This is a genomic window from Methanoculleus sp. (assembly GCF_035363275.1).
GTDB lineage: Archaea > Halobacteriota > Methanomicrobia > Methanomicrobiales > Methanoculleaceae > Methanoculleus.
This window is the reverse complement of record NZ_DAOSET010000008.1, coordinates 1-55,576: the sequence shown is the minus strand read 5'-3', so window position 1 is coordinate 55,576 and position 55,576 is coordinate 1. Positions and strand designations below refer to the sequence as shown.

The 55,576-nt window shown below is 62.9% G+C and carries 54 protein-coding genes and 1 pseudogene (1 of these 55 cut by a window edge); 19 read left to right on the top strand and 36 right to left on the bottom strand.

Annotated elements, in window-relative coordinates; translation table 11 throughout:
- The 7 genes from hemA to PLN84_RS02845 form a co-directional block, all read left to right on the top strand.
- Positions 1-1,071, top strand: the 3' portion of a protein-coding gene (gene hemA, locus PLN84_RS02875; RefSeq protein ID WP_292385322.1) for a glutamyl-tRNA reductase. Its footprint begins 201 nt before the window's first position; only the last 1,071 of its 1,272 coding nucleotides appear in the window; its start codon lies beyond the left edge, outside the window; it ends in the stop codon at positions 1,069-1,071.
- A complete protein-coding gene (hemB, locus tag PLN84_RS02870; protein WP_292385324.1) occupies positions 1,050-2,033 on the top strand; it encodes a porphobilinogen synthase in 984 nt (327 codons plus the stop codon). The genes hemA and hemB overlap by 22 nt, the downstream gene beginning before the upstream one ends.
- Complete coding sequence (hemL, locus tag PLN84_RS02865) at positions 2,020-3,264, top strand: glutamate-1-semialdehyde 2,1-aminomutase (protein ID WP_348531894.1); 1,245 nt, start codon at positions 2,020-2,022, stop codon at positions 3,262-3,264. The genes hemB and hemL overlap by 14 nt, the downstream gene beginning before the upstream one ends.
- The gene (gene hemC / locus PLN84_RS02860; RefSeq protein ID WP_348531893.1) at positions 3,249-4,133 is read left to right on the top strand and encodes a hydroxymethylbilane synthase; all 885 of its coding nucleotides are present in this window, start codon (positions 3,249-3,251) and stop codon (positions 4,131-4,133) included. Before hemL ends, hemC begins: the two co-directional genes overlap by 16 nt.
- Positions 4,130-4,867 carry a uroporphyrinogen-III C-methyltransferase gene (gene cobA, locus PLN84_RS02855; RefSeq protein WP_348531892.1) on the top strand — a complete coding sequence of 246 codons (738 nt, stop codon included), beginning with the start codon at positions 4,130-4,132 and terminating at the stop codon, positions 4,865-4,867. Before hemC ends, cobA begins: the two co-directional genes overlap by 4 nt.
- 496 nt (positions 4,868-5,363) lie before the next feature.
- Positions 5,364-7,007: a dihydroxy-acid dehydratase gene (ilvD, locus tag PLN84_RS02850; RefSeq protein ID WP_292385332.1), complete on the top strand. Its 1,644-nt coding sequence runs from the start codon at positions 5,364-5,366 to the stop codon at positions 7,005-7,007.
- Positions 7,008-7,340: 333 nt separating this feature from the next.
- Complete coding sequence (locus tag PLN84_RS02845; protein ID WP_292385335.1) at positions 7,341-7,922, top strand: carbonic anhydrase; 582 nt, start codon at positions 7,341-7,343, stop codon at positions 7,920-7,922.
- On the opposite strand, the gene PLN84_RS02840 is transcribed toward PLN84_RS02845, so the two are convergent.
- Together PLN84_RS02840 and PLN84_RS02835 are read right to left on the bottom strand one after the other, a co-directional pair.
- Complete coding sequence (locus PLN84_RS02840; RefSeq protein ID WP_292385337.1) at positions 7,919-8,263, bottom strand: hypothetical protein; 345 nt, start codon at positions 8,261-8,263, stop codon at positions 7,919-7,921. The genes PLN84_RS02845 and PLN84_RS02840 overlap by 4 nt on opposite strands.
- A gap of 29 nt (positions 8,264-8,292) precedes the next feature.
- Positions 8,293-9,177 (bottom strand): flavodoxin family protein, encoded by an 885-nt coding sequence (locus PLN84_RS02835; RefSeq protein WP_292385339.1) that lies wholly within the window; start codon positions 9,175-9,177, stop codon positions 8,293-8,295.
- 143 nt (positions 9,178-9,320) lie between these two features.
- Here PLN84_RS02835 and carA point away from each other — a divergent pair, with 143 nt between their 5' ends.
- Positions 9,321-10,373, top strand: coding sequence for a glutamine-hydrolyzing carbamoyl-phosphate synthase small subunit (carA, locus tag PLN84_RS02830; protein ID WP_292385342.1), 1,053 nt, complete (start codon positions 9,321-9,323; stop codon positions 10,371-10,373).
- 2 nt (positions 10,374-10,375) lie between these two features.
- Entirely contained in the window at positions 10,376-13,546 is a 3,171-nt protein-coding gene (carB, locus tag PLN84_RS02825; protein WP_292385344.1) for a carbamoyl-phosphate synthase large subunit, read from the top strand.
- 270 nt (positions 13,547-13,816) lie between these two features.
- Here carB and PLN84_RS02820 read toward each other — a convergent pair whose 3' ends face one another.
- From PLN84_RS02820 to PLN84_RS02810, 3 genes are all read right to left on the bottom strand, one after another.
- On the bottom strand, positions 13,817-14,680 hold the full coding sequence (locus PLN84_RS02820; protein WP_299953020.1) for a glycine betaine ABC transporter substrate-binding protein: 864 nt from the start codon (positions 14,678-14,680) through the stop codon (positions 13,817-13,819).
- Positions 14,681-15,088: 408 nt separating this feature from the next.
- Complete coding sequence (locus PLN84_RS02815) at positions 15,089-15,931, bottom strand: proline/glycine betaine ABC transporter permease (RefSeq protein WP_292385348.1); 843 nt, start codon at positions 15,929-15,931, stop codon at positions 15,089-15,091.
- Positions 15,918-17,102: a glycine betaine/L-proline ABC transporter ATP-binding protein gene (locus PLN84_RS02810; RefSeq protein WP_348531891.1), complete on the bottom strand. Its 1,185-nt coding sequence runs from the start codon at positions 17,100-17,102 to the stop codon at positions 15,918-15,920. The genes PLN84_RS02815 and PLN84_RS02810 overlap by 14 nt, the downstream gene beginning before the upstream one ends.
- A 486-nt stretch (positions 17,103-17,588) precedes the next feature.
- On the opposite strand from PLN84_RS02810, the gene PLN84_RS02805 reads away from it, so the two are divergent.
- Positions 17,589-18,776: an argininosuccinate synthase gene (locus PLN84_RS02805; RefSeq protein WP_292385350.1), complete on the top strand. Its 1,188-nt coding sequence runs from the start codon at positions 17,589-17,591 to the stop codon at positions 18,774-18,776.
- A 7-nt stretch (positions 18,777-18,783) separates the two neighbouring features.
- Here the strand turns inward: PLN84_RS02805 and PLN84_RS02800 are convergent, their stop codons facing one another.
- Entirely contained in the window at positions 18,784-19,188 is a 405-nt protein-coding gene (locus PLN84_RS02800) for a pyridoxamine 5'-phosphate oxidase family protein (protein WP_292385352.1), read from the bottom strand.
- Between the two features lie 315 nt (positions 19,189-19,503).
- On the opposite strand from PLN84_RS02800, the gene PLN84_RS02795 reads away from it, so the two are divergent.
- Both PLN84_RS02795 and PLN84_RS02790 read left to right on the top strand, forming a co-directional pair.
- Positions 19,504-21,000 carry a methanogenesis marker 14 protein gene (locus tag PLN84_RS02795; RefSeq protein ID WP_292385354.1) on the top strand — a complete coding sequence of 499 codons (1,497 nt, stop codon included), beginning with the start codon at positions 19,504-19,506 and terminating at the stop codon, positions 20,998-21,000.
- Between the two features lie 13 nt (positions 21,001-21,013).
- Complete coding sequence (locus PLN84_RS02790; protein ID WP_292385356.1) at positions 21,014-21,247, top strand: hypothetical protein; 234 nt, start codon at positions 21,014-21,016, stop codon at positions 21,245-21,247.
- A gap of 137 nt (positions 21,248-21,384) precedes the next feature.
- Here the strand turns inward: PLN84_RS02790 and argF are convergent, their stop codons facing one another.
- Genes argF through PLN84_RS02770 form a run of 4 tightly spaced genes read right to left on the bottom strand, consistent with a single transcriptional unit; the run spans position 21,385 to position 24,635 of the window.
- On the bottom strand, positions 21,385-22,314 hold the full coding sequence (gene argF, locus PLN84_RS02785) for an ornithine carbamoyltransferase (RefSeq protein ID WP_292385358.1): 930 nt from the start codon (positions 22,312-22,314) through the stop codon (positions 21,385-21,387).
- Complete coding sequence (gene purD, locus PLN84_RS02780; protein ID WP_292385360.1) at positions 22,311-23,603, bottom strand: phosphoribosylamine--glycine ligase; 1,293 nt, start codon at positions 23,601-23,603, stop codon at positions 22,311-22,313. Before purD ends, argF begins: the two co-directional genes overlap by 4 nt.
- A 25-nt stretch (positions 23,604-23,628) precedes the next feature.
- Positions 23,629-24,141 carry an orotate phosphoribosyltransferase gene (pyrE, locus tag PLN84_RS02775; RefSeq protein WP_292385362.1) on the bottom strand — a complete coding sequence of 171 codons (513 nt, stop codon included), beginning with the start codon at positions 24,139-24,141 and terminating at the stop codon, positions 23,629-23,631.
- On the bottom strand, positions 24,135-24,635 hold the full coding sequence (locus PLN84_RS02770; protein ID WP_292385418.1) for a CDP-2,3-bis-(O-geranylgeranyl)-sn-glycerol synthase: 501 nt from the start codon (positions 24,633-24,635) through the stop codon (positions 24,135-24,137). The genes pyrE and PLN84_RS02770 overlap by 7 nt, the downstream gene beginning before the upstream one ends.
- Positions 24,636-24,776: 141 nt before the next feature.
- Between PLN84_RS02770 and tes the strand changes: the two genes are divergently transcribed.
- On the top strand, positions 24,777-26,246 hold the full coding sequence (tes, locus tag PLN84_RS02765; RefSeq protein ID WP_292385365.1) for a tetraether lipid synthase Tes: 1,470 nt from the start codon (positions 24,777-24,779) through the stop codon (positions 26,244-26,246).
- 597 nt (positions 26,247-26,843) lie between these two features.
- On the opposite strand, the gene PLN84_RS02760 is transcribed toward tes, so the two are convergent.
- The 11 genes from PLN84_RS02760 to PLN84_RS02710 all read right to left on the bottom strand — a co-directional run bounded on the left by PLN84_RS02760 (position 26,844) and on the right by PLN84_RS02710 (position 35,085).
- Positions 26,844-27,782, bottom strand: a complete 939-nt coding sequence (locus PLN84_RS02760) for an NAD(P)-binding domain-containing protein (RefSeq protein WP_292385367.1) — start codon at positions 27,780-27,782, stop codon at positions 26,844-26,846.
- Positions 27,783-28,003: 221 nt separating this feature from the next.
- The gene (locus PLN84_RS02755) at positions 28,004-28,675 is read right to left on the bottom strand and encodes a roadblock/LC7 domain-containing protein (protein ID WP_292385369.1); all 672 of its coding nucleotides are present in this window, start codon (positions 28,673-28,675) and stop codon (positions 28,004-28,006) included.
- 4 nt (positions 28,676-28,679) lie between these two features.
- Complete coding sequence (locus tag PLN84_RS02750) at positions 28,680-29,027, bottom strand: roadblock/LC7 domain-containing protein (RefSeq protein ID WP_292385371.1); 348 nt, start codon at positions 29,025-29,027, stop codon at positions 28,680-28,682.
- 10 nt (positions 29,028-29,037) lie between these two features.
- Positions 29,038-30,405: a Ni/Fe hydrogenase subunit alpha gene (locus PLN84_RS02745; RefSeq protein ID WP_292385373.1), complete on the bottom strand. Its 1,368-nt coding sequence runs from the start codon at positions 30,403-30,405 to the stop codon at positions 29,038-29,040.
- Positions 30,402-31,322, bottom strand: a complete 921-nt coding sequence (locus PLN84_RS02740; RefSeq protein ID WP_292558824.1) for a F420-nonreducing hydrogenase — start codon at positions 31,320-31,322, stop codon at positions 30,402-30,404. The genes PLN84_RS02745 and PLN84_RS02740 overlap by 4 nt, the downstream gene beginning before the upstream one ends.
- A 6-nt stretch (positions 31,323-31,328) precedes the next feature.
- Positions 31,329-31,892, bottom strand: coding sequence for a hydrocarbon binding protein (contains V4R domain) (locus PLN84_RS02735; protein ID WP_292385378.1), 564 nt, complete (start codon positions 31,890-31,892; stop codon positions 31,329-31,331).
- On the bottom strand, positions 31,892-32,122 hold the full coding sequence (locus tag PLN84_RS02730) for a 4Fe-4S dicluster domain-containing protein (protein WP_292385380.1): 231 nt from the start codon (positions 32,120-32,122) through the stop codon (positions 31,892-31,894). The genes PLN84_RS02735 and PLN84_RS02730 overlap by 1 nt, the downstream gene beginning before the upstream one ends.
- Positions 32,123-32,514: 392 nt before the next feature.
- The gene (gene minD / locus PLN84_RS02725; RefSeq protein WP_292385382.1) at positions 32,515-33,303 is read right to left on the bottom strand and encodes a cell division ATPase MinD; all 789 of its coding nucleotides are present in this window, start codon (positions 33,301-33,303) and stop codon (positions 32,515-32,517) included.
- Positions 33,304-33,337: 34 nt separating this feature from the next.
- The gene (locus PLN84_RS02720) at positions 33,338-33,853 is read right to left on the bottom strand and encodes a hypothetical protein (protein ID WP_292385384.1); all 516 of its coding nucleotides are present in this window, start codon (positions 33,851-33,853) and stop codon (positions 33,338-33,340) included.
- A 17-nt stretch (positions 33,854-33,870) separates the two neighbouring features.
- Positions 33,871-34,440 (bottom strand): hypothetical protein, encoded by a 570-nt coding sequence (locus PLN84_RS02715; RefSeq protein WP_292385386.1) that lies wholly within the window; start codon positions 34,438-34,440, stop codon positions 33,871-33,873.
- A 159-nt stretch (positions 34,441-34,599) separates the two neighbouring features.
- Positions 34,600-35,085: a hydrogenase maturation protease gene (locus tag PLN84_RS02710; RefSeq protein WP_292385388.1), complete on the bottom strand. Its 486-nt coding sequence runs from the start codon at positions 35,083-35,085 to the stop codon at positions 34,600-34,602.
- A gap of 97 nt (positions 35,086-35,182) precedes the next feature.
- Between PLN84_RS02710 and PLN84_RS02705 the strand changes: the two genes are divergently transcribed.
- Positions 35,183-35,977, top strand: coding sequence for an ATP-grasp domain-containing protein (locus tag PLN84_RS02705; RefSeq protein ID WP_292385390.1), 795 nt, complete (start codon positions 35,183-35,185; stop codon positions 35,975-35,977).
- A gap of 94 nt (positions 35,978-36,071) precedes the next feature.
- Here the strand turns inward: PLN84_RS02705 and PLN84_RS02700 are convergent, their stop codons facing one another.
- The 10 genes from PLN84_RS02700 to PLN84_RS02655 form a co-directional block, all read right to left on the bottom strand.
- Positions 36,072-36,356, bottom strand: a complete 285-nt coding sequence (locus PLN84_RS02700; RefSeq protein WP_292385392.1) for a UPF0058 family protein — start codon at positions 36,354-36,356, stop codon at positions 36,072-36,074.
- Positions 36,357-36,419: 63 nt separating this feature from the next.
- Entirely contained in the window at positions 36,420-37,616 is a 1,197-nt protein-coding gene (dnaG, locus tag PLN84_RS02695) for a DNA primase DnaG (RefSeq protein WP_292385393.1), read from the bottom strand.
- Positions 37,617-37,867: 251 nt separating this feature from the next.
- Positions 37,868-38,185, bottom strand: coding sequence for a DUF167 domain-containing protein (locus tag PLN84_RS02690; protein ID WP_348531890.1), 318 nt, complete (start codon positions 38,183-38,185; stop codon positions 37,868-37,870).
- A 195-nt stretch (positions 38,186-38,380) separates the two neighbouring features.
- Positions 38,381-39,646, bottom strand: a complete 1,266-nt coding sequence (gene pyrC / locus PLN84_RS02685) for a dihydroorotase (protein ID WP_292385397.1) — start codon at positions 39,644-39,646, stop codon at positions 38,381-38,383.
- On the bottom strand, positions 39,643-40,554 hold the full coding sequence (locus tag PLN84_RS02680) for a phosphatidylglycerol lysyltransferase domain-containing protein (RefSeq protein ID WP_292385399.1): 912 nt from the start codon (positions 40,552-40,554) through the stop codon (positions 39,643-39,645). Before PLN84_RS02680 ends, pyrC begins: the two co-directional genes overlap by 4 nt.
- Before the next feature lie 3 nt (positions 40,555-40,557).
- A complete protein-coding gene (locus PLN84_RS02675) occupies positions 40,558-41,007 on the bottom strand; it encodes a GNAT family N-acetyltransferase (RefSeq protein WP_292558827.1) in 450 nt (149 codons plus the stop codon).
- A gap of 82 nt (positions 41,008-41,089) precedes the next feature.
- The gene (gene hypE / locus PLN84_RS02670; RefSeq protein ID WP_292385402.1) at positions 41,090-42,085 is read right to left on the bottom strand and encodes a hydrogenase expression/formation protein HypE; all 996 of its coding nucleotides are present in this window, start codon (positions 42,083-42,085) and stop codon (positions 41,090-41,092) included.
- Positions 42,082-42,423 carry a hydrogenase maturation nickel metallochaperone HypA gene (locus PLN84_RS02665; RefSeq protein WP_292385403.1) on the bottom strand — a complete coding sequence of 114 codons (342 nt, stop codon included), beginning with the start codon at positions 42,421-42,423 and terminating at the stop codon, positions 42,082-42,084. Before PLN84_RS02665 ends, hypE begins: the two co-directional genes overlap by 4 nt.
- Positions 42,423-42,650: a HypC/HybG/HupF family hydrogenase formation chaperone gene (locus PLN84_RS02660; RefSeq protein WP_292385405.1), complete on the bottom strand. Its 228-nt coding sequence runs from the start codon at positions 42,648-42,650 to the stop codon at positions 42,423-42,425. The genes PLN84_RS02665 and PLN84_RS02660 overlap by 1 nt, the downstream gene beginning before the upstream one ends.
- 626 nt (positions 42,651-43,276) lie before the next feature.
- The gene (locus tag PLN84_RS02655) at positions 43,277-43,903 is read right to left on the bottom strand and encodes a class I SAM-dependent methyltransferase (RefSeq protein ID WP_299953043.1); all 627 of its coding nucleotides are present in this window, start codon (positions 43,901-43,903) and stop codon (positions 43,277-43,279) included.
- Between the two features lie 147 nt (positions 43,904-44,050).
- Between PLN84_RS02655 and PLN84_RS02650 the strand changes: the two genes are divergently transcribed.
- Both PLN84_RS02650 and PLN84_RS02645 read left to right on the top strand, forming a co-directional pair.
- On the top strand, positions 44,051-45,199 hold the full coding sequence (locus PLN84_RS02650) for a hypothetical protein (protein WP_299953046.1): 1,149 nt from the start codon (positions 44,051-44,053) through the stop codon (positions 45,197-45,199).
- Between the two features lie 128 nt (positions 45,200-45,327).
- Positions 45,328-46,404, top strand: a complete 1,077-nt coding sequence (locus tag PLN84_RS02645; protein ID WP_300020589.1) for a hypothetical protein — start codon at positions 45,328-45,330, stop codon at positions 46,402-46,404.
- A gap of 25 nt (positions 46,405-46,429) precedes the next feature.
- Here the strand turns inward: PLN84_RS02645 and msrB are convergent, their stop codons facing one another.
- Positions 46,430-46,915, bottom strand: coding sequence for a peptide-methionine (R)-S-oxide reductase MsrB (gene msrB, locus PLN84_RS02640; RefSeq protein WP_299953052.1), 486 nt, complete (start codon positions 46,913-46,915; stop codon positions 46,430-46,432).
- A gap of 173 nt (positions 46,916-47,088) precedes the next feature.
- Between msrB and PLN84_RS02635 the strand changes: the two genes are divergently transcribed.
- Together PLN84_RS02635 and PLN84_RS02630 are read left to right on the top strand one after the other, a co-directional pair.
- Positions 47,089-47,550, top strand: a complete 462-nt coding sequence (locus tag PLN84_RS02635; protein WP_299953055.1) for an FxLYD domain-containing protein — start codon at positions 47,089-47,091, stop codon at positions 47,548-47,550.
- Positions 47,551-47,601: 51 nt separating this feature from the next.
- Positions 47,602-48,270, top strand: a complete 669-nt coding sequence (locus PLN84_RS02630) for an NAD(P)H-dependent oxidoreductase (RefSeq protein ID WP_299953057.1) — start codon at positions 47,602-47,604, stop codon at positions 48,268-48,270.
- Between the two features lie 209 nt (positions 48,271-48,479).
- On the opposite strand, the gene PLN84_RS02625 is transcribed toward PLN84_RS02630, so the two are convergent.
- Positions 48,480-51,896 (bottom strand): HEAT repeat domain-containing protein, encoded by a 3,417-nt coding sequence (locus tag PLN84_RS02625; protein WP_300195521.1) that lies wholly within the window; start codon positions 51,894-51,896, stop codon positions 48,480-48,482.
- Positions 51,897-52,192: 296 nt separating this feature from the next.
- On the opposite strand from PLN84_RS02625, the gene PLN84_RS02620 reads away from it, so the two are divergent.
- A complete protein-coding gene (locus tag PLN84_RS02620; RefSeq protein WP_299953063.1) occupies positions 52,193-53,245 on the top strand; it encodes a hypothetical protein in 1,053 nt (350 codons plus the stop codon).
- Here PLN84_RS02620 and PLN84_RS02615 read toward each other — a convergent pair.
- The 3 genes and pseudogenes from PLN84_RS02615 to PLN84_RS02605 form a co-directional block, all read right to left on the bottom strand.
- A complete protein-coding gene (locus PLN84_RS02615; RefSeq protein WP_299953065.1) occupies positions 53,232-54,401 on the bottom strand; it encodes a glycosyltransferase family 4 protein in 1,170 nt (389 codons plus the stop codon). The genes PLN84_RS02620 and PLN84_RS02615 overlap by 14 nt on opposite strands.
- Positions 54,402-54,655: 254 nt before the next feature.
- On the bottom strand, positions 54,656-55,147 hold the full coding sequence (locus tag PLN84_RS02610; protein ID WP_348531889.1) for a Mut7-C RNAse domain-containing protein: 492 nt from the start codon (positions 55,145-55,147) through the stop codon (positions 54,656-54,658).
- Positions 55,128-55,576 (bottom strand): annotated as a pseudogene (locus PLN84_RS02605) (AmmeMemoRadiSam system radical SAM enzyme); the annotation flags it as partial. The pseudogene PLN84_RS02605 and the gene PLN84_RS02610, both read right to left, overlap by 20 nt.

Genomic DNA, 55,576 nt, shown 5'->3' with positions numbered 1-55,576 from the left:
GGGTTCCTGCAGGAGCGGGGCAGACGCGGTTTTGCGGTCATCGAGGGCGAGGCCGTGGCTCATCACCTCCTGGAACTGGCCGCGGGCATCGACTCCCTCGTCGTCGGCGAGGACCAGATCCTCGGGCAACTCAGGCGAGCGCTCGCGACCGCACAGGAGGCGGGGGCCGCGAGCAGCGTCATCGAACTCTGCATCAACAAGGCGGTGCACGTGGGGGTCAGGGTCCGGCGCCAGACTCAGATCAACCAAGGAGCGGTCTCCGTCGGTTCTGCAGCCGTGACGCTTGCAGAGAACCTCCTCGGCAGCCTCTGCGACCGGCACATCCTGGTCGTCGGGAGCGGGGAGATGGGGCTTCTGGTGACGCAGGCGCTCGCTGTCAAGGGCCTCACGGCCATCTATGTCGCGAACAGGACCTATGAGCACGCGGTGATGCTTGCGGATAAGATCGGGGGGCGGGCGGTCAACTTCAAGGACCTCTACCGCTACATCGCGCTCTCCGACGTCGTCATCTCCTGCACCGCCGCGCCGCACCCGGTCATCCGCGCCGAGGAGGTCGGGAAGGCGATGGAGGAGCGGCTCTGGCCGCTCGACCCGCACCCCCGCCACCTTGTCCTCATCGACATCGCCCAGCCCCGCGACGTCGAGGAGGGGGTGCGTTCGATCGAGGGCGTGCATCTCTTCACGATCGACGACCTCAAAAACATCAACGACGCCGCCATGGACTCCCGGAGGAGCGAAGCGGACCGGGCACGGGGTATCATCGACGAGGAACTCGACCACTTCATCCGGCTCCTCCGGAGGACCGCGGCCGACGAGACGCTCGCCCTCCTCTACACCTGGGCAGAGTCGATCCGGGCGCGTGAACGCGACCGGGCGCTTACCCGCCTGGGGAAGGAGGACGACCGCACGGCGGAGGTCATCGACGACCTGACGCGGGCGCTCACGAAGAAGCTCCTCGCGGATGCGACCGCGTCCATACGCGCGTGCGCAGAATCCGGCGATATAGCAACGGCAGAGGCCCTGATGAGGGCGATTACCCGGGGAGAACCATGTTTCCAGAACGACGAATGAGACGGATACGGCGGCGAATCGTCCAGCCGCTCCTCCGCGAGACAGAACTGCAGAAGACCGACCTGATTGCGCCGGTCTTCGTGGACGAATCGATCAGTACACCATTTCCGATAGCCTCGATGCCGGGGCAGTCCCGGCACCCGGTAGACGGCGTCGCCGATTACTGTGCCCGCCTCCGGGACGCCGGTATCCGGGCGGTGCTCCTCTTCGGGGTTCCGGCCACAAAAGACAGCGAGGCAACCGGCGCCTACGCGGCCGACGGCGTCGTCCAGCGGGCCGCCCGGAAGATCAAGGAGCGGTTGCCGGAGATGGTGGTCATCACCGATGTCTGCGCCTGTGAGTATACCGACCACGGCCACTGCGGGATCGTCGGGGAGACCCCTGATGGCCCGGACCTCTTAAACGACCCCTCGCTTGCCCTGATGGCGCAGATAGCCGTCTCTCACGCGGAGAGCGGCGCCGATATCGTCGCGCCGTCGTGCATGCTCGACGGGATGGTGCAGGCGATCCGGCACGCCCTCGACGCCGCCGGATACCCGGATGTCCTCGTCATGTCCTACTCCTCGAAGTTTGCGAGCGCCCTTTACGGGCCGTTCCGCGACGCGGCGGACTCGGGGTTCTCGTTTGGGGACCGGACGACCTACCAGATCTGCCCGGGCAACGCCCGCGAGGCGGTGATGGAGTCGGAGCTTGACGCGGCCGAAGGGGCGGATATCCTGATGGTCAAGCCGGCCGGGATCTACCTTGACATCCTTGCGGCCGTCACAGCGTTCGGGCTGCCGGTGGCGGCCTATCAGGTCAGCGGTGAGTACGCGATGATCAAGGCTGCAGCAGAACGCGGATGGTTGAACGAGCGGGCCGTCGCCCTCGAGAGCCTCACCGCCATCAAGCGGGCCGGGGCCAACCTGATCATCACTTACTTTGCAGAAGATGCAGCGAGGTGGCTCGATGAAGAGCAGTGATCTCTTCGCACGGGCAAAGACCCTGATGCCGGGCGGCGTCAGCAGCCCCGTCCGGGCGATCAAACCCTACCCGTTCTACGTTGAGCGTGCCGCGGGCTCGCACCTTGCGACCGTCGACGGCGCCGACCTGATCGACTGCTGCCTCGGCTACGGCCCCCTCATCCTTGGCCATGCGCACCCGGTAGTCCGGGAGGCGATCGAACGGCAGCTCGAGAAGGGCTGGCTCTACGGGACGCCGACGCCGCTCGAACTCGACCTTGCGGGGATGATCACCGCCGACCACCCCGCGGTCGATATGGTCCGGTTCGTCTCGTCGGGTTCTGAGGCGACGATGGCCGCGATCCGGCTCGCCCGCGGCTACACGGGGAAACAGGACATCATCAAGGTCGAAGGCGGGTTCCACGGCGCCCACGACGCGGTCCTGGTGAAGGCCGGGTCGGGGGCGACGACCCTCGGGGTTCCCGACTCCGCAGGCGTCCTCGCGGACCTCGTGGCACATACCCGGCAGGTCCCCTACAACGATCCCGAAGCGCTGGAGACGTTGCTCGCCAACGACGACGTCGCCGCGTTCATCCTCGAACCGATCATGGGGAATATCGGCCCGGTCCTCCCTGACGGAGACTACCTCGCCGACGTCAGGGAGATCACCGCCGCTCACGATGTTCTCCTCATCCTCGATGAGGTGATCACCGGCTACCGCGTCGGGATCGGCGGCGCGGAGGTGTTCTACGGGGTGAAGCCGGACCTTGCCACGTTCGGCAAGATCATCGGCGGCGGCCTCCCCATCGGGGCGTTCGGGGGACGGCGCGATATCATGGAACTGGTCGCCCCCGCAGGCCCGGTCTACCAGGCGGGGACGTTCAGCGGCAACCCGGCGAGCCTCGCGGCGGGGTATGCGGCGCTTCGCCACCTCCACGAGCACCCGGAGGTCTACCGGCAGCTCGACGAGGCCACGCGGGCGATCGGGGAGGTCGCCGTGGACGTGGGCAGAGGAACCTTCGTCAGGATAGGCTCGCTCTTCAAGCACTTCTTCCGGGACTCGGCCCCGCGGGACTACCGTGAGGTCAAGGAGTCCGACACGGCAGCGTTCTCGCGGTTCTGGAAGGCGATGCTTGATACCGGGGTCTTCCTCCCGCCGTCGCAGTTCGAGACGAACTTCCTCTCGGCCGCACACACAACGCAGGACATCAAACAGATAGCGGAGGCATACGGATCATGTCTCTTCGCATAGGCACACGGGGAAGCGCGCTTGCGCTTGCACAGACAAACAAGGTGGTCGGCATGCTCGCCGACCGGGGTATCGAGGCGGAAATCATCACGATCACGACGGAGGGCGACACCGCGACCAACGTCCCGCTCCACGCCATCGGGGGACAGGGGGTCTTTGTACGGGCGCTCGACGACGCGATCCTCCGCGGCGAGATCGACGCCGCGGTGCACAGCATGAAGGATATCCCGGCGGCCCGACCGGCAGGGCTTGTCTGCTGCGCGGTGCTCGAGCGGGACTCGCCCGCTGACTTTCTTGCGCACGAGTGCCCCCTCGATGCGGTCCGCATCATCGGGTCGTCGAGCACCCGGCGCCGCGCCCAGCTCCTCCGCGACGCCCCGGCGCTTGAGGTGAAGCAGCTCCGCGGGAACGTCGATACCCGGTTACGGAAGCTCCGCGAGGGACAATACGACGCCATCGTCCTCGCGGAGGCTGGCCTCCAGCGCCTCGGCATCCGGCTTGCCGGGGAACCCCTTCCCACCGACCGGTTCGTCCCGTCCCCAAACCAGGGGACCGTCGCGGTCGTCTGCCGGGACGACCCGGCCGTCGCCGGGGCACTCGCGGCCCTCGACCATGCACCGACCCGCCTCGACGTGGAGATCGAGCGGGCCGTCATGGAGGAGGTCGGCGGCGGGTGCTTCACCCCGCAGGGGATCTTCTGCAGGAACGGGAACCTGATCGCCGAGGTGCTCGCGCTCGACGGCTCCCGGTGGGAGCGTATCGAGCGGCATGTCGCGACCGTCGGCGAAGCCCGGGAGTGCGGGCAGGCCCTGCGCAGGCAGGCGGGCGGCCTTATCCGGGAGGCCTACGCGGCACTGGGGATAACACCATGACTGGAAAAGCATATCTTGTCGGGTCCGGGCCGGGCGGGCTCGGCCTCATGACGATAAGGGCCCGTGAGGTGATCGACACGGCGGACGTGGTCCTCTACGACCAGCTCCCGGGCGAGGAGATCCTCGCGACGCTCCCCGAGGACGCCGAACGGATCGACTGCGGGAAGTACGGCGGCAGCCACACCCTCGAGCAGGACGAGATCGAGGTGCTGATGGTCGAGCGGGTGAAGGCGGGCAAGACCGTCGTGCGCCTGAAGGGGGGCGACCCCTTCCTCTTCGGGCGCGGCGGGGAAGAGATCGAGACGCTCCGGGCGCACGGGATCTCCGTCGAGGTGGTGCCGGGGGTGACGAGCGCCATCGCCGTCCCGGAGATGGTCGGCATCCCGGTCACCCACCGGCGGTACGCGTCGCAGGTCACGTTCATCACCGGCCACGAGGACCCGACGAAGCCCGAGTCCGCCCTGGACTGGGAGGTCCTCGCACGCCTGAAGGGGACCCTCGTCATCCTGATGGGGGTCAAGAACCTCCCGGCCATCGCGGCGTCCCTCACGGCGCACGGGAAAGACCCCGCGACTCCGGTCGCGATCATCGAACGGGGGCTCCGGCCCGACCAGCGCGTGACGGTCGGGACCCTCGCCGATATCGCCGAAAAAGCCCGTGCCGCAGGCGTCCGGCCCCCGGCGGTGATCGTCATCGGCGGCGTGGTGGAGCTGTATGAGGGGTTTGAGGGGTGAGGAACAGGTTTTCTCTTCCCCTGTGTCAGTGCAGTTCCTTTTTTTTGACGCTTGTTATGTCATGTTGCGACGAACTGGACCGTTAAAACAAGGAATAACCAGATACACTGGACCGTGGTGGCTATCGCCCTTGGGGGAGGGGCTGACGGGGAGTGCGAGCGAGAGCGAGCTTGAGCACCGTTAGGTGCGAGGGGGGCTTGCCCCCCTCCCCTGTCTCCACCAATCTGGGAAGTCTATAACCCCCACCCCACCCGGCCTTCGGCCTCCTCCCCCGCCCCCTAGGGGCGGGGGCAGCGCGTGGCGATATCCCCCCGAAATCTGTGTATGGTCCTATTTGGCCGAATGAGATGTGATAACTTAAAGAGTGCGCCAGGTAGCGTTCGCGCACGTGACAAACCACCCGCCTTCGTCACGCAAGGAAATTCCACCTGCACCACAGCCCGCCCAACCGGAACCCTCTTCTCCCCCCGCGCGCTTACCCTCTACAAGGATTACCATGCGGAGTGAGACGGTTAAGAAAGGCTACCAGCGTGCTCCGAACCGGGCGCTGCTCAGGTCGCTCGGCGTGACCGACCGGGAGATGGACCAGCCCTTCATCGGTATAGCGAACGCGTATAACACGATCGTCCCCGGACATATCCACCTCCGGTCGATCTCACAGAAAGTGCAGGAGGGCATCGCGGCCGCGGGCGGGGTGGCGTTCGAGTTCGGGACCATCGGCATCTGCGACGGGATCGCGATGGGCCACGAGGGGATGCGCTACTCGCTCCCCTCGCGGGAGAACATCGCCGACGCCGTCGAGTTGATGGTCGAGGCGCACCGGTTCGACGGCCTGGTCTCTATCGGGACCTGCGACAAGATCGTCCCCGGTATGCTCATGGCGGCGGTGCGGTGCAACATCCCGACGATCGTCGTCACCGGGGGCCCGATGCTCCCCGGCTACGCAGCGGGCCGCGAACTCTCCCTCATCGATATCTTCGAGGGCGTGGGCAGGGTCGCCGCCGGCACGATGAGCGAAGAGGAACTCGGGAGCCTTGAGTGCGCAGCGATGCCCGGCTGCGGGAGCTGCCAGGGACTGTATACCGCAAACACCATGGCGTGCGTGACCGAGGCGCTGGGCCTCTCCCTCCCGGGGTGTGCCGCCATCCCCGCGGTCGACGCAGCAAAACTCCGCATAGCCCGCGAGAGCGGGGAGCGGGCGGTCGACCTTGTCCGGGAAGGAATCCGCCCGCGGGATATCGTCACCCCTACAGGCCTCAAGAACGCCATCCGGGTAGACATGGCGCTTGGCGGGTCGTCGAACACGGTGCTTCACCTGATGGCCGTCGCCCGCGAGGCAGGGATCCCGCTCGACCTTGAGACCTTCAACGCCGTCGCCGAGGCGACTCCCCACATCTGTCACATGCAGCCCGGCGGCCCGCACTCGATGCTCGCCCTCCACCGGGCAGGAGGGATCCCCGCGATATTGAAGATGCTCGAGCGCTACCTCGACGACGCCCCGACGGTCTCGGGCCGCTCAACCCTTGAGATCGCGAAGAGCGCGCAGGTCACCGACCCGGACGTGATCAAGACGGCCGACGCCCCGGTCAACCCGGCGGGCGGCCTGAAGATCGTGCGGGGAACGCTTGCTCCCGACGGCGCGGTCGTCAAGTGCGCTGCCGTACCTGAGGCGATGTGGCGGCACCGGGGCCCGGCGCGGGTTTTTGACGGTGAGGCTGCCGCGATGGAGGCGATCCTTCACCGTGAGATCGCGGAAGGCGACGTCGTCGTGATCCGTTACGAAGGCCCGCGGGGAGGACCGGGGATGCCTGAAATGCTCTCGCCGACCTCGGCGCTGATGGGCCTCGGCTATGCCCGGGTTGCCCTGGTCACCGACGGGCGCTTCTCGGGCGGCACCCGGGGCCCGTGCATCGGGCACGTCGCCCCCGAGGCCGCGGTCGGCGGACCGGTCGGCCTCGTGGAGGACGGCGACGAGATCGTGATCGACCTCTATGCAAAAACCCTCGACCTCATTGTCGAGAGAGCGACCCTTGAGGAGCGCCGCCGGGCCTGGAAGCCTCCGGAGCGCCGGCTTACGGGCGTGCTCGCCCGCTACGTGCAGACCGTCGAGCAGGCGAACCTCGGCGCCGTCCAGAGATAACTCCTCTTTTTTTGGGGAGCGCATACCCCTCGCCGGCGCCGTGGCCCCTGCTGAAGAAAGTTGTTATAAACCATTGGAATTTGTTAACGTACCTTGTAACGGCGTCATGGTGAACCGGGTACCCCGCGCCCCTGATCCGGGCATTGATGTACAGAGGTGTTCCGGCATTCTCGGCTCTATCGCGGCCCGGAATGCCGTTTGTTTCTCCGGCTCCCGGACTGCGCGTTGCCCCGCAACATGCAGGTATATACCTTTTTAACCCTCGAGAGTAACCCCCTCTTCAGAGGCGCACCTATCCGAGACGGTCGCCCACAACGCTTATGGAGTACATAGATGATCGAGAAGTTTCTTGAGGGTAACAAGCGGTTCCTGGAAGAAGATTTCGACAAAGACCCTGAGCATTACGGTCCGCTGGCGTCAGGCCAGCACCCGGTGGTCCTCTGGATCGGGTGCTCGGACTCACGAGTAGATCCCGAGCGCATCACAGGCTCGAAGGCCGGGGAGATCTTCGTACAGCGGAACATCGGCAACATCGTCCCGGTTCACGACTGGAACTTCGCGACCGTGCTCGAGTACGCGGTCAACCACCTCAAGGTCGGAGATATCGCCGTCTGCGGCCACTCGGACTGCGGCGCCATAAAGGGCCTTGACCACGAGAGCACGGACGCCTACATTCCGCTCTGGCTCAACAACGCTATGGAGGCGAAACGCCGTGTCGATGCCAGGATGCAGGTGCCGCAAAGCCCCGAGGAGGAGAAGACCCGGCGGCGGCTCATCGAGATTGAGAACGTCGGCCTGCAGCTTGAGCACCTCCGCACCTACCCGCCGGTCAGGGCTGCGGAAAAAGAAGGGCGGGTCCGGCTCCACGGCCTGTACTTCGACCTCGCGACCGGAGAGTTGAAGAAGATCTTCTAAGACTCTTCAAGAGCATACTCAATCTCTTCTTTTATCAGGTCGAGCGAGACCCTCCCGATAGACGTAAGCCGCCCGTTGACGAGGATGATCGGGATAGGCGGGTGGCGTTCCTCGATGATCGTTCTGATGTGATCGGGCATCGCCTCGTCAAGCAGGGTCGTCTTCACCTCGACCCTATCGCCATACAGGTCGAGGAGTTCGTCGCGCAGGGCGCCGATGGCGTCCATCAGGCTATTCGATGGGTAACAGGTATCGAGGCCGCAGGATCGCGTCTCGTCGCAGGGGAACGGGCCGCATTCGGACTCCATAAACCCGACAATCTCAACAATCACTTCTGCCATGCATCATCGGTGGGGGATTTGAGAATATATTATTCTTCGTCCCGAGGAGCGAGCAGCGCACGCAGTGCCGCCCGGATGTCGCCTTCAGCCCCCTCGATCTTCTCCACATCCCGCACCCTGTCGAGGTCGCCGACCAGCACCGGCCCGGTCGGGCGGATACCCAGGTTCTCCATGAACATGCCGACCACACGTGTTACGCAGACGAACGGTTCGGCTCCCCGCCGACCTGCGACGGCGACGAGCAGGCCCCGGGCATGCACCTCTTTCTCCAATACCTTCTCACGGGCGTGAAGCCACTGGCAACGGTCTATCACCGCTTTGAGGCCCGCCGGGACGGTGCCGGTGTAGACCGGGGTGCAGACGACGAGGACGGAGGCAGACTCGATTGCACGGATGATGGGGGGCATATCGTCGTCAACCGGGCAGTAACCGTTGTTGTAGCAGGTGTAGCAGCCGATGCACGGGCGGATATCCATCTCCTGCAGAAAGAAGATCCGGGAGGAGAGGCCGGATCGGGCGGCCTCGTCGTCGCACCATGACGCAATCGCTGCTGAGTTCCCGAACCGGCGCGGGCTCCCCTGCAGGATGACGACGTCCGTCGTGCCGCCGCCCGGAAGCGGCCGGATGAAGACCCGCGGCCGGGTGTAGATATGGGGGCGGGATGCCACGTCGTGCGCGAGCCGGGCAAAGACGATCTCGGCCGCCACCCGGGTGTCCAGGAGGGAACCCTGGCGTGCGCTCTCGTAGGAGTTGATGGCATAGGTGTAGACCACCTCGGTGCCGCGGATAACCGTGATGGTGTACCTGACCATGCCCGGATAGATGCGCCCGAGATCCTCGCACGTGAGCCTGACGGTAAACGTCCCATCGGGTGTCTCAATCGTTGCGGTCTTCTCCTCCGCGCTCCCGGTCATCAGGTCTCACCCGGCGCTCTGTGAACTTCAATATTTCGGACCGCCGCGCTCTGTAACTACGCATTTCCGGCGGGGGTTCCTGGAAGCGGTTCGATCCGTCACTACCGTTAATAAGGAATCTGCCCCACATGATATGGTAATTCATGAAGGCGGTTCTGGGTCTTGAAGACGGAACATTTGTTGTAGGGGATGGTTTTGGCGTTGAGGGGGTATGTTCCGGTGAACTCGTCTTCTCGACGCAGATGACCGGTTACATGGAGGCATTGACGGACCCCAGTTATGCCGGGCAGGTATTGATGTTTACCTACCCCCTCATCGGAAATTACGGTGTAGATCACCAGAATTTTGAGAGTCCAGAGGTCCACGCGCGGGGCTGCGTCGTGCGGGAGGTCTCCCGCACACCCACAACGCAACCATCGGTTGCAGTATATTTTGAAGAAAACGGCCTTCGGGGTATATCGGGCGTCGATACTCGCAGCCTGACAATAAAGACCCGGACGGTCGGTACGCTCCGGGCAGCCCTCATCGTCGGGAGCGACGACGGAGAAGATGCTGTCCGGCACGCCAGGACTGCCCCTCCTATCAGCGATCTCGATCTGATCGGGAGCGTCTCCTGCCCCGAGCCCTACCGGATCAGCGGCCCCGGAAAAAGGATCGCCGTCATCGACCTCGGTGTAAAGCGGCATATTCTCTCAAGCCTCAGCCACCGCGGCGCCGATATCCGCGTCTTCCCGCACACCGCCACACCTGACGAGGTGATGGCGGCAGAGCCCGACGCACTCTTCGTCAGCAACGGGCCCGGCGACCCGCGACGGGCAACAGGCGCCATTCGATGCGTCCGGGACCTCGCGGGCGAGGTGCCGGTCATCGGCATCTGCATGGGTATCCAGGTAGCCGCCCTTGCGCTCGGTGCCGAGACCTACAAGATGAAGTTCGGACATAGGGGAACGAACCAGCCGGTCCGTTATCGGGACGGGAGCATCTACATCACGACACAGAACCACGGTTTTGCGGTGGACGAAGAGACGCTACCCGAAGGATGCACCGTCTCGTACCGGAACGTGAACGACGGCACGGTCGAGGGGTTCGAGAACGCGGATCTCAATATCACCTGCGTCCAGTTCCATCCGGAGGCGCACGGCGGGCCGCGGGATACGGAGATGCACTTCTTTGACCGCGTCTACGGGGGGATCTAGTCATGCCGAAGAAATCTCACATCAAAAAGGTCCTCATCATCGGCTCCGGCCCAATCCAGATAGGGCAGGCGGCCGAGTTCGACTTCTCGGGATCGCAGGCCTGCCGGGCGCTCCGGGAAGAGGGTGTCGAGGTCGTCCTCGTCAACTCGAACCCCGCGACGATCCAGACCGACCCGGACACGGCCGATGTCATCTACATCGAGCCCCTGAAGGCTGATATCATAGCCAGGATCATTCAGAAAGAGAAGCCGGACGGTATCCTGAGCGGCATGGGCGGCCAGACCGGCCTGAACATGACGGCGGAGCTCGCGGAGATAGGTGCGCTTGAGGGCGTGGAGATCCTGGGGACCCCGCTTGAGGCAATCTACCGGGGAGAAGACCGGGAGCAGTTCCGGGATCTGATGAATGAGATCGGCGAGCCCGTCCCCCGGAGCATGATCCTCGAGAATATGAACCAGATCGACGAGGCCATCCGCGAGGTCGGCCTCCCGGCGATCATCAGGCCGGCGTACACCCTCGGCGGCTCCGGCGGCGGCGTGGCGCACACGCCCGAGGAGATGCGGCGGATCATCGAGATCGGTCTCACCCGCTCCCGCATCCACCAGGTGCTCGTGGAGGAGAGCGTTGCCGGGTGGAAGGAGATCGAGTTCGAGGTGATGCGGGACGCGGCAGACACCTGCATCATCGTCTGCGGTATGGAGAACGTCGACCCGATGGGCATCCATACCGGCGAGAGCGTCGTCGTCGCGCCCATCCTCACGCTACGGGACGACGAGTTCCAGACGCTCCGGACCGCTGCCATCAAGATCATCCGGGCGCTCGATGTCCAGGGCGGGTGCAACATCCAGTTCGCCTACAAAGACGGCGACTATCGGATCATCGAGGTGAACCCCCGGGTCTCGCGGTCGTCCGCACTCGCGTCCAAGGCGACCGGCTACCCGATCGCCCGGGTGGCGGCGAAGATCGCGATCGGGCTGCGGCTCGACGAGATCATGAACCCGGTCACCGGCGTCACCCCGGCATCCTTCGAGCCTGCCGTCGACTACGTGGTGGTGAAGGTGCCGCGGTGGCCGTTTGACAAGTTCAAGTCCGCGGACCGGACGCTCACCACGGCGATGAAGAGCACCGGTGAGGTGATGGCGATCGGGCGGACGGTCGAGGAGGCGTTCAAGAAGGCGCTCCGGTCGCTCGATAACGATATGCAGCGGCACACGAGCCAGAGTGAGATCCGGATGATCCTTACGTCCCCGACGGACGAGCGGTTCGGGTGCCTCTTTGACGCCTTCCGCGAGGGGTTCACGGTCGAGGAGGTTGCCGGTCTCACCGCCATCACGCCGTTCTTTTTAGAGAAGATCAAGAACATTGTGGACCTCGAACGGAAACTCGAGACCGCTTTTGCGCCGGAGGAGATCCGGGTCGCGAGACGTTACGGCTTTTCGGACGAGGACCTGCAGGCGCTGACGGGAAAGACCCCCGATGAGATCGCGGCTATCGCCGGGAGGCCGACCTACAAGATGGTGGACACCTGCGCCGCGGAGTTCCCGGCCACCACACCCTACTTCTACTCCACGTGGGAGGAGGGGTGCGAACTCTCCCGAAACGACGCGAAGAAGGTGCTGATCCTCGGCTCCGGGCCGATCCGGATCGGGCAGGGGATCGAGTTCGACTACTGCACCGTCCACGCGGTGATGGCGCTCCGTGAGGAAGAGGGGATCGAGGTCCACATCGTCAACAACAACCCCGAGACGGTCTCGACCGACGCCGATACATCCGACCGGCTCTTCTTTGAGCCGATGCAGCTTGAAGACGTCGTGAACATCCTCAGGATGGACGACTACTACGGCGTCATGGTCCAGTTCGGCGGCCAGAACTCGGTGAACCTGGCCGTGCCGCTGGAAGCGGAGATCCGGCGCCTCGGCCTTACGACAAGGATCCTCGGCACGTCGCCCGATGCCATGGATGCGGCGGAAGACCGCGACCGGTTCAGCCGGCTTCTCACCCGGCTTGATATCCCGAGCCCGGCGAACTCTTCCGCCTACTCGGAGGACGAGGCGCGAACGATGGCGCGGGCGATCGGCTACCCGGTGCTGGTCCGGCCGTCCTACGTCCTTGGCGGGCGGGCGATGGAACTCGTCCACGACGATGCCGAACTCGAGAGTTACATCACAGAGGCCGTCCGGGTGAGCAAGAAGCACCCGGTGCTGATCGACTCCTTCCTCCAGGGCGCCGTCGAGATCGACGTCGATGCGGTCTCCGACGGGACGGACGTCCTGATCGGCGGGATCATGGAGCATATCGAGTGGGCCGGCGTCCACTCCGGCGACTCGGCCTGCGTCATCCCGCCGCAGTCCCTCTCTCCATCTGTCATCGCGCGGGTGCGCGACTACACGAAGAGGATCGCCCTCGGTCTTGGTGTCGTCGGGCTGATCAACATCCAGTATGCCGTCCAGAACGACGTCGTCTACGTCCTGGAAGCAAACCCGCGTGCGAGCCGGACCGTGCCGTTCGTCGCGAAGGCGACGGGCATCGCGCTCGCGAAGCTCGCCGCGAAGGTGATGGTCGGCAAGAAACTGGCCGATATGAATGTTGCCGAGCCCGAGATCGAGCACGTCGCGGTCAAAGAGGTGCTCCTCCCCTTCAACAAGCTCCCCGGCGTGGACACCGTGCTCGGGCCGGAGATGAAGAGCACCGGCGAGGTGATGGGGATCGACTACGACTTCGGCCGTGCCTACTACAAGGCATGCACCGCCGCAGAGAACACCCTGCCGACGACGGGCAACGTCTTCATATCGGTGACAAACGAGCAGAAGGAGGAGCTCCTCCCGATCGCGCGAAAGCTCCGCGACCTCGGCCTTTCCCTCTACGGTACGAGCGGGACGGTCGATTACCTCACCCAGAACGGCGTCGAGACCAACCTCGTGCGGAAGGTCCAGGAAGGGTCCCCGAACGTCATCGACGTCATGCGCTCCGGGGGAATCCGGCTGATCATCAACACCCCGGCGGACAAGGCGTCGCGGCAGGACCACATCCAGATCATGCGGGCCGCCGTCGATTACGGCATACCCTATATCACAACGCTCCAGGCGGCCCGGGCTGCGGCGATGGCGATCGACGCCATCAAGCGCGAGGAGATCACCCTCGAACCGCTCGGGCACTACATCGGGTCGGCGTGATCTGGGATTTGGTCCCCCTCTCTTTTTGTTCCGGTGTTGCCGTCCACTTCAGCTCACGCGAAGAGCGACGGGTCGAAGGGTGCGACGTTCCAACGAACAGCTGTCCGTAGGGCAGGAGTTCGAGAGGGCCGAAGGTCTTCTCATGCTCACTTCATTCGCACTTCCCTTTGTCCCCACCCCCCTCATGGTGATGTCTCCTCGGAATCCGTGTCTGGGACACAAACGATGACTCTCCCAAGAGAGTTTCAACAAAGCCGAAAAAAGAGGGGGTTATGCTGTCCCGAGCCAGAGATCGACCTTCTCGCTGTTGGCGTCGATCCACTTCTGTGCGGCTTCCTCTTCAGGCATGCCGCCCGCGATATCGGTCATGACCGAGGCGATATCCTCGCCGGTCCACTCGAACCGCTCAAGGATTGCACGGGCCTCCGGGTCGTCGGTCGCGAGATCCTGCCGTGCGAGGGTCACGATATCCTCGGCCCCGCCGTAGACACCCTTCGGGTCCTCGAGGAACTTGAGGTCGTAACGGCCGAACTTCCAGTGCGGCGACCACCCGGTCACCGCGACCCACTCCTCATCGCTGATGGCGGCGCCGAGTTCAGCGGCCATGCCGGCGCTGCTGCTGGTGACGAGGTTGTAATTAAGGCCGTATTCATCGATGGCCTGCTCGGTCCGGGCCACGACGCCCGCGCCGGGCTCGATGCCGACGATCCTGCCGCCGAACTGATCAGCGACACTGTTCATCTCCTCGATCGAGTCGATGGTCACGTAGGTGGGGACGACGAGTCCGATACGTGCCGCTCCGGGAATGTTCGGCCTGACGTAATCGATCTGTTCGCCATACTGCTCCCAGTAACTCTCATGCGTGTGCGGGAGCCATCCGGTCGTCGTGAAGTCGACATCCCCGCCGGCCAGTGCCTGGAAGAGCGGTCCTGCGTCGACTGCGATCAGTTCGACGTCGTATCCTGCTTCTTCAAAGACCAGTTTCATTACGTTGGTGCTCGCAATGGCGCAGTCCCAGGTGACGTAGCCGATGCTGATCTCCTTCTTGGGCTCGGTCGCTTCCGTGCCGGTGCAGCCGGCGGAGAAGAGGCAGAGCACCAGGACGATACCTGCCAGTACGAGTGTGCTTCTCATCGTATGAACCATATAATCACCTTATCGTTTTTGCCGCTTCTGGGCGGCTAAATGGCGTTCAGAATCCGGCTGTGTGGGGTTCCGGGTTCTCACGAACAGTTCGGGCGGCAAGATGCCAATGGCCCGAACATAGAGCAGAGGTGGCGGTATATGCCACTCCTGGCGTGTTTGCACCCCAGGGCAAAAAGGCCAGATTTTGACCGCTTCAACATATGGGTCTAACGTTATTTAGGTTTTTCGGGTTCCGATTGGCGAACGGGCCCATTTTAAAACCCAAATCGGACGGACATACGGCGATAAAACGCTCTTTCCTCTACTGACTATCCACCCTCTCTTCGGTCGATACGAACGTGTTTGCCGGAGGATGAGCCGGCCACTCGTTCCCCTCAAAAATACTATTGGGATGGGTCACTGGCTCTCACGCTGCGGCACAAGGTTCTGCGTGATCCGGTCGAGGATGATCGCGAGGATCACGATGGCAAGCCCCGCTTCAAACCCCATCCCGATATCCACCCGCTGGATGCCCACAAGCACCTGGTAGCCGAGCCCCCCCGCCCCGATCATCGATGCGATGACGGTCATGGAGAGGGCAAGCATGATGCACTGGTTCACCCCTGCCATGATGGTGGGGAGCGCGACGGGGAGCTGCACCTTGAAGAGCTTCTGGCGGGGCGTGGTGCCGAAGGCGTCTGCAACCTCGATCAACTCGCGGGGCACCTGTCGGATCCCGAGATTCGTGAGGCGCAACGCCGGTGGCATCGCAAAGACGACCGTCGCGATGATGCCCGGGACGCTCCCGAGGCCGAAGAAGATCACAGCAGGAATGAGGTAGACGAACGAAGGCATGGTCTGCATGAAGTCAAGGAACGGCCTGAGTGCAGCGTTCAGCGGGTCGCTCCGCGCAGCCGCGATCCCGAGCGGGATCGATATCGCGAGCGCAAGGACTGTCGAGACGAGGACGAGTGCCAGGGTAAGCATGGCGAGATCCCAGAGTTGAAGGTCCCAGATCAGCAGCAGGCCAAGCGCGGTGAGCCCCGCCAGTCTGATATCACGCCGGGTGACGAACCAGACCAGCACGCTCACGAGGAGGATCAGGACGGGTGCCGGTATAAAGATCAGGAGGTCCTGGAACCCGCCGATGAGATACCGCAGCCCTTCACTGATGCCGTCAAGAAGCCAGCCGAAGTAGAGCTCGATCCAGTCAACGAGCCACTCGGCGGCCTCTCCCACGGGGAGTTTAGGCAGTTGCATTGATATCCTCCCCCTTCCGTGCCAGAGCAGCGAGGATGGCGCCGCGTGATATGACTCCTTTGAGCCTGCCCGTATCGTCCGCCACCGCCACAGGGTAGGGGCTCCCAACGATCAGCGAGATGATGTCGGAGAGCGATGCGTCGGGGGCCACGACGGGGATATCGGTGATAAGGATTTCCGCCATCGCTTTGCCCTTCTTGACGGCTTCGACGGCGTCGTCGAGGGTCACCCGCCCACGGAGCAGGCGCTGGCGGGTGACGACGAATATCCCCGGAATGTCGTGCTCCTCCATGAGGTGCAGGGCTACCCTGGGTCCCGCGGTACACTGGGCAACCGGTTCGGGATGGCGCATCACGTCGCTTGCCGAGAGAACTCTTGTCAGGTCCACATCAGCGACGAACTTCTCGACGTAGGCGTTCTCGGGATTCGTCAGGATCTCCTCGGGCGTGCCGATCTGTACGATCGCGCCGTCCTTCATCAGGGCGATGCGGTCGCCGAGTTTTAAGGCCTCGTCGAGGTCGTGGGTGACGAAGACGATCGTCTTACCGAGCCGCTGCTGGATCTCCAGCAGTTCGTCCTGCATGTCCCGGCGGATGAGCGGATCGAGGGCACTGAACGCCTCGTCCATCAGGAGGATGTCCGGGTCGCTGGTGAGCGCCCGGGCGAGCCCGACCCGCTGCTTCATGCCGCCGGAGAGTTCGCCGGGCATGCTCGCCCCGTAGCCGCCGAGCCCCACCATCTGGAGCACCTCTTCGGCTTTTTTATGACGCTCGTCTGCCGGGATGCCCTGGATCTCAAGCCCGAAGGCGACGTTGTCAAGAACCGTCCGATGGGGGAGGAGAGCAAAACTCTGGAAGATCATGCCCAGCTTGCGCCGCCGGGTCGCCTGGAGTTCCTCCCGGTTCATCCTGACGACATCTTCGCCGTCGATCCGTATCTCACCCTCGGTGGGGTCGATAAGCCGGTTGATACAGCGCAGGAGCGTCGATTTCCCGCTCCCGGAAAGCCCCATCAGGACGAACGTCTCGCCCGGCATAACCTCAAATGAGACGTTATCGAGTGCCAGTGTCGAACCGGTCTCTTTGTATATCTCCTGCTTTGAGCGGCCGGAACGATGGAGTTCCAGCGCCTTTCCGGGATCCTGCCCGAATACCTTGGTCAGACCCTTCACACTGATGATTGGTTGTGGTAATGGTATGTTCTCATTTTGGAACTTCTCAAAAATGACGGAACCCTCCCGGCTTCACGATATCTATCTCATCTTTGTTATAATTTCTGTTTTTTTAAAATGTCCGATTTCATGTGGGATTTAGGTTTTTCAGACATTTTGCGGTGTATTCTGAAATTAAGTGCTGTCATGCTCGTTATCCTGTGAATTATAGGCGGTCTGACGATTGTTTGCTGTGTAATGTTCATTTTCCCGGATTTCTATCTGCCAATCCTTTATGCCGGAGGTCCCGGCGCAACGGACCGTCATGGGGCGTGTCCCATGCACTCCACATTCCACCATCTCCGACCCCGGGAATCCCGGTAACGGTTCCGGTTTCTCCCGGTGCGCCCATCCATACCAGTTCATTTATTGGGTGAAAGGTCATAATAATGTAGATTACTCCAGTCTGTCTCTCAGACAGAAACCAGGAACGCGGTGATCAGTACCATGGAAAAGGGAAAAGTCGTCCTAGCATTTTCGGGAGGTCTCGACACCTCCATCTGTATCCCCCTCCTGCGCGAGCACTACGGATTTGACGAGATCGTCACCGTTGCCGTCGACGTGGGCCAGCCCGAAGAGGATATCGCCCGGGCAACAGAGAAGGGCCGGAAACTTGCAGACAAGCACTATACCATCGATGCCAGGGAGAAGTTTGTAGCGGACTGCATCTTCCCCTCGATCAAGGCGAACGGATCCTATGAGGGGTATCCGATGGGTACGGCGCTTGCCCGTCCGCTGATCGCCGAAGAGATCGTGAAGGTTGCAGAGAAGGAAGGCGCGTCAAAGATCGCACACGGGTGTACCGGCAGAGGAAACGACCAGCTCCGGTTCGACTTCATCTTCAGGTCCGCCGGATACGATATCGTCGCACCGATGCGGGAGATGAACCTGACCCGCGAGTGGGAGATCTGCTACGCGCAGGAGCACAACGTCCCGGTGACCGTGGCAAAAGACAAGCCCTACAGCATCGACGAGAACTTCTGGAGCCGGAGCATCGAGGGCGGCAACCTCGAAGACCCGGCCTTCCACCCGCCTGAGGAGATCTATGCCTGGACGGTCTCGCCGAAGGACGCCCCCGACGTCATGGAGGAGGTCCGGATCGAGTTCGAGAAGGGCATCCCGGTCGCTCTCAACGGGAAGAGCCTTCCCGGCATCGCCCTGATCAAAGAGCTGAACCGGATCGCGGGAAGGAACGGCGTTGGCCGCAACGATATGATCGAGGACCGGGTCCTCGGCCTGAAGGCCCGGGAGAACTACGAGCACCCGGCCGCAACCGTCCTTCTTGCCGCGCACCGTGACCTTGAGCACCTCGTCCTGACCCGCTCGGAACTCGCGTTCAAGCATATCGTCGACGACAAGTGGTCCGAGCTCGCCTACATGGGTCTCGTGCACGAACCGCTCTTCTACGCACTGAACGCGTTCATCGACAAGACGCAAGAGCGGGCCAGCGGCACCGTGGACGTCGGCCTGTATAAGGGCGGCCTGAAGGTGCTCGGCCGGAGCTCGGACCTTGCGTTGTACTCCGACGACCTGGTCTCCTTCGACTCGACGACGATCGACCAGAACCACGCCGTCGGGTTCTCGAACTACTTCGGACTGCAGGCGCGCCTCTTCCAGAACCTCAAGAAACGTTAAAGGGTGCTTAGAGCACCTTCTTCCCTGCCTCTTTTCCCGGTGTACATTCGAAGACGTCGGTGATCGTGATGACGATGAGCGATTTCGCCGGATATTTGTGGCTCTTTGTCCTCACCTGATCGCGGAACTTCTCGTAATCGGGGCCGGACGTCTTGATCTCCGTCGAGCCTTTTATCTGGAAGCAGCGCTTGGAGTCCGGGTCGTAGAAGTAGAGAGCCACCACCGGGTTCTCTTTGAGGTTCTCAAGCGTCTTTACCATGTAGTTGTCCATGATCCAGACGGTGTCGTCGCCGACGAGCTGGATCGATGCCATCGGCGCCACGTTCGGGACGCCGCTCTTCGATGCCGTGGCCATCGGCATGACTTTGACTTTGCCGAATACTTCCTTAATCTCACCTGAAAGCGCAACCATATGGTTCACCTCTCCCGGAAGCGGAACGGGCGCTTCGTCGCGCCGGGACCTTTCCGGTAACGAGGATATCCGCGCCGTGCATATATAAGCGCTCTGCCGGGGTCGCGCAACGACAGCGAACTCCTGAGGTTCGAGAGGGGTGGCGGCCTCCAAACCCAGACATCTACCTGAATCAGCAGAACCCTCCCGAAAAATCGGTATACTGCTGCCCGTCACCTGTGCGGGACCCCCTCAATCTTTTGCTCACTCTGCGGGTCCCGGACGCCGTAGGGGAGTATGGAAAAATATAAGCCGCGAGACAGGGAAAAGACTACTATGTGTGCCCGCTTTTTGGAGCGCTTTTTCAAACCTACTCCGCATATCGTCGAAAGCCCGCCTCCGCCATCGCTCTCCCACGGACCGGGCAACGGTGTTCCCGAGTACCGGGTGAAGCCTTATTTTATCGTGGCGTCTGTTGAGATGGGCAATACGACGACAAAGTGCATCCTGACCGGCACGAGCCTGGAGACAGGCAGGTCTTACGTCATCAACAAGACCGTGACCATGAGCCGTGACGTCCGGCCGCCAAAACCGGGCGAGACGGTCTTCGGGGCAACCCTGGACGGCACGGAGCTGACGCGCGAGTCGGTTACGGAACTGGTGCGTGATACCCTGATCCAGTGCCACAACGAGGTTCACCTGAGCATCAAGGACGATCTCGACTTCGTCGTCAGGAGTACCGGTGTTGTGGCGGCGATGGACTCGCCCGACCAGGTCGGGGACTTCATCATCGCCCTTGCAAACGGCTGCCTCGAAGCCGGGGTTCCCCCGCGGAAGATGACGCCGCCGATGTCGATCGACAACCTCCCCCCGAAACTCCGGCAGTTCTCGTTTGCCGACCGGCTGGTCTTCGTTGGCGCGGTAGCCGGCGTCGTGCCGCCGATCGGATGCACCGGCGTGGAGATGGTGGCAAACGAGATGGAAGGGGAACTTGCGATGGCGGGCATCAAGGAGGGTGCCAAATGGACGCCGGTCGACTTTCGCAACCCCTGCATCTCCATCGACTTCGGGACCACGCTTGACGGACGGATCACAAGCGATGTCGCTCCGAATGAGCCCAACCCGTTCGCCCAGACGATCGGGAACTTCTGCGGGCTTGCGGGTGCCATACCGGATGCGATCGTCCGGGGCACCGGGCTCGTGAAGAACCGGACGGGAACGGCCCTCGACCTCTTCGGCGATCACAGCATCAAGGGCGCGTTCGGGGGCAGGAAGCGTTCCGTCGTCGAGGAATACGTCGACCGGTGTCACGAGCACATCGATATCCGGATCGTCCCCCCCGACCGGACGAGGTTCGGGCGGGTCCCGGTCTGCGCCGAGGTGGCCGATAAGTCGGGCGTCGCTCTCATCGGGTGCGACTCGGGCGTCAACGGCAGCGAGATGCCGGCTCTTGAGGAGATCGGGCACGAACTCTACGAGAAATACGGCATGGGTATGCTGACCGAGGTCGTCGACCGGGTCTGCGCGAGGATGGCGCTCCGGCTCATCGATGTCGCCGTCGAGAGAGGGATGGTTCCGCCGAACTCATCGATCGGGTTCACCGGGCGGGCGGCGATCTCGGGGAGAAAGCCCGAGTACATCGTCGAGGGTGTCACCGAACGGAACCTCTACGACACCCCCAACGACCACCTGGTCTTTGTTGACGACGGCCTTGCCCGGGGTGCGGCACTGATGGGGCGGTGCATGAACTCCCTCGGGAAACCCAAGACCCCGCTCGGCGGGGTGCGGGGCGGGCCATGTATTATGTCTCGTCGGATCAAAATAGGAAAGTAGGATATGATCATTGATGACTGACGAAGAATTGTTCGATCTGCTCGTTCCCCCGGGCGTACCCCGCAAGATGATCTACGATGTCGTTGAGAAGTACGACGTGGAAGTGGTGCGGCGGGCGCAGAAGATGACGTTTGCGAACATGGACGGGGACGCACGCGAACTGCTGGCGTTCCGCGGGAAGCGAGCGGTTGTCGAAGAAGTGCAGACATATCTTCTCGCGCGGCTCAATGAGTTCGTCGCGGAATAATACCTTTTTTTTCTTATTCGTGATGCCGGGCGTTCCCGGTTGTGGATGTTTTCGAACAGTATGATCCGGTCCCGGTCGGGGATCATGCCCGGACCGGTCCGGCGGCTATCCCAAAAATGGATGTTCTCTTCTTCTCCTCACTCCGCCGAAGGCATCCCACCGGCGATCAGCCGCAGGAGCAGCGCCTTCTGGGCGTGAAGCCGGTTCTCGGCCTGGTCCCAGACGATGCTCTGCGACCCTTCCATCACCTCGTCGGTGATCTCCTCTCCCCGGTGAGCGGGGAGGCAATGCATCACGAGAGCGTTGGGTGGTGCCCGTGCAAGAAGGCGGGAATCGATCGTGTAACGTTTGAGGGCCCGCAGGCGCTCGGCCCGCTCCCGCTCGTCGCCCATCGAGACCCAGATGTCGGTGTAGAGGACATCCGCATCGCGGACCGCTTCCTCCGGGTCCGTGACGACGCTGACCCTGCTCCCTGCCGCCCGTGCCTGATCGACGACCGCGTCCTTCGGCCGGTACCCGGGGGGGCTTGCGACCGCGATCTCCATCCCGGTCAGGATCGATGAGAGTATCCACGAGTTGCAGACGTTGTTGCCGTCCCCGATCCACGCGAGTTTCAGGCCGCGAAGATCGCCGAACCGCTCGCTCAAGGTCATGATGTCGGCCAGCACCTGGCAGGGGTGCAGCCGGTCGGATAAGCCGTTGATGACCGGGACGGTCGAGTAGCGGGCGAACTCCTCGATAGTGGCGTGCTCGTAGGCGCGGATCATCACCGCGTCGACGTAGCGGGCGAGCACCCGTGCCGTATCCCGGATCTCTTCGCCCCGCCCGAGCTGCATATCCTGGGGGTTTAAGAAGAGCGCATGACCGCCGAGGTCGGTCATCCCCACCTCGAACGATACCCTGGTGCGGGTGGACGCCTTCTCAAAGATCATCCCGAGGCTCTTTCCCCTGAGGAGCTCGTGTGCGGTCCCCGCACACTTCAGCCTTTTTAAGCGCACTGCGTCGGTGACGATACTCTCAAGTTCGTACTCGTCGATATCGATGATCGAGAGAAAATCCTTCTTCATGCAATCTCCTTCATGTGCCGGCATCGCCTATCGAGAACCTCCCGGGTGCCGATATCCCTGCGGTGGAAGACGCGCCCTGATACCGAGGATGCCGCCGTTTCAGCGATCGTCTCGGCCTCGTCAAGTGTCTCGCCCCTCCCGACGAACGCAAGCGTCCGCGATCTCCGGGTATAGAGCGTCCCGTCCTGCTCCTCGACGTTTGCGTAGTAGAGCAGGGCGTCGCCGGAGTCGCCGATGGTGAGAGGCGCGTGAGTCACCGGTGCCGCCGGATAGCCTTCGGGGACGAGATACTTGCAGACCGTCGCCTGGTTCGCGAACCGGACGTGCGACGGCGAGAGGTCCCCCTTGATGATGTGGCGGACGATCGCGGAAAAGTCCGATTCCAGGAGCGAGAGAACGTTCATCGCCTCAGGGTCCCCGAAGCGGGCGTTGAACTCGATGACCCTCGGGCCGTCGCGGGTGTTCATGAACTGGCCGTAGAGAATCCCCCGGTACGGCGTTCCCTCGTCCCGCATGGCCGCGACCGTATCCTCCATGATCCGGAGCGCGTTCTCGTAGTTCGAGCGGGTGACGAAGGGGAGCATGTGGTCCGGCATGGAGTATGAACCCATCCCGCCGGTATTCGGCCCCACGTCCCCCTCGTATGCCCGTTTGTGGTCCTGCACGAGCGGCATGGGCACCAGGTGCTCGCCGTCGACAAATGCCTGGAGAGTGAACTCCTCCCCGAGGAGCCGCTCTTCCAGCACGACATCTCCCCCGAGCTCCCGGACATACTCGATCGCCCCTGCGGCATCGAGATGCTCGCCCATGATCCGGACGCCCTTCCCTCCGGTCAGCCCGATGGGCTTGATGGCGAGGTCGCCGTCGTATGTCTCGATGAATCGCCGTGCCTCCTCCGGGTCGTGGCAGACCCGGTACTCCGGGCACCCCGCGATCCCGTGCCGCTCCATCAGCCGGCGGCAGAACGCCTTATCCGTCTCGATTTGGGCCGCGGCGCGGGTCGGCCCCACACAGGGTATTCCCGCCGCTTCGAGGCGATCGACGACACCTGCCTCGAGGGGGGCCTCCGGTCCGATGACCGCAACGTCGAGGGCATTCTCGGTGGTGAATCCTACTATCTCCGGGATATTGGTCTCGTTCTCGAGGAGCACCCGTTCTGCGAGCCGGGCTATTCCCGGATTGTTGCGTGCCATGACAGAAAATATTCTCACGCCGCTGTTGCAGGAAAGTGCCCTGGTGATCGCATGCTCCCTGCCACCACCGCCTACAACGAGTATTTTCATATCCATCTATTTGCCCGCCCTTAAAAAATGTTTATCCGTCCAGAAGCTCACTGACCCGCACAAGCGCAAGAAGTGACGCACCTTTTTCTGCAAGCGCCTCCCGGGCGCCAGCCTCGCGGTCAACGACGGTCACGACCCGGTCGACGTGCGCACCCGCGGCACGCAGTGCTGAAATGCCGTAGAGAGCGCTTCCCCCGGAGGTGGTCACGTCCTCGACCAGCAGCACGTTCTTGCCGCTCACATCACCGATGATCGCCCCGGCTTTGCCGTGGTCTTTCTCTGCCTTTCTGATGATGGCATACGGCCGGCCGCTCGCAAGCGAGACGGCGACGGCGATCGGTACGGCGCCGACCGCCACCCCGGCCACCATCTCGAACTCCTGGCAGCCGGCAATGGCGTTCCCGATTGCCGCAAGGATGGTGGGGTTCGTTGTTGCAGCCTTTATGTCGATGTAGTAGGAGCTCCGGGCTCCCGAGGCGAGGAGAAAGTCCCCGAACTCGATAGCCCCGCTTTCAAGCAACAGTGTCGTGATTGGGTTCACCATGGTACCTCTTTTACTCCGATGTAATACCCGATAATGTTCACTATTCGGTGGAGAAGGGGGGTCATGATGACGATCCAGATCGCAATGGGTAAGGTAATGTTCTCAAACAACCACCTGGAGTCAATCAGGAGGATGATCAGGAAGGCACCGATAACCAGATCGTATTGGTCGGCAAGGGGCCAGGATTCGCCCCGATCCTTGCCCAGCCTCCGTTTCAGGAAGCTCTTCGTGAGGTCACCGAGGAGCGCGCCCGTCGCGAGGAGCGTCACCGAGAGGAACGTCTGATGAGGGAGTCCGGTCAGGCCAAACGAGGAGGAGACCCAGATCTCGATGAGACCCGCGAGTACGCCGCAGAGGACGCCGCCGAAGAACCCCCGGTAGGTCTTGCCGTCGCCAAAGATCCGTCGCCCGTCCCGGAATCTCTTTCCGAAGTCGATGGGTGTCCCGCCGCCGAAGACTGCAGCCGCTGAGTTCGGCACGTATGCCGGAATCATGATCCAGAGCGCGGCGAGCGCGGAGACGAGCCAGAGTCCGATGTTCGCATCGATGAACGTCAATACCCAGTACAATCAGTAATTATAAAGATTAACGTGTCGAAATATGAGATACGAATGAACGATGGGCACGGTGAGAGAATGCTGATAAAAAAGACAAAAAGCCTCTGTCCAACGTGCGGGCGTGTACTCGACGCTGATATCGTTGAGGAAGAGGGGGAGGTCTGGCTGGTCCGTACCTGCCCTGAGCACGGCGTGTACCGGGCTCTCTACTGGTCGGACGCGGAGATGTACCGGAGGTTCGATGCCTACGAGAGCATCGGAAAAGGAATATCAAACCCTCAGAAGACCATTTCTCCGGCGGGGTGCCCGAATGACTGCGGTGTCTGTGAGAACCACCGGTCGACGACGTTGCTTGCCAATATCGACCTGACGAACCGGTGTAATCTCAACTGTGATTTCTGCTTTGCAAACGCCCGGGCATGCGGTTACGTCTACGAACCGACCTTCGACCAGGTTGTCGGGATGCTCTCCATGTTGCGCGAGGAGAAACCCGTACCGACGCCCGCCGTCCAGTTTTCGGGCGGTGAACCGACGATGCGCGACGATCTCCCGGAGATCGTCAGGAAAGCGAAAGAACTCGGGATGTCCCAGGTGCAGGTCGCAACAAACGGCATCAGGATCGCGCAGGAGCCTGATTACGCCCTGCAACTGAAGGAGGCGGGGCTCTCCACCGTCTACCTGCACTTCGACGGCATAACGCGCGAGACCAACGCAAAACTCGCGAGCGACCGGCGGGCCATAGAGAACTGCGAGAAGATCGGTCTTGGGGTGGTGCTGGTGCCCACGGTCATCAAGGGCAGGAACGACCACGAGGTGGGCGCCATCGTCAGGTATGCCGCAGAGCATATCAAGACCATCCGGGGCGTCAACTTCCAGCCCGTGGCGTTCACGGGGGCTGCAAGCGAGGACGATGTGAGGAAAGAGCGGATCACCATCCCGGAACTTGCACAGCGAATCGAGGAGCAGACGGACGGTGTTATCAAGAAAGACTACTTCTACCCCGTGCCCTGCGTCGTCCCGATCTCGAGACTGGTCGAGGCATATACGGGCAAAGCCCAGATCAGGTTCACCACGCACCAGCATTGCGGTGCGGCGACCTACGTCTTCGTCACCGATGAGGGGATGGTCCCGGTCAACAAGATGGTTGATGTCGACACCTTCTTTGAGTCGATCGAGAAGATGGCGACGAAACTCGCGAAAGGCGGGTCGCTCAACAAGTATATGACCCTCGTCGAGGGGGTCAAGGACCTCTATACCTCCACAAGGAAAGCAGAGCAGAAGAACACCGCAGAGTTCACAAAACTGATTGGAAAAGCCCTGATCATGCAGGATTTCGAGGCGCTGCGCGAGTTCCACTGGAACGCCCTCTTCATCGGCACGATGCACTTCATGGACTCCTACAACTACGACCTTGACCGGGTGCAGAGGTGCTGCATCCACTACGCGACCCCGGACGGCCGCGTTATCCCGTTCTGCACCTACAACAGCGGCCCCGTCTACCGGGAGCAAGTCTGGAAAGCATTCGCGCAGCCGGAGAAGGACGAGTAACCGCTTGCCCCATACGGAGCCGGGAGGGACGAGTAACTCCCTTCCCGGCGGCTTTTCTTCGGTGCTCACGCTCCAGTTCTAGCGAACCGTCGCGTCCTACGGGCAATCGTTCTCAGGAATGTTACGCCTTCGGCCAGGTGTGCTCTGCGCCGTCACCACTCGCACCGGACCGGTGGACCGTGGGACTATCGCCACGCACTGCCCCCGCCCCCACGGGGCGAGGTGCGATGGGCCGTAGGGCCAGAGCATGAGCACCGCAGGTGCGAGCGAGGAGGCCGGAGGCCGGGCGGGGTGGGGGTTACAGATATTCTTTACGGGGTAGAGACAGGGAAGGGGGGATGCTCCCCCCTCCCCGTCGGCCCCTCCCCCAGAGGCGATACCCTCACGGTCCACTGCACGGGGAGATACTGGGAAATGTGATGTATGCGCCCCGAAGCATGTTTTTCCCACCGGCTATCGCCACGCACTGCCCCCTTCCAGCGTGGCGAGGAGGGCCGGGCGGATCTCGTCCGCTATGCGCTGGGGGGCAAGCCCGGCAAAGGGGGGTCATCTTCATTCATACAGATGGACACCCCATCACCCGGCCTCGTGCAAGCGTCAGGGGAACGGCAGTTCGTATCCGTCCCCTTCCTGCACAACCAGGGTGGCGATGGCGAGATCCTGTATGGCAAGCCCGGTGGAATCGAAGACCGTGATGGCGTCGGGAGACGATCGTCCCTTCTTCCCGATGACGACCTCGCCGAGGGTTCCTGCAATCAGGGCGGGCTCGTAGACGCCGGCACTTATCGGGACGTTCACCTCACCCGAATGGACCGCCTGCCCGGGATCGTCGACGAAGACCTCCGCCTTCAGCAGGAGTGCGGGGTCCAGTTCCTGCTTCCCCGGAGCGTCTGCGCCGATAGCGTTGATGTGCGTCCCGTCGTGGACCCAGTCTGCCATCACAAGGGGTCTTTTCGACGGCGTCGTCGTGAGCAGGACGTCACAATCGCAGGCCCGTTCGATCGAGGCGCTCCGGGCGTTGTAGTCGGCGTAGCGCGCCGTAAACGCTTCCGCGCTCTTCTCGGTCCTGCTCCAGGCCCGGATCTCCTCAATCGTGAGCGCCGCCGCTGTCGCCTCCACGAGCGCCTCTGCCTGCCGGCCGGTCCCTATGACGCCGAGGGTGACGGAGTGCCGGGTTGCGAGGTGCTTTGCCGCGACGGCACCCGCCGCGCCGGTGCGCATCGCCGTAAGTTCAGTGGCGTTAATGATAGCCTTCGGCAGGCCCGTCATCACATCGATGAGCACCGTGAGCGCCATGACGGTCGGGAGGCCGTGCTCCCGGTTCTGCGGGTGGACGTTGACGATCTTCACCCCGGCGATCCCGAGTGCCGGGAGGTAGGCAGGCATCGTCCGGAAGTCTCCTGTCTTGACAAACGTCACGTAGACCTTTGGCGGCATCTGGACGTTCCCTCGTGCGTGTTCGACAAAAACAGCCTCGATTGCCGCGTTCACGGTGGCATACGAAGGGTATCCGGAGTGGACGGGGTAGTAGTTCATCCGACCACCCGGGAGCGGGGCTCCCTGGATCTCCGGTAGGGTCTGGATACCGTCTGCCGGGACCCTGTTGTGAAGATGAGGTGCATGTACCCTCCGTCATATTCCAGATGTATTAATGTGTGGGTTTGTGATGGTGGGGCGTATGGATCCGCGTCGGAAAAGGGATCAGGGGCTGCCCCCGGGCATGGCAAAAGAGACTGCCGGACCCGGTACAGCGCCGCTCAGGCGGGCCCGTCCTGCATGCCCCGTATCGAAAGCCGGATCAGGCCGAGGTTGGCGTCGGGCTTTGCGAGTATGCAGAGGGAGAGGTCCCCGTGGGGCGCGATGATCAGTTTCCCTGCCGGGGTCTCAAGGATCATCTGCGAGAGGTCTCCCATCGCCATATCGGCGGTGATACGAGTTCCGGCGCGGAGCAGGTCTTCGGCGATCGCGGCCACCTGCTCGAAGTCCGCGGTGCCGAGCGACTGGAGGGCAAACCCTTCGTGGAAGACCGAGACGGCAATGACGCCCGGCTGCCGTGCGACCTGTTCAAGACCGTCCACACTACCCGATCCGTTCGGGGGGGTGGGTCTTGCACCGTCCTTGCTGACCAGGCACCCCATCTCACGAGAGGTGTCCCGGGCCGCCTCGGTCTCTTCGGCGGTATACGCGATGAGTTCGTAGGTAAGCGACGGCAGGCCGAGCAGGTGGCTGTAGGCCTTATCCCCGCTGAGCAGCAGGTCTTCGCCGGCATTCTCGAACGCGGCTGCACATGGGGTCCCGCCCTGGACCAGAACAAAACCGGTCCCTTCCGTGCCGCCGATACGCACCGCTCCCGTGAAATGAGGGCTGATTGAAGCAAGAGCCGCAAGAGGCCCCTGCATTCGCCCGAGTGAGACGCCGTTCGGGAGCATCGTCTCACAGAGCAGCAGTTATCCTATCCCTGTTCTTCTTCAGTTCGTACCGGATCCGCCCGACGTTGACGTTCGCGTTCGCCACGATGGCGATCAGCTCGTCCTCCGAGAGCGGGGAGAGCAGGATGGGCCCGTTCTCCAGTTCGACGAGCATCTGGTACATCTCTCCCTTGCCGAGTTCGTTGCTCATCGCTTCAGACGTACCCATGCCGGTCGAGGCCATGGCGCCCAGGGCCTCGACGTCGATGTCTCCGGCAACGACGCTCTCGATCACAAAGCCGTCCCGTCCCGCCACGACTGCGGCGGTAACCCCGTCAAGTTTCAGGAATTCCCCAAGAATCTGTTTCAACATCTCCATCGCCTCACGTTCGTCTGACGCACTCGATCCGGAGGGGCATCCGGCCGATCGCGTGTGTTGCGCACGATATACAGGGATCGTATGCCCTGATGATCATCTCGATGCGGTTTGCCGCCCCTTCGGTCAACGCCCCGTTCTCCACCACCCGGCGCGCCATATCTTCCACGCCCCGGTCGATCGCGTAGTTGTTCTGGCAGGTCGCCACGATCAGGTTGCACCGCTCGATGAGGCCGGCCTCGTTGACGGTGTAGTCGTGGATCAGGGTCCCCCGGGGAGCCTCGATGATGCCGACGCCTCGCCGGTTTACAACCTTTCCGACCGGGGTCCGTACATCGGACCCGGTGATGCCGGGGTCCGAGAGCAGGTTCACCGCCCGCTCGCACGAGGCGATGAACTCGATGTAGCGCGCCAGGTGGTAGGCAAGCGCTGCCTGAGAGACGGTGCCGAACCGCTCGCGGTACTCCGCGAGAGCAGCGTCGGCATGCTCTGTCCCCATCCTCTCCACGATGTTGAGCCGGGCGAGCGGCCCGACCCGGTAGTAGTCTCCGCCCTTGAACCGGGCGAACTTCAGGTAGGACCAGTCCTCCGAGTACTCCTCGATGAAGTTCGTGTACTCGGCGCCGGAGAACGAACCGATCCTGCCCCCGTCCGGGTCGAGCATCGCAACCGGCCCGTCGCAGGTCGTGTAGAGCCCGTGATTGGTCATACCCATGAACGCCGTCTTGACGGCCCCGATATCGGTATCGACGCCGTCAAGGAGGTTGCGTGCAATATCCCATCCTTCACGGGCGATGGTGAGCGCCTCGTCTGCCATAACGGCGAGTTCGGCCCGCTTCCCTTCCGTGAGCGGCGCCGACATCCCTCCCGGCAGAGCGTTTGCCGGGTGGATCGGTTTGCCGCCGACCGCTTCCGTCAGGCGCTGGCCGAACTTCCGGACCGTGATGGCTTTCTTTGCGATCTCGGGCGAGTGGCGGGCAAGCCCGATGACGTTTCGCTCGCCTGCCGGCGCGTCGTGGCCCAGGATGAAGTCGGGGGCCGCGAGCATGAAGAAGTGAAGGGCGTGAGAGTGGACGAACTGACCGATGTTGAGGAGCTCCCTGAGTTTCTTTCCGGTCGCGGGCGGTTCGACGCCGAAGATCCGGTCGGTCGCCTTCGCCGCCGCCAGGTGGTGTGCCGAGGGGCATATCCCGCAGATGCGGGGCGTGATCCGGGGGGCCTCCTCGATCGCCGCCCCGACGAGAAACTTCTCAAACCCTCTCAGTTCGACGACCTGGAAGTGGGCCGAGTCGACCGCACCCCGGTCGTCGAGGAAGATCCTGACGCCGGCATGGCCCTCAATCCTCGTGACCGGGCTGATCGTGATCTCCTTCATCTGCTCCTCTCCTTGACGAGGTCCCGGATCTTTGATGTCTCCTTATCCTCCATGATCAGGCTCCCGATGGTGAAGGCATACATCGTGTGGGCGACGTCGTAGAGTTCCTTCTCCACCTCTTTTGCCGGTTTATCGGTGAGGTCCGAGATCCTCCGGACCATCATGCCGTGGATGTCCCGGCAGGGCTCGCGGAGGATGTCGAGCGACGGCCCGTTGCACCCGTGGCACGGGATGCCGTTCTTCGGGCAGGTCGCAGAACACCTCCCGAAGGTGACGCTCCCGAGACAGAGGTAGCCCTGCCCGAGCAGGCAGTGCTCGCGGTCGGGAACCCCCTCGTGCCGCCGCGAGAGCGTCCAGTTCTCGACCGGGCCCATGGTCCTGTCGCACTCCGAACAGACGGATTTTCGCGAGAGTTCGAGGGTGTTTCCCGCGATCATAGCCGGGATGATCTTCTTCAGGAACGCCTCTTTGGGCGGGCAGCCCGTGACGTAATAATCGACCTTGACGAGGTCGCCCACCGCGAACGCCCGGTAGAGGAACGGAGGCACATCCGTCGGGATGACGCCGTCGGGCTTCGTCGTCTCCACCTCCCGGTAGACGCACGAGAAGAGGTCGGCGTTCGAGTTCAGCATCGAGAGGCCCGATATCCCCCCGTAACAGGCGCAGGTCCCGAGTGCCACAAGCGTCTTTGACCGTTTCCGGATCTTCTCGAGCCGCTCCTGGTTCTCAACGTTCCGGACCGCTCCCGTCACGAACGCGATATCGATCCCTTCCGGGGGTTCCTTTACGTCCATGATCACGGGCGAGTAGACGATATCCGCCCCCGCGACAACGTCGAGGAGCATCTCGTGGAGATCGAGCACCGCGATCGTACACCCCGAACACCCTGCCAGTTCCTCAATAGCGATCTTCATCATTCCGCCTCATTTCAGAACCAGTTTCTTCAAGCAGGCGTTCGGGCCGGTATGGACGATCTCCAGTTTGGCTTTTCTGCCGGTGATCTCCTCGATTGCGCCCACGACGTAGCCGAAGAGTGTCTGGCAGAGCGGGCCGCCCTGGTCGAGACCGTTGCGCCGGAGCGTCTGGCGGACGATGCAGTCGTGGAAGACGAGGTAGATGAAGGTCTCGCCGTTCTCCTCGATGATGAACGTCTCCTTGTCCTCGGGTTTCCAGACCTCGAACGAGTACTGGCCGCGAAGCAGATCGGAGAGTTCGTGGAGCGCCCCCTCCACGTCCTCGCGTTTCTGGAAGTATTTGGCGACCTCGTGCCCGAACTTCTTCCCGGCGCGGTAGGTGACAGCGTTTGCCCCCCTGCCTGCGATCTCTTCAAGCGACCTGATAACGAGTCCGTTGAGTTTCATCACGCCGTGGAGCGTCTGTTCCATCTCCTTTGGCCGCGGCGAACATTCGAGAGGGATCTCCTCGGGACGGTAGACGAGATCGGAGTGGAACGCCTCGTGCAACTCATCGATATAGCCCGCGCTCATCAGACCACCTTCCGGAGCATCTCACAGACTTTGATGTCGATGTAATGCCTCTTCGCTGCGTAGATGCCGCGGTGCTCGAGTGCCTGGGCCGGGCAGATCTCGTGACAGGACAGGCACCCCATGCAGTTATTCGGCCTGACCGGTACACTCACCTTTTCCTGGAGTTCGTACACGTGCATCGGGCAGTCTTTGACGCAGAGGCCGCACCCGACGCACGCGTCCTTATCCACACGTATATCCATTATGAGCCTCTGGATGTGATTACCACCTCCTGCTATTAAAATATAATTATATATAGTTGATTCGCCGGAATATTTCCTCTATAGTCAGAAACCAGGGGATTTTATTCATCTTCATGGTATCTTCGGGCCGATCGTGGGCTCACGGGAGCCTTAGGGTAAACAGCCCGCCTCCTCTTATCTACAGCAGAGAAAAGGCAGAAAAACAGGGCGTTTTACCCATCCGGGGTTCCCGGCGCTTCATGCAGGCCCGGACGGGGGGTCCCCGGGCGTCGGTGACCTCGAACCTTCGCCGCATGGAGCTGCCGACACCCCGTGCGCCGGGATGCCGCGGACCGCAAACGACCAACAAAAATGGCGGTGGTGAGGGTAACCCTCAATCGTTATGCCTTCGCCCGGAAGAGGGCACGGGCCAGCCGATCGACGAACCCTTCCCGCACGACCGGCGCCGCATCCTCGACGTACTCGATACCGCCTATGTCGGCGGAGAGGCGCTTGAAGGCCTTTGATGCCTCGGACATCGGGTACTTCACCACGATGGGCGACCTGCCGGCCGATGCCCGCCGCACGTTCGGGTCTTCCGGTATGATTCCGAGCACCCGAACGCCGAGGAGTTTCTCCATCTGGGCGCGGTTGAATTCGTCCCCGCTGCCGACAACCCGGTTGATGATCGCCCCTTCGACGTGCCCGCCGACGGTCTCGGTCAGGATCTTCGTCTTTATGGCATCGACGATCGAGGAGATCTCGGGGTTTACGACGAGAATCACCCCGTCGGCGATGGTCAGCGGAATGACCCCGTCCCTGCTGATCCCCGCAGGAGCATCCAGGATCAGGACGTCGAACTCACTGACGAGATCGGTCATGACATCTTTTAACCGGTCCGGGTTCGACTGCTGGAAGCCCTGCAGGGAGAGCCCGCACGGGACCACCTTCACGCCGAACGGCCCATCGTAGGTGGCGTCCCTGACGCGCGCTTTGCCTGCCAGCACCTCGTGCAGGGTCACCGGCAGGTCCTCAAGCCCTAAAATGAGGCCGAGATTTGCCATTCCGACGTCGGCATCCAGGATGCATGTCTTCTTTCCGTACCGGGCCAGCATCGGCCCCAGGTTGGCTGTGACCGTCGTTTTGCCGGTACCGCCTTTCCCGGACGCAATTGTATACACTTTTACCATGGAATCACTCGTTACACGCTCTGGCTCATCGGCCTCACACCCAGTGCCGCAGGGCATCCCGGGTATCCTCTTCGAGTGCGCTCATCTCTTCGGCGGAGAGGGGCTCTGAGGGGCGGGCGATGCCGACCACCGTCTCCCCGCGATAGGGGATGCCCAGGAGTTCTGCTCCGGTCTCGTCCTGCAGCCTTCCCTGGGTGTAGAGGAAACTGTACCGGGCTGCCTCGTCCTCGCTGCCGGGCCGTGTCGAGCCGATCAGGAGGCCGTCTGCGGTCGCGAGCGTGAAGGACGCAAGGCTGTACTTCTGGCCTATTGCGCCCAGGGATTCTTCAAGGCTCCCGGTTGCTTGAAGATTGAGCGCTGTCCGGGGCCTCGCGGGCCCGACGGGGCCCGGCTCCCCCGGAGACTCCGGGAAACTGCCGGTACCCCCGGGCTGCTGCCGGGCGAGTGCCCGGTCGATCTTCGAGAGGAAGTACAGAACGCCGGCGAAACCGGCTATTACCGTCACCGTGATGATACCGAGGAGAACCTCGACGATGCCTGTTAATTCCATTCAGTTATCAGCTCCTGTTACGTATCTTCGTCCTGGATGAGGTGATCGAGGTGAATTCTCCGGAGCATATCCTTGCAATTCACCCTGAAATCATTGACGAGCTGCTCAACGTCCATATCCTCCATGTTCCGGACGAGCGTGTCGATCTCATCGCTTTCGGGTGGAAAGACCGTGGCCGTCTCCTGCACGAGTCTCACTCCCGGCATGGGGATCCGGTGCCCCTCCGCGGACGGTCCCGGACGGTGCTCCGGCAAGGGTGCCGCACCGGTTCTCTTCGACCCGGCGGGCGGTCTCGCCCTTCCCGGGGCAGCCTTCGCTGGCGACGTTCTTCTCTGGTCTCCCATCCGGGGTTCAGCGATGGCGAACGGCCGGTTGAACTCCAGGGCGAGCTGTAACTGCTCAGATGTCAGGAGATTCAACTCTGCTGCCGCTTCGCTCTCTTCGCCCTTCAACACTGCATCCAGTGCGTGCTGCCCGTTTATGCCCCCATATTCGGCAAGCACCACCAGACCCTCGTTCAGCACCAGGGTGGCACGCTCACTGCCAAGAATGATCGTGCAGATCCCGGTGAACCGTGTCGATCCCATCTCCCCTATCAAGGCACGAATTGTCGTGGACTTAAAAAGGCGATGAAATCGACCTCGTGGCAGTTGCATACAGACTCCTTCAACTCAGTGGTATGAGATAAACCTTACTATTTATACCTTTGGAATGGAACGCGGTGCAGGGATACCTGTACGCCTCATCTACGTACCTGTGAAAACACCACCAGCCTCGCGGGTCCATCTCCGGAGGATTCCCTCGATCTCTCTCTCGGCAACCCGGATCCCTTCTTCGATCGCCGGGTCCACCATCCGGCTGAACGCCCGGATCTCCCCCGCCTCGATGCCGACGGTCACCACCTCCCCGACGTATCCGAGTTCCCGGGCTATCGTCACCACCTCCCCGATCCCGATGTCGTGGAGTGCGCATAGAGGGAGATCCGGGGAAGGCGGTGCTTCTAACGTGAGGACCTCGCCGATACGGTCGCCGACGCCCACCATTGCATCGACGATCACCACCTTCTCATACGCCTCCATCAGCGGGATCAGGCCCAAACCCCCGGTGCCGCCGTCGATGCAGTCGACGGCGGGATACCTCCCTTCGAAGCGTTGCATCACCAGGATCCCCGCCCCGTCATTTCCCATGAGGGGATTCCCGCACCCGATGATGCCGATCCGGTTTTTCTGCATGGTATTCTTCTTCCCCATCGATTATATCCGGCGAGATACAAAAGGGTACTGTAACGCGAAGATAAACCGTTAGTCCCGGGAGCGGGACGTGAGGCGCATGATCCATATCGTACCTAAACCGACCGATACGCCGGACGATAACTCGACCGGCGCCGTTATACAGGAACTGAAGAGAGCCGATGCCCGATACCGGGTCCTTGACCTCAGCACGATCGACCCCCTCAACTCCGGGCTTGAGAACGAGCTCATCTGGGTCTGCGGGATCCGACAGGACGGGCACCAGTTCGAGACCCTGAGTGTGCTCTCGCTCCATAACCGGGTGATCAACACACCCCGGAGTATCGTTGACTGTGCATCGAAAGCGATGACGTCGGCCCTCCTGCTGCAGAACGGGGTGCGGACACCGGAGACGGCCTACATACGCTCGGAGACGCAGGCCCGGGATTTCCTGCTCCGGCACGGCAAGATCGTCTATAAGCCGCTCTACGGGTATGACGGAAACGGCATCCGGCTGGTGACGGACCCGGACGACCTCGGGCCGGGACCCTGGTACCTGCAGGAGTACGTCAAGAACGACCGGGACTTCCGCGTCTTTGTCCTCGGCGGAGAGGCCGTCGGCGCGATAACCCGGGTCTCTGAGGGCCTGATGCACAACATTCACCAGGGCGGGACCGGCATGCCGGTCCCGATCGACGAGGAGATGCGCGCCATCGCCGAGGCATCGGCGTCGGCGATCGGGATCGACTACTGCGGTGTCGATCTCCTCCGGGATAGGGACGGGTATACGGTTCTTGAAGTGAACGGGACGCCGAACTGGCACTGCATGGCGGCACCGATCCCGAACCTGCTGGCTGCATACCTCATCGAGCGTGAGCGCGAGATGCGTGCCTGAGGAGAGGAGGGATGGGGCTTTGGCCCCTCGACCGACAGCGTATCTGCCCGTCAACAAGACAGGTATCGGCGGGCGACACGCGAATATCAGGTGTTTACTGGAGATACTCGATCTCTTTTAAGGTCTTCTCTGCAAGTTCCTTCATCCGGGCAGAGATCCGGCCGGATGACGAGAACTCCACGTCCCTCATGGCATTTGCAAGTTCCGTCCCGAGCACGAATATTGCATACTTATGTTCCATTTTGCTCTTGTGTACCTGAGAGGGTTCTATCTTTAACGCATAATACTGCGAGAACTTCAACTCCGGGTTTGCCATCTCAAAGAAGTCTTTAATCTCCGTAAGTATCCCGTGTAAGGCAATTAGTTCTTCCTTGTGCATATTCTCTCCCAGAGATAAAAATAGTGAAGATAAATATTTATAAATTTGCACACCGGATAACCATCATCCTATCTTTATGAGCCTGATGGAGAAGGGGCGTTTTATGATCCCTTTAAAGTCGCGGGCAGCTACGAATTCCAGATTCTTTCCCCCGATCTGATCGAGAAGTCTCTGGTCGATGATACGATCGACGACAAGCCCTTCAACATCCCCGTTCAGGGTCTGGAGTGCGCCTTCGAGATCGGTAGCGCTCGATTCGAGGAGGACGGCGTAGTCCGGGGAGAGGAACCGTGCGATCTTTTTGTCCCGGACGCCGGCCATGTGCTCGCTGAGCGTCGAGGGGGGTTTCTGGTTCTCCTCGTCTCTCTGCTCAGGCAACTCCTCGTCCCCGGTGTGGTTGACCGGCGGGGGCAACCGCTCCATCGCTTCCTCGTTGGGGATCTGGTCGGTGATCCCCTCTACCGGCACCTTGTTCCGGAGCGCCTTGACGATCTCCTTGCGGCTCATCTCCTCGACGCTCTTGCCCCGCGGGCTGTATGCCACGAAGTCGATCTCGGCGACCTGGAGGAGTTCGCGGAGGATCAGTTCGCCGCCCCGGTCGCCGTCGAGCAGGGTCGTTGCGGTCTTCTGCGAGCAGAGGTCGATGATGACGCGCGGGACGTTGGTCCCCTCGACCGCAACCGCGTTCTTGATCCCGTAGCGCAGCAGGTTGATCACGTCGGCCCGCCCCTCGACAAGGATGATGGCATCGGAGGCTACGACGTTCGGGCCCGCATGAACCCGCTCCTCTCCGAGGTACTCGAGTTTCTCTATCCTGATGACTTCCCGGACCTCGTCGAGCAGATCGTCGCTGTTAATGGCTCCTTCATCGAAGTCCTCGAGGAGGAGTTCTTTCGCGCGCTCGACGATCTTGCGCCGTTTGGTTACCCGGATGTCCTCGATACGGTCGACCTTCACGCGGGCCGTGCACGGCCCGACCCGGTCGATCGTCTCGAGCGACGAAGCAAGGAGCGCGGTCTCCGCCCGGTCGAGCGAGGATGAGATGAGTATCTCCCCCTTGGTCTCTCCTCGCTTTGTGGTGATCTGGACGTCGATCCTGCCGACACGGCCCGTCCTCTGTAAATCCCGCAGGTCAAGGTCTTCGCCGAGCAACCCTTCCGTCTGGCCGAAGATAGCGCCCACGACGTCGGGTTTATCGACCACCCCCTCGATCTGCAGAGTAAGATGGATGAGATATTTTGTAGTTTCTGGTGAATACATGGAGTCCTGCCTCCTGAAGTACAAATCCGATCGTCATCCCCGCGCAAGGCGTCACCTGCGCGGGGATGGCAATCAGTTATATATCGAAGGTGCAATTACTTAAATCAGATGGCGCCGAGATCATAAGGTTTTTCAAAGTCAAAATCCAAAAACAGGCTTTCTATGGTTTTGATTTTGATGATGCGCGCTATATATTTTATTTGCGATAATTACCCGGTTCCGGCACCTGCCGTATCCCTCTCCGGAGCGGATCAGGCTTCGTGAGGGGAAAGAAGTGCCAGGATATCGAGTTTCGACAGACCGGCGATCGCCACGGTCTTCGACGAGGACGTGTGCCCGGCGATGATGCTCACATCGGTGCGGGGTATGCAAAACGTCCCTGCGACGAGGTCGATAACGGCCCGGTTCGCCTTCCCGCCGACAGCAGGGGCCGTGACCTGACAGCGAATGCTCTTGCGCCACTCGTTGTAGCCGGCTGGAAACGACCTCTTTTTCGCGCCGGCCGTAACATCGAGCGCTATGGTAACACCATTCCCGGTCTCGACAATGGCTTCGGCGTATGGTTCCATAAGAAAAGATCTCCTGAAAGGATGTCGCCCGGCACTAACGATCGATGCTCACAGGCGGCTGATGCCGGTCCTCACCCGATCGTACCCATATGCCAGGCGCGCCTGTCGCGCACCTGGGTTGTCCCGCGGATCATGTCCAGGCGTCTCGCCAGGTGATCACCCGGGGACCTAAAGATGCGCTGTATCGGCCCGATATTATTCACGTTTCGAGGATAAATATCCTCGCCCGGGGTACCATGCCGGGTGCGCCTCCCGGTAATCCCCGCAGACGTAGGCCCGCGTGCCCCGGACGACCACCTCGTCCGGGAAGACTGCATCGAGCCCCTCGAACGGCGACCAGCCGCACTTAGCGTGGAGGCTCGACGCGTCGATGCGGGTGACTTCGTCCGGGTAGAGGGCATAGTCCGCCCGGTCGCCGGGGAGAAACCCTGCGCGGGGGATGCCGAGGACGGCGGCGGGCCGCCACGACGTCTTCTCGATCACCGAGGCGAGGGTGATCCGCCTCCGGCGCACCGCTGCCATCAGGAGCGGCACCATCGTCTCGACCCCGGGGATACCGGAGGGAGCGGACTCAAACGGCAGGCCCTTCTCTGGAACCGTGTGCGGGGCGTGGTCCGATGCGACGACGTCGATCTCATCCCAGCAGGACCAGAGGCCGCGCCGGGTCGCTTCGTCCCGGAGGGGGGGGTTCACCCGGGCCCGGGTATCGTCCCCGGCAAACATCTCGTGCGAGAGGAAGAGGTGATGCGGCGTCGCCTCCACCGTGCCGCGGGCGGCCCGGATCGAGGCGGCGGTGCTCAGGTGGCAGAAGTGGAGCCGCATCCCGTCCGGAGCGAGGGCAGCGGCCGCCTGGACGGCGCGCGCCTCTCCGGCGCCGGAACGAGCGCGGTCGTGGTCGGCGAGCGTCGCCGGCGCCTCTCCGGCGACCTCCTCGGCGTGGACCGTGGCAAGCCCCCCGAGGGCGTGGATGCGGGTCAACATCTCCTTGAGAGTCTCCGGATCGAGCCCCTCGCCGTAACTCGACGGCGCAGCGAAGGTCTCTCCGAAGGCCATCGCGCCGGCATCCCGCATCCCGGAGAGATCCGCACCCGGAAAGACGCCTGCGTTCACCGCAAACCCGCAGACGGCCTCCCCCTCCGCCTCGCGGACACGTGCCCGGAGGAGTTCGGGCGTGGTGATGGGGGGGACGGTGTTCGGCTGGTCGACGACGACCGTCACCCCGCCGGCGATCGCGCTCACGGTGCCCGTGTGCCAGTCCTCTTTCTCTACCTGCACCCCGCCCCGCATGTGAACGTGCATGTCGACCGCTCCCGGGAGGCAGGTATACCCGGCACAGTCGATCGTCTCGTCGGCGCGCACCGGTGCCCCGACGTGCCGGACGATACCCCCGGCGATGACGATATCAGCCCGCCGACCTGTCGGGAGCGTCACGTTCCGGAGCACCAGGTCGGCGGTCGTCATCGAGACGCCACCAGGTCGTCCCGGGTCGCGTACTGCACCTCGACCATGTAGGCGGGGTGATACCGCGTCTTTGACTCACGGAGACCGGGCACGCCCATGTCGCACTCCCGGTTGACGTAGCGGTAGCGTTCCCGGAGCCCGGCCGCCGTCCCGGTCGTGATCACCTTGTAGATATCCCGGTAGGTCTCGGGAAGCGCCTTCTCGAAGTGAACGACCGCCATCTCCTGGTTGACCGGCCCGACAATCGATATTGCCCCGATCGTGCCGCCGATCCTGATGATAAATCCTTCAAGGCCGATGGCAAAGAAGTTGTTCACTGCAAAAAGAAGGGCCTCTTTCTCGTATGCAAGGATGGGCTCGGAGTCGCAGTCCCGCCATTCGCACCAGACAACCAGGAACTCCCAGACCTCGTTGATATTCTCCGTGCTGATCGCCTCGACCGTATACGCATGCTCCCGTTCAAACCGATTGACCTGGCGGCGGATGGTGGCGTAGCCCTTTCCGGCGAGTTCGGCGAGGTCTTCAGTTCGGTAGATGTAGTCGAAGAAGTCACGGTTTGGATGAAGAGGCAGGTCCGGGTAGACTTCCCTGATCCACGCTTCGTTTACCGGGTCGAGGACCCGTAGCGGCGTCTCACCGCCCTCCCTCACCGCGAGATCGATGATGTCGTGGAGCACGTCCGGGTTCTGCGGGCCGATCGGCATACGGAACGACGTTGCGCCTTCGATGGTGCTTGAGAGGACGATTGCACCTTCAACCTCAGCAAAACGGTAATCCGCGTAATGGTTCCAGCAGACCATGTTCGCAAACGTATTGTCGCTGTGCACCTGGGGGAACTTCCGATAGTGCTCCACGAAGAGGTCGCGATCGTCCAGGCCCACGGGTTTGAAGTCAGCAAATCTCAGCATGCCTCACCTATTCTCCGGATACCACCGCATGGGTATGTGCTCCTCCATTCTCCGGAATCCGAGCGCGGTATAGAATGCTTCGGTCCCGGGTTCGGCGACAAGGGCGACCCAGGTGACACCTGCAGATCTACAGTAATCCAGCAGCGTTGATAAGATCATCGTTCCAACGCCCTGCCCGCGGTAGCCGGGGAGGACGACCAGGTCCTGGACGTAGCCGTCCGAGACCCCGTCCGAGATCACCCTGCCCATACCGACCGCTCTCTCGGCCGCAGGGTCGACGGCGACGGCAAAGGCGAAACTCCCGGCGATGAGGGCACCGAGGCCGGCAGGGTCCCAGGTCTCGTTCCACCAGCCCCCTGCCCGGTAGAGGTCTGCGATCATTTCCACATCCCAGGCATCCACCAGGCGCACCTCGATCTCCGCCTCTCCTGTCATCGCATTATGCCTCACCATATGAGCAGAGAGTGGTGACGATCGTATATCACAGGCACGGTTCCCACCGGTAGCGGCGCAAAAAGATGGTTGCAGTTCTTTGCTAGCAGACGCGCGGGACCGGATCGCCGATCGGCGGCTCGATGAACCGTTCTCCGCCGATGGCAGTCCGCATGATCACGTGAGAGCCTTCGACGACTCTGCCGACGATCGCGGCGTCCCGGCCGTAGGGGTGCTTCCGGAGCGCCGCGAGGACGGCCTCGGCGTCGCCGGGGGCTACCCCCATGACGACTTTGCCCTCGTTTGCCACCTCAAGAGGGTCGATGCCGAGCATACCGGCGGCGCTCCGGACGCTCGTCCGGAAGGGGAGGGCCTCTTCCTCGATGACGACGCCGACGCCGCTCTTTCTCGCCATCTCATTGATGGCGTTCGCGAACCCGCCCCGTGTCGGGTCTTTCATGGCGTGGATATCTCCGGCCGCGAGCGCCTGCTCGACGAGCGTCCAGAGAGGGGCGACGTCGGAGTGGATCTGGCCGCCGAAGTCGAACCCCTCGCGGTGGGCCATGATGGCGATACCGTGGTCGCCGATGGTGCCGCTGACGATGATCGCATCGCCGGCGAGAAGCCCGTTGTCCCGCACCACCCGTTCGGCGACGCCGACCCCGGCGGTATTGATGATGATGGTATCGAGCGCGCCCCGCTCAAGCACTTTGGTGTCTCCCGTCACGAGGTTTGCGCCGCATTCGCCGAGTGCGGCGTCCATCGACGCGACGATCCGCTCGAGGTCGGCGACATCGAAGCCTTCGGGGATGACCATGCCGCACGAGAGGGCGATCGGCCGCCCGCCCATCATCGCAAGGTCGTTGATCGTCCCGCAGACGGCGATACGACCGATATCCCCGCCGGGGAAGAAGATCGGCGAGACCACATGGTTGTCGGTCGTAAAAACGATATTCTGGCCGTTCAAGGGGATGACCGCCCCGTCGTCGAGCGACTCAAGGCCTATCCCGCCGGCGTTGTTGTGCTCGAGGTTGGTGATGACACGCAGGAGTTCGCCCATCACCTCGCCGCCGGCACCGTGCATGAGGTTGACTTTCATTCTTCGTCCACTTCTATCTCGATGTTTGTTACTACGATCTCCATTCCTGCAACGATCTCCGGGAGTTTCCCGCACTGAGGGCAGATAAACCGCTCGCTCCCCTCATAACCGCAGGAGCAGCGGGTGCGTGCCTCGATATCCTTGCACGAGAGCCGGGCGCCCGAAAAGAGCGGGTCGTCCTCGATGATGATATTGAAGAGGAACTCCACCTGCTCGGGGTTCACCATCGCCATCTTGCCGACGTCGATGGAGATGCACTTCACCTCTTTTGCGTTGTTCTCGAGTGCCGCCCGGCGGGCGGTCGTATAGATGTCGTAGGCGATGCTGTACTCGTGCATCACTCCTCCATCGCCGCGGCGTGGACCTGCTTGAAGAGCTCGCGGGTCTCAAGTCCCTCCTCTCTGCTGAGGCGCTGGATGGCGAACCCGACGTGAACGAGCACGAACTCCCCGATTTTCACGTCGACGAGGTCGAGCCTGACTTCCTGCTGCAGGTCGCCGAAGTCGACGACGCCGATGTTGCCCTCTTTTATTGCCAGCACCTCAGCGGGCATTGCAATACACATGACTTCTCTTCCTCCTCTGGTATGGTGTCCGGATGTCAAAAAAGGTTGACCATTCTGCACAGACGAACCCGGAGAGTGGCCGTCTCGGCCGGCGTGAACTCCCGGGTCCGCATAATTCGCTACCATATCTCGGTTCCGATGCGTAAAAAAGGTATGTCACCTCCGGTTCCCGTCTCTGCCGGGCCGGGGAATGGCGATGGACCGGGCCTTCAGGCGCTCGTGCGCGCGGGGCCGGTCTGGTAGGGTCGGCGTTGTCTGGATGCACTACCGGGTTTGTGTACGAGCGTCCTCCCGACGGGTAACCCGAGCGATGAAAAAGCCCGGTACAGTGGACCGTGGTGGATATCGCGCCTGGGGGAGGGGTTTCAGGGGAGGGGGGAAACCCCCCTCCCCTGTCTCCACCCCCGCGTGGCGATATCCTGACAAAACGTGTAGGATTCAGAGGGCGCTATCCCTGTCTCCACCCCCGCGTGGCGATATCCAGTGGGAAGCCGTGTACCGTTTTGTACAACTGAAGAGAAGCAACCCCTCCCCAATGGCGATATCCAGTGGGAAGCCGTGCACGGTTTTTACAACTGGAGGAAGGGGGGAGTTGTAGTTGATAGAATTCCAGACTCCTGATCTCATCAGTCTCTCCCGTCTTTGAACACCGCCTCGATCTCGGCCCGGGGGAGGTCGCGGCCCCTGACCCGCATCCGCCAGCGGTGCGTCCGGAGAAAGACCGGGACGAGTGGTGCAAAGAGTTCTCTCACCTCGTCTTCGGTGAAGTAGTGGGTGATGATGCCCTCGCCCCTCCGGAAGGTCTGCGGCTCCGTCTCCGCTCCCTTCCCGGCGCGCATATCCTCGACGGAGAACCCCCGGAAGAAAGCGGTGCCCCCGGTCCTGAGCACCCGGCATACCTCGGCTGCCGCGGCCCTCCGGCCCGGTTCGGGCAGGTGGCCGATGATGTGGACCAGAACGACCGCGTCGAACGCTCCCTCGCAAAACGGCAGGTGCCGGGCATCGGCGACGCCGAGGCTGGCCGGCGCCGTGTCCGGGTGCCGCCGGGCGAGAGCGACGGCATGGGGGGAGATGTCGACCGCGGCCACGCGCGAGGACCGCCTGAGAAGGGCCGCAAGTGTCTTGCCGTTCCCGCACCCGACCTCAAGGACGGCGGCACCGGCCGGGAGGTCCGGGAGCGGCGCCGGGGCTCCGCCCCAGAGATCGCCTCGCCTCCGGTAGTCCTCGTCCCAGGGGGATGTATCGCCGGTCACGGATCAAAGGTCGGTGCCGCCGGAGAATAATGGTTCGTGCCGTCGTCACGGGGTGCAGTCAAAACCCGGAGCGCCGGTTTCCGGGGAAGTTATTTCTCTTGAAAAGGAAGATCTATATCCGTTGTGGACCTCCAGGACGCCGTTGTGATGATACTGGCTCTCGTGTTCTTCACGAGTTTCCTCTTCTGCCCCTCCCCGGACGCCGGTTCAGGCACACCCGCCCCCGGAGTATCGCATGCGGCCGCCGCCCAGAACCTCTCCAGCCTCTTTGCCGGGGTTGATGACCGGCTCCAGGGTGGCCACCCTCTGAATCTCACTCCCGTGGCCGTGCCGGGAGCGGCCGGCTCGCCCGCCATCCCCGACGAGAACGAAACCGCCCCGGAGGCCGAGAACGCCACGGTAGTCGTCCCTGACTACGACGATGAAGAACTGGTCGATCTGGTCGAAGATTCCGGCGCCTCGCTCATGCTGCTCTCCGTGCAGAACACCTACGCCCTCTACGCCTGGGACGAATTGCCGGCAAGGGAGAGTGCTGCCGCGCTCCGCACGCTCGCAAAGGACCTTATCAGGGAGTTGACGGCGCTCGAAGTTTCAGAGGACCGAAAAGGCCTGAAAACCTCGTTCACCCTTGCTCTCGAGTCGTATGGAGCGGCCGGCGAGACGCTGCAGGGAACCGCTCCTCTCAACAAGACGACGGTTGATGCAGCCCTTGAAGCGAACCGGCAGGGGTCGGGCCATCTCAGTGATGCGTTCGAGTATCTGCACGGCTCCGTGCTGGAGGCGCCGGAAGAGATCGCGGCGACCAGCCTCTCCCTGCCCCGGGCCTCCGCCTCCCGGGACGCGTTGCCGCTTCTGCAGCGGTACGTCTACGAAGACCGGACCGGTGCGAACGACATCTCCCTGATGCTGGAGTCGGTGAAGAGCACCGGCGTCTACTACGCCCGTGATGCGGGCCCGGAGGCGATTGTGGCGGAACCCGGGAGGACGTTCCTGCTGATTCAGGTGAAGATCACGAACCTGGGCCATAAAGGGGAGAGCAGGACGTATACGATCCGGACCCCGGAGGTGCGTGCTTTCACGCTCCAGTACCGTGAGACGACCTATACCCCGATAACGCTCGCCTCCGGGACGTCGCTCGGGGAGCCCTACACTGCGACGAGGCTGGACCGATATGGGGTGAAGACCGGGTATATCGTCTTTGACGTTCCTGCAGCGCTCAATCTCAATGAATGCTCTGTCCGGGTGGCTCTCGATGGCGGCGATTCTCCTGTCTGGGCGCTTGGAAAGACGCTATGACCGGGTTTCTGCACCGGTTCTGTCCGGGGGTGTTCACCGGCCTTTGCAGCCCGCCGGCCGGGAACCGGTGCCGTAATGCCGGACTTCCATCGCAACCAATATCCGTTCCGTGTGCGATACACTGATCCGTGATAATGAGGGGGTCTCACGCGGCGGTGCTGCTGGCAGCCGGCTTTGTCGGGGTGGTCCTCACCGGCCTGCTCCTCTTTCCGGCGGTCTGCGCGATGGTTTCTCCCGCTTCGCCGGCAGAGGCAGCCGGTGCTCCCGGAAACGCCTCCGTTCCGGGGGCAGGACCGGAGAACGGCACGGCCCTCCTCTCTGCGACGGACGACGAGCGACTGGAATCGCTGATCGCCGGGGCCAGCATCCCGCTCATGGAACTCTCCGTGGGACAGATCCATTCGCTGCATACCCGGGACGATGCGGCGCTCCGCGACCAGGCAGTCGGGCTCTCTTCTCTTGTGGAGAGTCTCCGTGCCGATGCCGCCGTCCTTGAGGTCTCCCCGGGAAGCGAGCCCGCACGCTCACACTTCATCGCTGCGCTCGACGAGTTCGCGGCAGCCGGGACCCTCCTTTACGGGGGGATCCCCGGAAACCAGAGCGTGACGGACGATGCACTGGGCCGCATCGCTCTTGGGATCGCATCTCTCTCCGATGCCCTGGAGGAATGCAGCCGCCCTCCTGGAGAGAGTCCGGGGATCGCGCCGGCTTCGCCGGGCCTCGCCGTGGCGTCCGCTCCTGAATTCCCCGGTGCCCTGCAGATCGGTGGGCGGTTCCGTTACGATGATACTCGCGGGGAGAACTCCGCCTCGCTGGTCGTCGAACGGGTAACGTGGTCGCACACGTTCTGGACCACCGGCACGAAGCCGGTGCAGTATACCGCAGGGCCCGGGATGTCCTACCTCCAGGTGGCTCTCCGGGCGGCGCACCTCGGTCATAAAGGGGACGGCGTCAACACCCGTATCCAGATCCCGGCGGAGAGCACCTTCACCCTCCACTACGCCGGGGAGACTTACCGCCCGCTCGCGTCGCCCGGCCCGACCACCCAGGGAGGGTCATACACCAGGGTTCTTCTCGGTCGGGGTGAGTTTTTGACGGGGTATCTCTTCTTCGAGGTGCCGGAGGGCCTTGACCCGGCCAGTGCCTATCTTCAGACCACCATCGTCGGAGAGAGCCCGGTCTGGCGCCTCGGCGGAACGCCGTGACCGTCTCGCGGCCGCCCCCGCCCCTCTATCTCTGCTGTTGCAGGTCCTCGCGCGGCACGAACCGGAGCGATGCCGAGTTCATGCAGTAGCGCTTGAAGGTCGGCGGCGGCCCGTCGTAAAAGACGTGGCCCAGGTGGGCGTCGCACCGCCTGCAGAGCACCTCGGTCCGGCTCATGCCGAACCGGCTGTCGAGCTCCGTCCGCAGGTTCAGGTCGGATACGGCTTTTGTGAAACTCGGCCAGCCTGTCCCTGATTCGAACTTCGTCTCCGAAGAGAAGAGGTGGTTGCCGCAACAGACGCAGACATACAGGCCGTCTTTCTTGCAGTCGTGGTACTTCCCGGTGAAGGCCGGCTCCGTGCCCTCTTTCCGGGCGACCGCGAACTGCTCCGGCGTCAGCTGCCGCCGCCACTCCTCGTCGGACTTGACGACCCGCTCAACCTCTTCCACCTCTCCCGTTACGGCGTTGCAGACCTTCACGGTCCCGATGGTTTCTACGGCATCCCCGCTCATCAGCACTCCTCCCGGCTCCGAATGCCCCTTGCCTGGAGAGCATATAACCGTTCCCCCGCCCCCGGCAGGGTGGGCGTGCCCGGCAGTCCGGGACACCCCGCACTCCCGGATACTCTTTTCCGGCTGCAATACCCTTCCGAACCTGTTATATAGCCTCCGGCCAATGACCCATCATGCAGGAAACGTCTTCCTCGGGAAAGGGTCGGATGAGCCTTCTGCTCATCGCCTGCCTCATCGGCGCTGCTGCCGCGGCAGGCTGCGCGGAGATTCCCGGGGAACCGGAGGCGCCGACTCCGGAGGAGACGCCGCCTGCCCGGGTCACTTACTCACCCGCCGGGCCGCAGCCTTCGTTCTCGACCACCGTCACCGCACCCGAGAAGCACTTTCGCGCCGATGCGTCCTGCTACTGGGTTGTGACGGGGCGGGTGACCAACACCGGCGATGCGCCCGGGAGAAACGTCGTCATCCGGTTTATGCTCGTCGACAATGAAAGCGGCATGATCCGGTCGACCGAGACCATCGTTATCCCCCGGTTCCCGGCGGGCGAGACGAAGATCTTCACCATCGATCCGTTCCCCGGCGACTGCGACTGGCAATACCGCGTCGAGATCGCCGTCACCCACGACATCCCGTAAGGCTGCCGGAGGAACGCGCCTGAACACAGATTCGCGAAAAGAGGAGAAATAATGAAGATACTTGCCATTAACGGAAGTCCCCGCGGCTCAAGGAGCCAGACGCTCCGGCTTGTCCAGGCCGTCCTCGAAGGAGCACGGAGCGCCGGGGCCGATGGAGAACTCGTGGACGTCGCGAAGCTCCAGATCGAGTATTGCACCGGGTGTCTGACCTGTTGCGAGCGGGGAGAGTGCGTCAGGGATGACGACTTCGCCGCCCTGTACCAGCAGATGCTTGAAAGCGATGGGATCGTCTTCGGGTCGCCTAACTACATCGACTCCGTCACCGCTCAGATCAAGACCATGCTCGACCGGATGGCGGACGCGATCCACTGCCAGGTCTTCACCGGGAAGTACGGGTGCGCCGTCGCCACGGCGGGCGGGTCCGGAGCGGATGAGGTGGTCGCCTACCTCAACGGCGTCCTCCGGACCCTGGGGGCAACCACCGTGGGCGGTGTCGGCGTGGTCCTCGGGGGAGACCCGGAGACGATCGTGCCTGCGGAGGGGAGGGCCTACGAACTTGGCAAGCGGCTCGCACAGGCCATCGCGAATAAAGAGACCTACCCGGAGCAGGAGAGATTCCACGCCGCGATGCAGGAGCGGATGCAGGCCCTGGTCACGGCGAACAAGGACCGCTGGCAGCACGAGTACGATTACTGGCAGGCGGCCGGGCGGATCCCCTAGGACAATGATTCCAAACTAACCGGCCATATCCGGCCTTCGTCGTATCTCCCACGGAGCGCTCCTATCCACCCCCGCCCCGAGGGCGGGGGCAGTCATGGCGATACCCTATGGGAAACCGTGCCCGGGCATACCCCAAACTATAACCTTCCGAAGAGTGCGAAATCTAGCCGGTACCCCTTCGATTGTACTGCTGATCGAGAATCGATGCACTAGGGCATCCCCGGTTCGTCCCGGCGGATCTCATCGATGACCCGTTGGACCTCTTCTCGGGCCTCCGGCTGAGCGGCCGCCAGGGTGAGTGCGGGAAGAGCCGCCTCTCCCATATCGATCAGGCCCCGTTCAGCTCGCTTTCTGACCACGAGGGCATCGTCCTGGAGCGCCGTGATGAGGAGGGCGACGGCCTCCTCCCCCCCGATCCGGGCGATAGCCCTGACGGCGTTTGCCCGCACCTCGATCGACGGGTCGGAGAGCGCCCCTGCAAGCACCGGCAGCGCATCTGCGCCGACCCGGTCCACCTCGGCCCACCGGTCCCGGGCCATGAGGTAGAGCGTCTCTTCTTCGACGGTCTCCGGCTCCCAGCCCACCGATTCCAGCGCTTCGGCAACCCCCGCCCTGCGCCTCTCGTCGCCGGACCGGAGCGCAGCAACGAGGTGGCCCCGGGCCGTGCCCCCGGGGTCCTTCAGGGCTTCGAGCGCGGCATGCCGGACCCGGTCGTCTACGTCGCTCAAGGCCTGGATCAACGGTTCGACGGCACGGTTATCCCCGATGTAGCCGAGCGACCGGGCAGCAGCGATCTGGACCGTATCGTCCCTGTCCCGCAGTGCCAGGGCCAGGGATTCTATCGCCTGCCTGCTCCCCATGTAGCCCAGTGCTTCCGCCACGGTTGCGCGGACCTCGCTGTCGGGCTCCTGGTGCAGGGAGCCGATCAGGGCTTCGATGGATCGTTTGTTCCCGATCTTACCCAGGTTGCGGGCAGCAACGAGCCGGACGAACCGGTCGGGATCGCGTAAGGCGTCTGTAAGCGGCTCGACCGCGGTCTCACGCATCTCCCCGAGGAGGCTGGCGGCGGCGGTCTGAACCTCCCGGTTCTCGTCCCTGAGCGCGCGGATGAGGCCGTCCACGGCGGGGCGTCCCATCATGATGAGGCGCGTCGCGGCGCCGAGTTGCGTGTTCCAGTCCTTATCCTTGAGCGCCACCACAAGTGTATCGATATCCTGCTGGCCGGAACGCTCAAACGCCTTCTTATCCTCCAGGCGGACTGTCTTCTTCTTCGGGGCGTTCCCTTCCTCCTGGACCTGGCTGCCGAGGGTTCTCCGCCAGACATCGATCACCTGCCGTTTCTTGAGGGCGGCCTCTGCTTTTGTCCTCACTTCTTCATCTTCGTCCTCAAGGGCGTAGCGCAGCGCTTCGCCTGCCCGTTTATCCGGGACCTCCCAGAGGGCGTCGATCGCCGCAAGGCGCATCTCTTTCCTTCCCTTCTTCAACACCAGAAAGAGCGGCTCAACCGCCAATGAGCCGAAGTCGGCGAGGGCCCGGGCAACGCTCCACCGGACTTCCGGCGCCGCATCTCCCAGGTGTCCGATGAGGACCGGGACCGATTCTCCTGCACCGATGAGCCCTATTGCCCTGGCTGCCGTCACGCGGACAGTCGGCACCGGATCGTCCAGCGCCTCCTCAAGCGGCCCGAGCGCGTCGCGACCAAAGACCGTGACGGCATCTGCCGCCGCGACCCGGACACCATGGTACCTGTCGCTGAAGAGACGTATGAGCGGCTGGATTGAGCGGCGGTCGCCAATCTGTCCGAGCGCCCGGGCAGCGGCGATCCGCACATCCTCTCTTTCGTCGTTGCATACCAGGACCAGCGCATCAACGGCAGCCCGGTCCCCGATCTCGCCGAGCCCTTCCGCGGCGGCGATGCGGACCGCATAGTGGGGGTCGTTGAGCGCCTGGATGAGGTACCCGACCGCCTCCTTCCCCATGGTCTGCAGCGCGGCAACCGCTGCCGCCCTGATCTCCTCGTCGCTGCTCCTGAGCGCTTCAAGGCACTGCTCCAGTGCTGTCTTCTCCGGGACCGGCTCAACATCTTCGGGTTCCGGCATCTTTCCGGGGAGTTCCGGGATCTCCAGTTCAAGGGCCTCCTGCACTACGGGCTCTTTGTGAACGCTTACCTCCTCCTCTTCGGGGGCTTTATCGGCATCGGCACCGGCGATCGCCTCCTCAAAATCGAGCGGAATAAGTTGATCGAGCGGGATCGCTCCTGCCGGGGCCGGCGTCTCCGCCCTGAGCCGGGCTTTGACCTCTGCCCACGCTGTCTCCGCCTGCCGGCTCTCCTTGAGGAGGTCGTTGAGGCTTACGGGCTTTCCGGGCGTTTTTTCCGTCTGCTCTGCGGGCTTCTCCGGGCCGGCGGCGGCGGTCTCCGCCTCTTTTTTGGGTGGCGGCGAGGGCTTCCGGCCCCGCTCCTTGCGGGCAAACGTCGGCCGCCCGAACTGCTTCTCGAACCGCTTCTGGCTGGCAAGCCCCTCTTTGAGTTCCTTCTTGTATTGTGCGGAGTCTTCCGGTGCGGGCTGCTTGCGGGCCGTCTCTTCCTGGCGCTGCCGGATATACTCGAGGGCGCCCCGTGCCCGCTGTTGCCGGGCGGGGTTCTTTGATGCGGCTTCCGCGTTCAGGGCGCTGAGTGCAGGCTGTCCCAGTTGCCGCAACGCTTCGCTCGCACCGGTGCGGACACCCGAATACTCTATCGCGAGGGCCCGGATGAGCGGCAGGATGGCCGGTCTCCCCATCCGGACAAGCTGGCTCCACTGTTCGCTTGCAATCAGGTACTCGGCTCTCGCGAGGTCGCTATGCGGGATCCAGCCCAGTCGCTCGAGCGCCCAGGCCGCCTCCATCCGCACCGGATGGCCGGGATCGTTGAGCGCTTCGACGAGCGGGGGTTTCGCCCGGTCGTCGCCCACCTTTCCGAGCGCTTCAACCGCACGCATGCGGACGTCCATCTGCGGGTCTTTCACCACGGTGATCAGCGCCGGGACAGCCCGGCTGTCGCGGATCTTCCCGAGCGTCCGTGCCGCCTCGCTCCGTATCCGGGGTTTTTCGCTCGCCAGGGCGTTGAGGAGGACCGGGACGGCCGCTCCCTGGAGTCTGGCGAGTTCCGTCCAGTCTTCCCGGAGGTAGTAAAACCAGACCTTCTCCGCGGGATCATCGGGCGTCCACCGCAGTACGGCAAGCGCGTCCGCAGCCTCTCTCCGTACCGAATGGTTGTCGTCATGGAGCAGTCCCGCGATGGATGGGACCGCCTTTTTTCCTGTTTCCCGGAGCGCAATCACGGCGGCACGCCGGATCGCCGGCTGTTGGTGGTGCAGCGCGGGCAGCAGCGCCTCAGCCATGCCGTCGCCCGCTCCTGCGATTGCAGTGGCGATCGATGCCTGCAGGTCAGGGCAAGCCCGGAGGATCAGGGCGAGGAGCAAGGGGATGGAGGTTATCCCGGTCGAAACAAGGGCTTCCGTCATCCGGGCGCGTGTTGTAGGCCCGGCCCGCTCCAGCGCTCTCTCTAGATCCGGGATGGCGGGGACCCCGAGGCTCGCGAGAGCCTGCGCCGCTTCGGCGCGGTTACCGGGGTCGGCACTCTCCATGGCCGCGGCCAGGCCGGAATAATCTTTTTCTTGCCGTAACCTCTCGATATTCGTCCGGAACCTGTCAAAGAATGCCATTGTCCTGTTATCCGTAGAATCCACCAGAGTGCCCGGCCCGGGCGGATCTCGACAAATATAGAGTACGTTTTCACCCGGAGTCAATAAGCCTTCCATTCCATGCCCGGGGTGTGGCCGCGGTCGCGATCTGCACCGGTTCGACCGATCTGGGGTTCATTTTGCGTCCCCCCCGGCAGATGCGAATCTTTATCGGTGCGGGGTCGGTATACGAAGGGCCCATGGTCAAACTTGACATCACCCGGCTGCCGGGTATCGTGCAGGAGCTCGCGCCGGATATGGAGGAGGTCGTCTCCCGGATATTCTCCTGGTATGTCGAACCCGGATGTCTGGTCTTCCCTGAACCGATGCGAGCGTGGGTGCGGGAGAAATACGGCGATATCGAGACACAACAGATCGTCAGGGTGACCAATAACCAGACCGGCGAGAGCACGCTCTTCAACTCTGTTCGGGCGCGCCGTCCGGTGTTGACGCCCCGCGCCGAGGAGACGCGGGACCTGCAGGCGCTTGCGAGAGAGGGACCATTCTCAAACCCCCTCGATGAGACGCCGGCCGACACGTTTGGGAGGATCGACGGCGACCACTGGGTCACGGCAAGCAACATCGCCAAGTACGATTACCTCCACGCCATCATCATCGCGAAAGAGGCCACTCCCTACGTCACCACAGAGCCGCAGATCGCCGATATGATCAGCGTGGCCATCCGGTGGTGCCAGGATGCGCACCGCACAACCCCTCAGGCGGTCTACCCCTTCCTCATCTACAACTGCCTCTGGCGTGCGGGGGCGAGCGTCGTGCACAACCATGCCCAGATCCTGCTCACTCACCGCCCGTATACCGCTCCGGCACGGATCGAGCGGGTCCGGGAGGACTACCGGTGCCGTTACGGGAGCGACTACTACGACGACCTCTTTCTGGCTCACACCGCCATCGGCCTCGGTCTCGTCTATAAAAACGCCCGGGTCATGGTGCACCTCACCCCGAGGAAGGAGCACGAGGTCGCGATCATCGCGGAGTCGCCGCACGACCTCGCTCCTGCACTCGCAAAAGTGCTCGAGTGTTACCGGAACATCGGGGTGCAGAGTTACAATGCAGCAGTGTATATGCCGCCGCTCGACGAATTTGGCCATTATGTCGCATGGGTGGTGGACCGGGGCGACCTTCACTCCCGGACGTCGGATATCGGGGGGATGGAACTCTACGCGGGGACTCCCGTCGTCTCATCCGACCCGTTCCGCCTGATGGAGCACCTTATCGCCGTCATGCTGCCGTGAGCCGGCGGGGAAGTGGGTCCTGGTCCGCGAGTTTCCGGTACGACTCCTCGATCCGCTCCGCAACGCGGCTCCACTGGAACTCTTTCTTCACTTTGTCGAGCCCCTCCCGCCCCATGGAGAGCGAGCGTTCCGAGGAGTCCGCCGCCAGCGAGAGCCCTTCGGCGATCGAGTCCGGGTGCGGCTGCACCTTGACCCCGTCGGTCCCGTGCTCGATGTTCTCGGAGAGCCCGCCGACGTCGGACGCGACCACGCACCGGCCGGCGCTCCACGCCTCGAGGAGCACAAGGCCGAACGGCTCGTTCCGGCTCGGGATGGCAACGATGTCGCTTGCGTTGAGGAGCCGGACGTAGTCCGCATCGTCCAGTCGCCCGAGAAAACGGATGGGAAGCGACCTGGCCCGGGTCTCGAGACCCCGGCGCATCTGCCCGTCGCCGATGAAGGCGAACTGGCCGTCCGCGTGCTCCCGGAGGAGGTGGGGAGCTGCATCCACCAGCATGTCGGGCCCTTTCTGCCATGCAAGCCTGCCGACAAAGAGGATCAGCGGGGAGTCGGGGTCAAAGCCGTAGCGCCGTTTCACCGCCTCCGGATCGACGTCCGCCTGGTAGTGGCCGGGCACGATACCGTTTGCGACGACGTCGATCTTCCAGTCCGGGATGTCGTAGAGGCTCATGGCCTCCCGGCGGAGGGTCGAAGAGACCGCTGTTACGCGTTTTGCAATCGATGCGCCGCAACGCTCGATTCCCGATATCTCCGGGAACGGCCACCTCCTGCTGGAGGCGTTCCCGTTCCTGCCGAACTCCGTCGAGTGGTAGGTGAAGATGGTCTCCCGGTCCCGGAGCCGGCGGAGCGCATCGACCACGTGCCAGTCGTGGAAGTGCAGGAGGTCGAACGACGGTGTATCGAACTCGTCGAACCGGTCGATCATTCTTCTGCTCATATCCGAACAGTACCGGACGATCCCCTCGCCCGATGGTCGGCAGTAGTGGTAGCGAACCCCGTTAACCTCAGTATCTCCCCCCTCTCCCCGGGTAAAAAAGTGCACCTCGTGGTGCCGTGCCAGTGTCTCGGCAAGGTTTGTCGCAGCATTTGCGAGCCCGCCGACCCGTTCGGCATACAGTGATTCCCAGCAGAAAAACGCTATTTTCAGACGTTCCATAGTATTCCTCATCAAATTGCCCGGGCCTCGCCGATTCGTGTAAGGTCCGGATTTCGAGACCGGCGACCACGCCCTCTCCCGCGCCGGATGGCCGGCGTATTTGCAGGCGTCCCGGTTGATAAAAACTGGACCGATCGGCCTGTGGCCGCCGCGCTTCATACCCCCTGAAGGTTGATATACCTTTCCCGAATTCTCCAGAACTGCCTGAAGAAAGTATTTCCACGCTTCTGCAGGCGACTGCGGCAGGCACCCGGTCAGGGGGAGGGGGACTTTTTCAGGCGCTGCTCAAGGCTGGTGCCGTGCGACCCCATCCAGTAGAGTTTCCGGCAGACCGGGCACCATGAGAATTCCCTCCCCCGGGCCGACCGCGGGGCGTAGGGCGTCTTGCGGACCTCCCGCGCGGTGGCGGGCCGGAGACGCGCGTTGCAGAGCGAACAGCGGCTCATGCGGATCTCGGGTTCAATGAGCCCGAGGTCGGCCATCTGCCGGATCTGGTCCATGATCTCTTCGGACGTGATGTAGATTGCCTGTGCGTCGCCCCGCCGTGCGAGTTCACGGTCCCGGGTCAGGAGAAGCCGGCCGTCCCGGGCGGCGATCGCGAGGAGGAGGGTATCTTCCCGGGTGCTCCCCGGGGCAAGGCTGTTTGCGCTCATCGTGTCGTAGCCCATGAACCGGAGGTAGCGGGTGAGCGTCCCGAGCATCCGGTCGGCGAGGAACCGTCGCGGTTCACCTGATCTCTGAGACATACTCGATACGCCCGCCGCATGCCGTGCAGGTATGGTCGTCGAGCCCCACGATCCGGACCGCGTAGCCCGACCGCTCGATGACGAGGCTGCCGCAGGCGGGACAGTAGGTGTTCTCGTAGGGGTGGCCGCCGACGTTGCCGAGGTAGGGGTAGTGGAGCCCGAGATCTTTTGCCCGCTCGTAGATCTTCTCGAGCGCCCGGACTTCCGTCGGTCGCGCCTCCCGCATCTTGTAGTCGGGGTGGAACCGGGTGAAGTGCATCGGGGTGTCGGGTCCGAGGTTGTCGAGCACCCACCGAATGAGCTTCTCCATCTCTTCCATCGAGTCGTTCTGCCCAGGGATGACCAGCGTGACCGTCTCGACGTGCATCCCGAGCTCCTTTGCAAGCGCCGTCGCGTCGAGGACCGGCTGCAGCCGCCCCCCGCAGACCT

Coding starts and splice junctions, on each gene's coding strand:
- PLN84_RS02615 (WP_299953065.1), bottom strand. CDS start 54,401: ATGGAACGTCTGAAAATAGCGTTTTTCTGCTGGGAATCACTGTATGCC.
- PLN84_RS02840 (WP_292385337.1), bottom strand. CDS start 8,263: ATGGCAGAAGTGATTGTTGAGATTGTCGGGTTTATGGAGTCCGAATGC.
- PLN84_RS02760 (WP_292385367.1), bottom strand. CDS start 27,782: ATGAACTACTACCCCGTCCACTCCGGATACCCTTCGTATGCCACCGTG.
- PLN84_RS02750 (WP_292385371.1), bottom strand. CDS start 29,027: ATGTTGAAACAGATTCTTGGGGAATTCCTGAAACTTGACGGGGTTACC.
- tes (WP_292385365.1), top strand. CDS start 24,777: ATGCTGATAAAAAAGACAAAAAGCCTCTGTCCAACGTGCGGGCGTGTA.
- hypE (WP_292385402.1), bottom strand. CDS start 42,085: ATGAAAGTCAACCTCATGCACGGTGCCGGCGGCGAGGTGATGGGCGAA.
- PLN84_RS02680 (WP_292385399.1), bottom strand. CDS start 40,554: ATGCTGAGATTTGCTGACTTCAAACCCGTGGGCCTGGACGATCGCGAC.
- PLN84_RS02795 (WP_292385354.1), top strand. CDS start 19,504: ATGTGTGCCCGCTTTTTGGAGCGCTTTTTCAAACCTACTCCGCATATC.
- PLN84_RS02665 (WP_292385403.1), bottom strand. CDS start 42,423: ATGCACGAGTACAGCATCGCCTACGACATCTATACGACCGCCCGCCGG.
- minD (WP_292385382.1), bottom strand. CDS start 33,303: ATGGTAAAAGTGTATACAATTGCGTCCGGGAAAGGCGGTACCGGCAAA.
- PLN84_RS02650 (WP_299953046.1), top strand. CDS start 44,051: ATGATACTGGCTCTCGTGTTCTTCACGAGTTTCCTCTTCTGCCCCTCC.
- PLN84_RS02690 (WP_348531890.1), bottom strand. CDS start 38,185: ATGGAACCATACGCCGAAGCCATTGTCGAGACCGGGAATGGTGTTACC.
- PLN84_RS02770 (WP_292385418.1), bottom strand. CDS start 24,635: ATGATTCCGGCATACGTGCCGAACTCAGCGGCTGCAGTCTTCGGCGGC.
- hemB (WP_292385324.1), top strand. CDS start 1,050: ATGTTTCCAGAACGACGAATGAGACGGATACGGCGGCGAATCGTCCAG.
- PLN84_RS02805 (WP_292385350.1), top strand. CDS start 17,589: ATGGAAAAGGGAAAAGTCGTCCTAGCATTTTCGGGAGGTCTCGACACC.
- PLN84_RS02710 (WP_292385388.1), bottom strand. CDS start 35,085: ATGCAGAAAAACCGGATCGGCATCATCGGGTGCGGGAATCCCCTCATG.
- pyrE (WP_292385362.1), bottom strand. CDS start 24,141: ATGGTGAACCCAATCACGACACTGTTGCTTGAAAGCGGGGCTATCGAG.
- dnaG (WP_292385393.1), bottom strand. CDS start 37,616: ATGTATTCACCAGAAACTACAAAATATCTCATCCATCTTACTCTGCAG.
- PLN84_RS02815 (WP_292385348.1), bottom strand. CDS start 15,931: ATGCAACTGCCTAAACTCCCCGTGGGAGAGGCCGCCGAGTGGCTCGTT.
- PLN84_RS02705 (WP_292385390.1), top strand. CDS start 35,183: ATGATCCATATCGTACCTAAACCGACCGATACGCCGGACGATAACTCG.
- PLN84_RS02675 (WP_292558827.1), bottom strand. CDS start 41,007: ATGGTGAGGCATAATGCGATGACAGGAGAGGCGGAGATCGAGGTGCGC.
- argF (WP_292385358.1), bottom strand. CDS start 22,314: ATGAAGAAGGATTTTCTCTCGATCATCGATATCGACGAGTACGAACTT.
- ilvD (WP_292385332.1), top strand. CDS start 5,364: ATGCGGAGTGAGACGGTTAAGAAAGGCTACCAGCGTGCTCCGAACCGG.
- PLN84_RS02610 (WP_348531889.1), bottom strand. CDS start 55,147: ATGTCTCAGAGATCAGGTGAACCGCGACGGTTCCTCGCCGACCGGATG.
- PLN84_RS02755 (WP_292385369.1), bottom strand. CDS start 28,675: ATGCTCCCGAACGGCGTCTCACTCGGGCGAATGCAGGGGCCTCTTGCG.
- cobA (WP_348531892.1), top strand. CDS start 4,130: ATGACTGGAAAAGCATATCTTGTCGGGTCCGGGCCGGGCGGGCTCGGC.
- carA (WP_292385342.1), top strand. CDS start 9,321: ATGAAGGCGGTTCTGGGTCTTGAAGACGGAACATTTGTTGTAGGGGAT.
- PLN84_RS02625 (WP_300195521.1), bottom strand. CDS start 51,896: ATGGAGAGTGCCGACCCCGGTAACCGCGCCGAAGCGGCGCAGGCTCTC.
- PLN84_RS02700 (WP_292385392.1), bottom strand. CDS start 36,356: ATGCACAAGGAAGAACTAATTGCCTTACACGGGATACTTACGGAGATT.
- PLN84_RS02660 (WP_292385405.1), bottom strand. CDS start 42,650: ATGTGTATTGCAATGCCCGCTGAGGTGCTGGCAATAAAAGAGGGCAAC.
- PLN84_RS02635 (WP_299953055.1), top strand. CDS start 47,089: ATGCAGGAAACGTCTTCCTCGGGAAAGGGTCGGATGAGCCTTCTGCTC.
- PLN84_RS02835 (WP_292385339.1), bottom strand. CDS start 9,177: ATGACCGGGAGCGCGGAGGAGAAGACCGCAACGATTGAGACACCCGAT.
- PLN84_RS02800 (WP_292385352.1), bottom strand. CDS start 19,188: ATGGTTGCGCTTTCAGGTGAGATTAAGGAAGTATTCGGCAAAGTCAAA.
- msrB (WP_299953052.1), bottom strand. CDS start 46,915: ATGAGCGGGGATGCCGTAGAAACCATCGGGACCGTGAAGGTCTGCAAC.
- PLN84_RS02620 (WP_299953063.1), top strand. CDS start 52,193: ATGGTCAAACTTGACATCACCCGGCTGCCGGGTATCGTGCAGGAGCTC.
- PLN84_RS02740 (WP_292558824.1), bottom strand. CDS start 31,322: ATGATGAAGATCGCTATTGAGGAACTGGCAGGGTGTTCGGGGTGTACG.
- PLN84_RS02735 (WP_292385378.1), bottom strand. CDS start 31,892: ATGAGCGCGGGCTATATCGATGAGTTGCACGAGGCGTTCCACTCCGAT.
- pyrC (WP_292385397.1), bottom strand. CDS start 39,646: ATGACGACCGCCGACCTGGTGCTCCGGAACGTGACGCTCCCGACAGGT.
- PLN84_RS02715 (WP_292385386.1), bottom strand. CDS start 34,440: ATGGGATCGACACGGTTCACCGGGATCTGCACGATCATTCTTGGCAGT.
- hemL (WP_348531894.1), top strand. CDS start 2,020: ATGAAGAGCAGTGATCTCTTCGCACGGGCAAAGACCCTGATGCCGGGC.
- PLN84_RS02820 (WP_299953020.1), bottom strand. CDS start 14,680: ATGAGAAGCACACTCGTACTGGCAGGTATCGTCCTGGTGCTCTGCCTC.
- PLN84_RS02720 (WP_292385384.1), bottom strand. CDS start 33,853: ATGGAATTAACAGGCATCGTCGAGGTTCTCCTCGGTATCATCACGGTG.
- carB (WP_292385344.1), top strand. CDS start 10,376: ATGCCGAAGAAATCTCACATCAAAAAGGTCCTCATCATCGGCTCCGGC.
- hemC (WP_348531893.1), top strand. CDS start 3,249: ATGTCTCTTCGCATAGGCACACGGGGAAGCGCGCTTGCGCTTGCACAG.
- PLN84_RS02745 (WP_292385373.1), bottom strand. CDS start 30,405: ATGAAGGAGATCACGATCAGCCCGGTCACGAGGATTGAGGGCCATGCC.
- PLN84_RS02630 (WP_299953057.1), top strand. CDS start 47,602: ATGAAGATACTTGCCATTAACGGAAGTCCCCGCGGCTCAAGGAGCCAG.
- PLN84_RS02790 (WP_292385356.1), top strand. CDS start 21,014: ATGACTGACGAAGAATTGTTCGATCTGCTCGTTCCCCCGGGCGTACCC.
- PLN84_RS02845 (WP_292385335.1), top strand. CDS start 7,341: ATGATCGAGAAGTTTCTTGAGGGTAACAAGCGGTTCCTGGAAGAAGAT.
- purD (WP_292385360.1), bottom strand. CDS start 23,603: ATGGATATGAAAATACTCGTTGTAGGCGGTGGTGGCAGGGAGCATGCG.